Source organism: Amycolatopsis sp. NPDC114484, assembly GCF_055633755.1.
Window position 1 is genome coordinate 153,090 of the sequence record NZ_JBVKDQ010000004.1, and the last position, 56,886, is coordinate 209,975.

Below are 56,886 nucleotides of genomic sequence, written 5' to 3' on the forward strand. Positions count from 1 at the left end.
AAGTTCCCGCTCGACGCGCACGACGACTTAGTGGACGCCGTCGGCACCGGCGTGGACGTGTTCCTGAAGGACGTACCCCCGCAGCAGGTGAGCGCGCGGGAAGCAGCGTGAGGGGGTTGTGGTGGCGGATCTCGACGACGGCCTGGCGGCGATGGACGACGCCGCGCCCGGCTACAGCAAGGCGAAGGCCTACAGCGACGGCCCGGTCGAGGAAGTGTTCACCTCAAGGCGGGTGCGGCGGCTGCTGCGCGACCAGGGCGTGGAGTTCGAGACGCTGCACGGCGACGTGGTGATCGACGCCGTGGCGGACAAGCTCACCATCGAAGCGATCACGTCCGACACCGACGAGCGCACGCAGATGATCGCGGACGTGGACGAGGCCAACAACATGGCGCTCGTCCGGCCCGCGGTGATACGGCGCGCGCTGCAGCTCGGCGACAGCTACCTGACGGCGTGGCCGCGGCTGGACGACAACGGCGACGCGGTCGAGGGCAAGGTGCAGATCTCGGTGCACGACCCCAAAACCATGCGCGTCATCTACGACGAGGACGGCGCGGAACGGTTCGCGATCCAGCGCTGGCAGGTGAAGACCCCGCTGGGCGCGAAGCGCACCAGGGTCGACCTGATCTACACCGACCGGATCGAGCACCTGATCTCGCGCGGCGCGCGTGCGTCGAAGGCCGGCGACTTCCAGCCGTACGAGACCGACGGCGTCCCGGCCGAAGAGGACAACCCGTACGGCGAGCTGCCGGTGTTCCACTTCCACGGGACCGGTCTGCCGGGGGAGTACGGCACGCCGGAACACAAATGCTTCTACGGCACGCAGAACAAGCTGCTGAAGCTGGAAATCGGCGATATGGCGGGCGTCGACTTCAACACGCTGCCGCAGCGGCTCGGGCTGCGCGAGGCCGGCAAGGTCGGGCCGTCCCCGGTGGACGACCTCGACGAGGACGAGTTCTTGGTTGCGCCTGGCGGGCAGCGCACCGCCTCGGCGACCGGCGACCGCAAGGCGAAGCTGTCCAGCGAGCCGGGTTCCTTCTGGGACCTGGAGGGCTATAAGGACGTGAAGCAGCTCGACCCGGGCAGCCCGGACGTGTTCCTGAAGCGCCGCGAGGCGTATCTGCGCGAGGGCGCGCTGGTGTCGAAGACGCCGCTGCACCTGTTCGACCGCACCGGCCAGATCCCCAGCGGCGAGAGCTTGAAGACGGCGAACGAGCCGCTGGACAACAAGTCCGGGCGCCGCAAGACGGCGTTCGACCCGACGTTCCGCGGCTTCTACCGGTTCGTGCTTAAGATCCTGGGCCAGGACGACGCGCCGGTCACGATCGCGTGGGCTCCGATCGAGTCTACCGACGAGACCACGAAACTCGCGCAGGCCAAGCAGAAGGAAGAGCTGGGCGTGCCGCAGGACCAGGCGCTGACCGAGGTCGGTTACAAGGCCGAGGACGTGCAGCGCTGGATGGACGACGGCGACGGCGGCCTGCCGCAGCGGGTCGAGCTGCTGGCCGTGCTGGGGCAGGCGATGGCGTCGATGGCGACGGCCGTCTCGTCCGGAGTGATGGACCAGGCGACGGTGAACCAGATGGTCACCAAGGTGATGGGCGACCTCGTCGAGGACGGCCGAGGTGGATCCGCGTGAGCTGATCCGCCGCCACGACAAGCAAGCGCAGGACGCCGAAGACGCCGCGGTCGACGAGATCGTCGGCCCGGTCGAGAAGGCGTTCACCGCGCTGTGGCGGTGGCTGCTGCGCACCTGGAACCGGTTGTTCGGCAAGCCCTCGGACACCGCGGACGGGAAGCCGTTGCGGTCGTTCCTCGACGACTTGATCGAGCGGATCGTCGGCGTGGGCCTGGACCCGGTCGACGCGATGCTGCACCACGCGCAGCGCGCCCGGCTGCTCGGCGCGGACCAGGGAGCCCGCGAGGCGGGGTTGCCGTCGCTGGCCGATCCGGGCGAGGTCGAGCGCGAGACCCGCGAGGCGATCGAGCGCGGCGTGCGCTGGGCGCGGGAAAAGCTCGATACCGGCGCGGCCGAGCTGGATCGGCTGCAGAACGCCACTCTGGACCAGGTGCTCGCGCGCGCATCCGTTGCGCGGCAGGCGAACGCGATCCTGGAACGCACCGCCCGCACCGCGTGGAACGCCGAGCTGAACGCCGGCATCCGCGAAGCCGCCAAAGCTGCCGGTGCCCGGCTGGTGTGGGTCGCCGAGCGGGACGCGTGTGTCGACTGCCTCGCGCAGTCCGGGCAGGTGATCGACTGGAACGGGCGGTTCGACCCGGCGCGCACGTTCGGCAAAAGGGCCGCTGTGTTCCACGGTGTTCTGCACGGGCCGCCGCGGCATCCGAACTGCCGGTGCCGGGTCACGCCGTGGCTCGGGCACGACACCGCGGGCGCGCTGTCGGTCACGCACGACTGGGCCGACGCGATCAAGGACGCCGAGGCGAAGGGCGACACCGTCGCCGCGGACGCCGCGCGCCGCGCAGCTGCCGCCGCGGCCGACTCGGCCAGCTTCGACCTTCCCGCCGCGCTGCGGCGCGAGGCCGAACGGTCGATCCTGCGCGGCGACAAGCTCCCGTCGGAGTCGGAAAACCTCCGGCTCCGGGCCGCCGACCGACTGCTCGCAAGCATCGGATCCGGCAAGAACTCTCGCTCACCGTCCGGCTGGCAGGTGCCCGCCTCGGTGAGGAAACGGGCACAGAAGGCCGTGCAACGCGGCCGGTTCACCAGATAGCCCCGAGACGGGGCGCACACGAAGAGAGGACGCCGCGATGGCGATCAAGACGCTCAACTCCCGGTTCCGCCGGTTCGCGCGCGACGCGGACCCCGAAGGCGGCACGGGCGGCGGAGGTACCGGCGGTGACGGTGGCCAGGGCACCGGCGGTACCGACAACAGCAAGGACAACAGCACCGAATGGAAGCCGCCGACGAAAGCCGAGTGGGACGCTCGCGAGGCCGAGTTGTCCCGCGTCAACGCCGAGTCGGCCAGCCGCCGCGTGAAGCTGAAGGAGCTTCAGCAGCAGCACGAGACCGACGCGGAGAAGACCAAGCGCGAGGCCGACGAGGCCGCTGCCGCCCGGTACAAGCCGACGGCGGTCAAGTCCAGTGCCCGCGCGGCGCTGCTGGAGGCCGAGGCGAAGACCGACCGCGTGGGCGCGCTGATCGGCCTCGTGGACGTGTCCAAACTGGACATCGACGAGCAGGGCGCGGTCACCGGCCTGGAGGCCGAGGTCAAGCGCGTCAAGACCGAATACCCCGAGTTCTTCAAGGCCGAAGGCGACGGCGAGAAGCCGCGGCCCGGACGGCTGACCCCCGGCGGGAAGCAGACCGCCGAGACCCCGAAGACCCCGGGCGAGATCGTCGCCGCCCGCTACGGCGGCTGATCCGGTCCGCCACCCCAGCACCAAGAGCAGCCCGTGAGGGCATTCAGGCCGCGCAGCAATCCGAGGCACGGCCCTTTCCCTCATTTCCCAACTGAAACGGAGAGCCGTCATGGCTGTCGCTTTCACCGGGGCGGGCTGGATCCCGATCGAGACCAACCCCGATGTCATCCAGAAGGTTCAGCAGACCTCGGCCGTGGAGCGCTTCGGCAACCACGTGCCGATGGGCTCGAACACCAAGTACACCCCGCGTTCCGGCGGCGTGGTCCTCGGCCGCTGGGCCAAGTCCACCAGCGCGCCGGCCGACAGTTCGCCGAACGACTCGGTGCTGCTGGCCTCGGACAAGATCGGTGGCAAGGTCACCGTCGCCGAGGAGGACATGTCCGACTCGCTGGCGTCCATTGTGGACACCAAGAGCGTGGACGCGGGCAGCTCGTACGGCAAGCTGTTCGACAACGTCACCCTCGGCATCACGGCGTCGAAGGCGACGAGCGGCTGGCTGTTCGACTCGCTCTACTACGTGCTCACCCAGTCGGACACGGTCACCGGGTACACCGCGAACGCGAACCTGACCACGGGCGCGACCGCGGCGACCTACGACAACCTTTCGGCGGCGCTCGGGCTCTACGAGGTGAGCGACTTCTTCGACGAGGCCGAGACGGTCGTGATCGCGCACCCGTCGTTCAAGCAGGCGCTGCGCGGGATCAAGAACGCCAACGGCGACCCGATCTTCCAGGAGTCGTCCAACGGCACCGCGGGCGGCGGGCAGGCGGCGACCGCCCGGACGCTGTTCGGGTACGACCTGCAGTTCAGTCTGGGCGCGAAGACCAGCGCGGCCGGTTCGGCCAACCCGACCGGCAAGCCGTTCGTCGTGTTCGGCAACCGGCAGTTTCTCCAGGTCGGCGACCGCGACCCGCTCGCGGTCAACTTCCAGGACAGCCAGACCGGGATCGGCGTCGACACCGACGAGAACGTGCTGTACTTCCGCGCCCGCAAGGGTTTCGCGGTCGGTGCGCCCGGCGCGTTCTCGATGCTGGTGATCGGCTGACGCACGGCGTGACGGGGCCGCGCGGTTCGCTGCGCGGCCCTCTCCGGAAGGGAGGACGCCATGGCCGACAGCTGGGCCACCGCCGCGGATGTGGCCAGCTACGCGAAGTCCGCAGTGGACGACGCCGAGGTGCTGCGCGCGCAGGCGGTGATCGACAGCTACTCGGGCCGGATCTACGCCGACGCCGACCGGATCGGCGGACGCGACAAGTACTGGCTGAAACTCGCCGTCGCCTACCAGGCTGCGTGGCAGGCCGCGCAGCCCGACCAGTTCGAGCGCCAGGACATCACCTCGACCGGCGGGAGCCAGTCGACACAGGGCACTCCGACGTGGCTTGCCCTTGCGCCGCACGCAAAGCAGGCGTTGTCCCGCGTCTCGTGGATGGGCTCCGGCTCGTTCCACGTGCGCGCGCCCGGCGAACCGGTGAGCCTGCGCCGCGAGGTCTACGGCGACGACGGGGGAGACCCCGGCACGTGGAGGCCGCTCTGATGTGGGCGCTCGCGACGTGCCGGGCGTCGATCTTCCGCGGCACCACGCCCTCGGCCTACGGCGACCCCGTCCCGGACAACACCACCCCGGCCGCATCCGGCGTGCTGCTCGCGGTCAGCGAACGGCACTCCCGCACCTGGGACCCGGCCACCCAGACCCCGCGCGTGGTGCGCGTCGTCTCCGGCGCGGTGCCGTCCACTGCGGACATCCGCACCGGCGACCGGATCCGCGACGACACCAACGGCGTGCTGTACCTGGTGCAGAACGTCACCCGCCCGCGGACGCCGGGCCGGACGCCGGACACCGAGCTGGAGCTGAAACGCATCGGCGACGACGGGGGGTGAACCGTGGCGGAATACCGCGAGGAACCCGGGTGGCGGGAGAAGATCGCCGCCGATGTCCGGGACCTGTTCGGTCGTCTCACCGGGGAAGTCCTCGACGACGCCAAGCGGCTGGTGCCGGTCGACACCGGGCGGCTGCGCGAGTCGCTGTCGAGCGAGATCCGCGGCGACACCGCGCGGATCGGCACGGACCTGAACTACGCGCTGTACGTCGAGGAAGGCCACCGGGTGGGCTACCGCGGGCCGGACGGCGAGACGGTGTTCACCGGCGACGTGGTGCCGCCGCAGCCGTATCTGCGCCCGGCGCTCTACCGCAAGCGGGCCGCAGGGTGACCGCGCCGTTCGTCTACGCCTCGGACGAGGCGGTGACGCGCGCGTGGCTCGCGCAGCTGCCCGGTTTCTCGGCCGCGATGGTCGGGGAAGTCCTGCCGCGCGCCGCGAGCACCTGGGCCGCGACGGGATTCCTCACCGTCGCGGTCGCGGGCGGAGGCACGGTGCCGGAGTACCGGTTCGAGTCGCCGGTGATGGACGTGCGCGGCTGGGCGACTACGCCGGGCACGGACGCACCACCCTGGAACCTGGCGCGCAACCTCGCCGTCTCGGTGCAGGCGGGGACCTATCGGCGGGAGCCGTGGTTCCTGGAACTGGCCGGGTGCAGCGAGAACGCGGTGGTGAAGACGGCGTGGGTCCTCGGGAAGCTGAGGCGGGCGTACGGCGATTTCGGCGACTACGCCGTGTACGCCCTCGACCTGGTCGTGAACTGGGTCCCGGTCGCCAAGAGCACCCCGTGAGGGGACTGGTCAACCAACCGTTCGGGCCGCACGGCCCACAGTCCTCTTTGGAGCGATCATGGCCGACATTGCTGGCCTGCAGCCCGGAAACCTGGTGATGGGTCCGGCCCGGCTGTACATCTACCGCAACGCGTTCGACCCGGCGCTGCCCTACGAGCCCGCGCTGACCGATGTGAACCTCGCACCGGCCGCGTCGGCGTGGTACGACACCGGCATCACCCTCGGCGGCACCGACGTGTCGGTCGAACCGACCTGGACGCCGCTGACCGGCGACCAGCTGGTCGACAAGCTCGGTGCGCGCCTGACCGACCGCGACATCAAGGTGACGGGCAACCTCGCCGAGATGACCCGGGTCAGCCTCGCCTACGCGTGGAACATGACCGCGGGGCCGACCGGCGCGAACTACGCCGTGTCGGACCTGAACGCCGGGCAGAACGCGAACCGCGCCCCGTACCGGACGCTGCTCATCGACGGGCTCGGCCCGGACGTGACCGACGGTTCCCGCTCGCTCAAGCGGCGCGCGATCGTGCGCAAAGCGCTGCCCTCGGGCAACACGAAGCTGTCGTGGACGAAAACCGACCAGCAGGTGCTCGCCGTCGAGTTCCAGGCGTTCTTCGTCTCCGAGACGATCTCGCCGATCCGGCTCATCGACGAAGTCGGAGCCTGATCCATCCCCCGACGCAGTCCCGCGTCCGCGCGCACCTGACGGCGCGCGGGCGCGGGACTGCCCCTTTTTCCCTTGTCCTGTCAGGAGGACCGTGTCATGGCCGCATCCGCGCCCCGCAAGACCACCGCCGCCCGCAAGACCGCTCCGCGCAAGCGACCCGCCGCGAAGGCTCCGGCCGATCTCGGCCTGGTGCTCGACGACGACGCCGCGCGCGCCGAGACCGACAAGCTGCTCGCCGACCGCGAGCCCTTGTTCACCATCGGCGGTGTCACCTACACGATCCCGAAGCAGGTTCCGCCGTCGTGGTCGGTGAAGGCGTTCACGATCGCTGTCACGCAGAACGAGTCCGCGGCCATCTCGTACGCGGCCGAGAAGCTGCTGACGCCGGAGGCGTGGGACGCGCTGCAGGAATGCGAGACGGTCACCCCGGCCGCCTGGCAGACGATCTTCAAGGCGCTGATGGACCGGATCCTGCCCGAGAGCGGGTTCGGCCCAAAAGCCTGACCGCCGCCTGGCACGAACGGCTCTCGGCCGTCGGCTGGTTCTTCGGCCACCTCGACGACGTGCTGTCGGACATGAGCGTCTTCCACCGCGTGGACGAGCTGGACCAGCTGCCCGCGTCGGTGTTCCTGCCGCGCATGGTGCGCCTGCCGCTCTACGACGGCGCGGTGCGGCACGCGCTCCGGCTGGAAGCGGAGCGGCCAGCCCCGCCCGCCGAGCCCGTCGACGAGCAACCCGCGGCACCGGAACCGGTCGCGCTGGTGACTCGCCACAACCAGTCCCGCGAGTTCGCCCCGCTGGGGGTGAACCAGGCGGGAGTCTTCGACTTCGGGTGAGGGGGCTTCCGTGACCGCACCTGGCGGAGAGTTCAAGCTGGCCGGCGCTTTCGTCGAGATCCGGTTGAAGGACGAGACCTCCAGCGACGAGAAGCGGATCCGCGCCCGGATCGAGGGCGAGTCCGCGATCACGTGGGACACCGCGCTCAACGACCCGAAGAACACCGAGGCCGTCAAAAAGAAGGTCTCGGCAGGAAAACCGGTCACGATCAACGCCGACCTCGACGATCGGCTGGCGCAGGCGAAGGCGGACGAGTTCGTCGCCAAACGGCGCTCCGCAGTCATCGAGATGGACGCGAACATCGCGAAGCTTCGCACCAAGCTGGAGGAGCTGAACAAGAAGCGCGGCACCTCGGTCGAGGTCGACGCCGACATTCGCAAGGCCGAGGCCGAACTGGCCGCGCTGGTCGCCCGGCGCCGCACTGTTCAGCTCGAGGTCGAGGCGAAGACCCGCCCCGCCGAGGCCGACCTCGAGCGGATGGCCAAGCGCGCCAACGCACAGTTCGACGCCCTGCGGTTCACCGCGCTGTCGGTCGGGCTGCCCGCCGCCGCGGCTGTCGGCGCGGCCGGGGTCGGCACGTCGCTGGCGTTGGTCGCCGGTGGTTTCGCCGCGCTGGGCACCTACATCGCCTCGACCGACGAGGGCATCGCGACCAAGTTCACCGACCTGGTCGACCGCGTCGAGCGCGACGCGAAGCAGATGGGCGGCGGCTTCAAGACCGAAGTCGCCGGAGCGCTCGACGACGTGGGCGCGGCATGGGGACGGCTGCGCCCGCAAGTCGCGGCCGCGGTCAACGGCTCGGCACCCGCGGTGCGCATCCTCACCGGCGCGGTCACCGACTTCGCCGAGGGCGCCATGCCGGGCGCGGTGACTGCCGTCATGGCGTCGAAGGAACCGCTGCTCGGCTTCCGCGCGCTGGTCGGCCAGACCGGCACCGGGCTCGGGCAGTTCTTCGCCAACGCGTCGGCAGGCGCGGCCGGTGCCGGGCAGGGCATGACCCTGCTCGGCGGGATCGTGCAGCTGCTGCTCGCCCGGTTCGGGACGCTGTTCGCCAACCTGGCGCAAGGCTCGGCCGGTCCGCTGCACTCGCTGTACGCGATCGTCGACCTCGTCACCGGCGCGCTGAACGACCTCACCGCGCAGGGCTCGGGCGCGCTCGGGTTCCTGTCCGGGTTCACCAACGGCGCGACCGGTGCCGCGGCGACGCTGCGCGTGCTGCTAGGCGTCCTCAACGCACTTCCGCCCGAGGTGACCGGACTCGCGGGCTCGGTCACCAGCACCGCGCTGATCCTGTCGAAGTTCGGTGTGGACGCGGGCAAAGGCTTCGAGGGGCTCGGCAAAAGCGTGCGGGAAGCGGGCTCCGACCTGACCGGCGCGGCGAAAGCCGGGAGCAAGGTCGGCACGGCGCTGGGTGGCCTCGTCGCCGGCGCGCTCAACCCGGCCACGCTCGCAGTGGGTGTGCTCGGCATCGGCCTGGACATCCTCGGCCAGCGACAGCAGCAGGCCGCGGCCAACGCAGCCGCGCACGCCGAACGTGTCCGAAACCTCACTGAGGCTCTGCGAGATTCCGGCGGAGCTATCGACGACAACGTCAGGAAGCAAGCCGCCTACGATCTGGGCAACTTCAAGATCGGCGACAGCGTCCGGAACCTGAACAAGGAAGTCCTGAACCTGGCAGGTCCGCAAGGACTCCAGCAGTTGCAGGACATGTACCTCGGCAACACTGCCGCGGGCGACAGACTGAAAGCCTCGTTGCAGGGCCTTGTCGAGGGACACCGGCAGGACGCGAACGCGCTTGGGTTGTTGCGGGCACCGTTCGACGACCACATCACTGTGGTCGACGGTGTCGCGAAGCAATACGACGCGACTGGTTTCGCTGCACAGCAGATGCTCGACGCCATCAGCGGCGAAGGCAGCACATTCGACGACGCGTCCAAGGGCGCACAGGCGAACGCTCAGGCGTTGAACGGCGCAGCGAGGGCTGCACAGGAAATGACGCCTGCGCAGTATGCGGCGAAGGTGGCCGCGGCCGATTTGAACAGTGCGTTCACGACGTTGAATCAGACTGCTGGTGACACGGTTTCCAAGGGCCAGGCGGTCATCGACGTGCTCGATCGCCTCGCGGGCCGGAACAAGTCCGAAGAGGAAGCGTTGCAGGCGTGGAATGATCACCTGCGCGCGATCGGCGAGTCGTTCAAGAACCTGGGTTTGTCCAAGCACACCAAGGATCTGATCGACAACTCGGGCGCGATCAACACCACGTCCGAGGCCGGGTCGAAGCTGCAGGATGTCATGCAGCAGGGCGCGGTCGACATGGCGTCTTTGGCGCAGTCGATGAAGAACGGCGGCGCGTCGGCGGCGGACATCACCTCGAAGCTGGGTCCGCTGCGGGACAAGTTCGCCGACCAGCTCAAGCAAATCGGGCTGAACGACACGCAGGTCCAGACGCTGCTCGCGCACTACGGGCTCGTGCCGGACCAGATCGTGACGGCGCTGGGCCTGGAGGGCAACGAGCAGGCGCAGAAGAAGATCAACGACGTGGTCAAGCAACTGGCCACGCTGCCGCCCGGGGCGACGGTGACGCTCGCCGCCGACGACAAAGCCGCGGCCGATGCCCTGGCGAAGCTGGGGTACAAGGTCGAGACGCTGCCGAATGGCACGTTCTCGGTGTCCGCCAACACGATCCCGGCCGAGACCGGCATCAAGCTGATGGTGGACAAGGCGGGCAAGGTCACCGGCACGATCCAGTTGGACGCCAACTCCGCCCCGGCGGACGGGAAGCTGAGCTTCACGGTGCAGAAGGCCAACGGCTCGACCGGAACCATGACGCTCGACGCCCGCCAGGACCCGGCGACGAAGAAGCTGCAAGTCCTGGTGCAGAACGTCAACGGCAGCTGGGGCTGGATGAACATCGACGCCTACAACTCGGCGGCGAAAAGCGTCATCGGCGACACCGTGCGGGTGGCCAACACCAGCACGGGATTCATCCAGGTCGGCGCGAACGCGTCGGAAGCAGACGGCGCGATCAACTGGGCCGCGCGCAACCGGTCCAGCACGATCACCGTCACCTACGACGTGCGCGGTGCGCCGAAGCTCCCGGCCGGGTCGTACCGGGCGGACTTCGCGACCGGTGGTCTGCTGACCCATCACGGTGCCCGCCGGTACGCCTCGGGCGGCACGACGGCCGTGTCGGCGATCGGCGGCGGTCTGCTGTCCGGGCCGGGCGGCCCGCGCCAGGACCTCATCCCGGCGTGGGTGTCGCCGAAGGAGTTCGTGGTCAACGCGGCGGACACCGCGAAGTGGCTGCCGGAGCTGCTGGCGATCAACCGGGGGATGACCCCGGACGCGTTCGCGCCGAAGACCGCTCCGCTTGCCACGGCGGCGATCCCGGCGCAGCGCTCGGCATCCCCGGCCGTCGCGGGCGCGAAGGTCGAGCAGCACTTCCACATCTATCCGCCGGCCGATTCGGATCCGCAGCGGATCGCCGCGTCGGTCTCCAGCCAGGTCGGCTGGTCGATGAGGGGGGTGTGAGGTGCCGACGCAGGTCATCCTTCCGACGTACGCGATCGGGTCGTGGTCGGCCAATGTGGACGACGATCAGGGGTGCCGCTGGGTGGTCTCGCCCGGCGGCGCCTCGTTCGTCACCGACGGCGTGGCACGCAAGATGCACAACAACGAGCGGCCGTTCGGGTCGGGCGCGTACCGCTCGCGCTCGTACCCGGCGGCCCGCTCCGGAGTCCTGCAAGGCTGGTGCGACGCCGGAAGCCGGGTCGCCCGGGTGGCCGCGCGCAAGCGGCTGATGAGCATTTTCCCGGACGGCGGCCAGGCGCTGCTCGTGGTCGACGACGGGATCGACCCGCAGCAGATCACGGTCGAGCTGGACGCGGACGCGCCGCGGTGCTCGGTGTGGGCGGACGGCGGGGGTTTCGACTGGCAGCTGCCGCTGTACGCGGCGGACGGCCGGTTCCTGTCCACTGTGGAACGTCGTGCGACGGCGACGTTGTCGGCCGCCGCGGCCGACGGCCTCGACTGGGGCAGCGGCGGCCTGGACTGGGCGGGCGGCGGTCTCGACTGGGGCGCGAGCGCGGCGAACAGCGTGCTGGCACTGGAGAACAGCGGCACGGCGACGACGTGGCCGCTGCTGACGATCACCACGCCCTCGGGGCTGCAGGACCCCACGTTCACCGACCCGCTGACCGGCGGAGTCCTCGCCTACACCGGGTCCATCGTGGCCGGGCAGACGCTGCGCATCGACTGCGATCCGTCCAACCCGGCGCCGGTGACGCTCGACGGCATCGACCGCACGGGCGCGCTCGGCTCGGCGCGATTCATTTCCATCCCGCCCGGCAGCTCCCGGGCGATCCAGTTCACCGGCATCGGCGCGGGCAAAGCCGTTGCCACGTGGCGCGACGCCAGCAACTGAAAGGGGGGTCGGGAATGCCCACCAACGCGGACGCTGACGGCGTCTGGACCGGAATGCCGAACGGCAGCCGCAGCAACAACGCGCGCCAGGGCCGGGCTCTGCTGCAGAGCCTGTTCCTCGGCGGCTCGACCACGTCGCCGCTGTCGGCGGTGCGCTCCGGCGTGATCTCGACAACGTCGGACGGCACCTACGGCTACGACCTGCGGGTGACCGTCCAATCGGGACGGACGCTGCTGGTGAATCCGGGCTCGGCGATCATCGGCCGGTCCGGGCAGGGCGCGTACCTGGGGTGGGAGCTGCCCGCCGCCCGCACGGTCACGTGCGACGCGCCTCCGGCGACCAATCCCCGCAACGACATCGTGGTGTTCCGCGCCTACGACACCGCGCTGGGCGACGTGATCCCGGCCGGCGGCAGCATCCCGGGCCGGGTGGAGATCATCACCGGCCAGCCGGGCGCGACGCCGGTCGACCCGGTCACCTGGGACAACCTCGGCCTCATCTCGACCTGGCCGGCCGCGGCGTCCGGCGGCGGCGTCGGTATTCCGTTGGCGCGGGGGAGGGTGGCCACCGACGGCACGGTGACGGTCACCGACATCCGCCGCAGCACGGCCCCGATCGGCGCGGTGCGGGTGCTGCTGCCGGGCGACTCGCTCACCGATCCGTCGTACATGCCGGGGGATTTGACCTGGTACAACGGTTTGAGGGTGTGGGACGGCACGACGTGGCGCGGTCTCACGTCGCTGGAGTACCAGACGCCGGCGTGGGCCTCGGCGACGGGAAGCGCGTTCCCGTACACGCTGGGCAGCGTGTCCATTCCGGACCCGGGATGGCCGTACCGGTTGAAGTTCGACGCGATGCTGGCGATGACCTGCGGCACCGGCGGGGGTTTCGATGTCGTGCCCCGGGACGGTTCGGCGTCCGGCCCGAACCTCGCCTCGCCGTTGTCGATCGCGCCCAACGACGGCCGCACGGGCACGCAGCCGGTGCCCTACACCTACGCGGGGACCTCCAACAGCGTCCTCACCGGCGCGCGGACCGTGTACATGGTCATCAACCGGTGGGCCGGTGTCGGGAACAACGTCGTCGTCAACGGCGGTCCGGCGAACCGCCTCACCTGTGAAGTGGTCCCGGCGTGGTGACCGGGCGCGAATACAGCGCGCTGGTGTACCAGACCACCACCGGCCGCGTGCTCTACGACCTCGACCTGACCGCCGAGCCGGAATGGTCGGCGCTCGACAACGACGCGGGCGGCTGGAAGATCCAGGTGCCGCTCGACGGCGGCCCGCGCACCGCGCGGGTGCGGGAGTGGTGCGTGCCGGACCGGCATTCGGTCGCGATCCTGCGCGACGACTTCGTCTGCCAGGCCGGGCCGATCACCCCCTACCAGCCGGACCCGGACACCACCGACTTCACCGTGGCAGGCCGAGGGATCTGGGACATTCTCGACCGGCGAGTGCTGCACAACGCGGCATGGAACCCCGCGGCCGGGCAGCGGCTGACCGATCCGGCCGCGGACATCACGATCAACGGGTCGCTGCCCTACATCGCACGCGAGATCGTCAACCACCAGATCAACATGAGCTACATCCCGGGCAGCAATCTGCCGATCGACCTGCCGACGATCGCGCCCGGCGGCACGAACACCCGGACCTACCACGGATACGACCAGGCCTACGGCGGTGTGCGGCTGCGCGAGCTGACGCAGGTCGACCAGGGACCGGACATCGTTTTCCAGCCCTACCTCGCCACCGCGGGCGGGCAGCGCTACATCCGGCACCGGATGCTGATCGGGAACCCGTACCTGGTGCAGCCCGGCGTCGATCTGCGGTTTTTCTACCGGCGGACGTTGACGCGGCTCGTCATCGCCGGGGGAGTGAAACCCGGAGCGGTGCGGGCGTTCGTGAAAGGCGCGGGCCAGGACGCGGGCCAGCTCTACGGCACGGCCACCGCCTCGAACCTGGTCGCGAACGGGTGGCCGTTGACCGACGACGTGGACAGCAGCCACGCCGACGCGTCCGTGCAATCCACTTTGGACGGCTGGGCGGCCGCGAACGTGGCGCTGTCCTCGTCGCAGCCCGAGCAGTGGCAGGCCACCGTGCTGGCCGATGCGGATCCGCAGCTGAGCACCTACGTGCCCGGTCACTTCGCCACCTACTCGGTGACCGACCACCACTATCTGCCGGACGGCGAATATCGGTGGCGCGTCATCGGAATCTCCCGCGGACCCAGCACCCCGCGCGATCGCGTCGACCACCAGCTGCAGGCCGTCCGCGCCGGATAGGAGGCACCCGTGGTCGCCAACCACCCGGTCGAGCGTCCCGGCTCGGCGGACTACATCGTCAACCAGCTGACCGCGCTGCAGCAGCAGGCCGAGACGCAGGCTCGGCAATCCAAATTCCCGTTCGTCGTCAGCCACGACGACCCGGTGCTGGGCCGGGTAGTCGACTTGCAGATCGTGCCGAACCCGAACGGGTCGGGCGGTGCGGTGCTGTCGGTCTACGACGGCGCGGCGAACCTGGTGCTGGGCACGGACGCGGACACCGGCTACGGGCTCGCGCAACCGCAGACGCAGGTGCCGATGTACCCGAGCACGCCGGGGGTGCTGTACCAGACGGCGTCCACGCCCACGTCCTACTACACGGGCCAGGTTCAGCAGAACAACTCCTGTTTCCTCGCCCAGTGGCGGTTTCGCGTCTCGTCGGGCGGCGTGACCGCGCCGACCGGCTCGACCTACGTGCAGGTCGTCGACAGCGTGACGGGCTGGACCTGGACATCCCCGACCGCGACCCTGTCGGACGCGCCGGGAGGCACCGACGCGCTGATCACCGTCGGCCCGTACGCGGTGCAGGTGCCGGAGACAAGCATCGGGCATTTCCTCGGCGTCGACATTTACACCTGGGTTTCGGCGAACGCCGGAAGCAGCAACGGCACGATCGTCACCCCGCTGTCGATGATCGGCTGCAGCTACGCCCTTGCCAGCCAATGGTTCGCCGGAACCACCTCACCCTGATCAGGAGAACCCATGGCCAAGCGCCGCGTCGCGTTCTACGGCGACGTGATCCAGTGGCAGAACGACGGCGTCACCAACAACCTCGCGGACGTGCAGGCGATCGCCTTCACCCCGACGCAGACGACGGTGTACGGCGAAGAGAACGGCTTCGCCCTCAGCATGTACGCCTACGGCCTGGAGTACTGGACGTGCAACGCCTACCCGGGCGACTGGCTGCTGCGCTGTTTCGGCCGCTGGTGGGCGATCCCGGCCGCCGAAGCGGCCTCGATGTTCCTCGACGCCTGATCGACTGTGTCCGTCCACTGTGCACGAGAGGGGTGACGGTGGGTGCTTTCGACATGGGCCAGCTGTTGCAGTCGGCGGGGCCGTCCGCGGCGTTGCTCGTGGTGGTGTCGGTGCTGGTCCGGTTGTGGCTGCGCGCCGAGGGACGCGCGAACCGGGCGGAGAAACGCGGCGACGAACTGGTGGCGCGGCTGGACGAGGAACGGAAGCGGCGGTGGCGGTCGGAGGACACCGCGGCGCGTGCGCGCAGGAAGGCGGGTGACGCAGATGCGTAGGAGCCGGTCCTCGATGGTCGCGATCGTGCTGGCCGTCCTCGCGGTGGGCGCGTCGGCGTGGGCGACGCTGGAGCCGCTCGTGGTGCGCCGGGACGCCGCGGTGGTGCAGTCGCAGGCCAAGAGCCTGGCCGATCAGGTGCGGGAGGCGTGCGCGCAGGGCGGGCAGACCGCGGCCGCGCTCGGCCCGGCGTGCGCGAAAGCGGCCGAGGTCGCCGGCCAGCCCCCCATCGGCACCGCCCCGGCGGCGGCGCCGGACCCGGCGGCGCTGCGCCAGACCGCGCGGCAGGCGGTCGAGGACTACTGCGCCACCCGCAACCAATGCCGCGGCGCGGACGGCGCGCCCCCGGACTTCGACGCGCTCACCACCGCGGTCCTGGCGAAGATCCCCGCTCCCCAGGACGGCGCCGACGGCAGAGACGGCCGGGACGCGCCGGTCCCGGACTATCCCGCGCTGGTGGCCTCGGCGGTCGCGTCCTACTGCGACGCGCACGACCAGTGCCGCGGCGCGCAAGGCGTCCCGGGAGCGGACGGCGCGAACGGCAAAGACGGCGCGCCCGGCCCGACGTGCCCGGAGGGGTTCGAGCTGCGCGACGCCGTGATCACCAGCCCGGACGGCACCACCTACCGGGGCAAAGCCTGCGTCGACCCCGCATCTGGACGCACGCCGCCTTCCACTGAACCCCCGCCTACGACTGGAGGCTGACCCATGGCTCGATGGGCCGACTACTCCGCCGGACGACCGTCCGGCGCCGCGCTGCGCCGGGCCGGGTTCTCCGGCGTGATCCGCTACATCGCACTCGGCAGCGAGGGCAAGCAGCTCACCGCCGCCGAATACCGCGACCTGGTCGGCGAGTTCGGCGCGGCCAACGTGCTGCTCGTCGCCGAGGCCGGCACCGGCGACGCGTGGGGCACCGAGACCGACGACGACTACGCCCGCGGCCTCGCCTACGGCAGGGCCGCGCTCGCCGACGCACGAGCCACCGGCGTGCCGGACTGGGTCCCGCTGGCTTGCGCGGCCGACGCGCACGCGCAGGCGTTCCAGCTCGACGACGTGGTCCGCTACGCGGCCGGGTTCCGCGACGCCGTCGGCCCCCGCTGCGGGTTCTACGGATTCAGCGAGACGCTCGGCGCGGTGCACGACGCCGGGATCGGTTCCTGGTACTGGCTCTGCGGTTCCGAACTGGCGCAGAACGACCCGCGGCGCGCATGGGTCAACTTCTGGCAGCGCAACAAGCCGCCGACCGTCATCAACGTCGCCGGAGTCCCGTGCGACATCAACGAGGTTTACCGCATTCCCAGCACACACCAGGAGGACGACATGAGCGCCGACGCCGAACGGAAGATTGCCGAGATGTACGCGAGCGTGTCCCGCGTCTACGCCGAAACCGGGATGGACTGGAGCCAAGTCCTGATCAACCTGGCGTGGCTGTTCCCCCCGCTCGACACCCCAGCGATTCTCAAGCGCGGCGGGCACTCTGCGGGCAGTCTCACCAACGCGTGCCACTCCGCGTGGGAGCACCTGCTTTTCACCCAGAGTCCCGCGATCCAGGCTCTAGCCAGCACGCTGGCCGAGGCCACGAAGAACCCGGCGATCACCCCGGAATTCGTGACGAAGACGATCAATGACGCGGTCGCGAACAACGTGAAGATCACGGGCACCATCGAGGTCACCGGCGCGAACGCCGAGGCCGCGCAGTGACCGCCCCGGAGCGGCCGAGCCGCGTCGGCACCGAGCCCGTGAGCATCGCCGAGGCCGTGCGCCTGGTGCTCGTCGCCGTCGCCGCCGCCGGGTGGTGGGTGATCCCGGACCAGACCGTGAACATCATCGTGGACGCGGCTGCCGTCCTCGTGTCGATCGTGGGCAGCGCGCTCGCGCGTCGGCGCGTCGTGCCGCTGGCCAAGCTCGGTCCCGAGCCCGTTAAGGAGCAGCCCTGATGCCCGAAACCGAGTACCACCCGGCAGATCCGCACTTCAACCCCGCGCACCCCGACCACGAAGGGTGGGCGGACCGACCGGTCGCGCCGCAACTGCCCGCCGAAGCACAGATCGTGCGCGACTTCCCCGACCCGGCCGAAGCGCCGGCCGCCGAAGCCGGGATCGTGCAGGCGTTGGCCGACGGCGTGATCGCCGCCGAGCACGTGGCCCTGCCGGACGCCGAGCCCGGTGAGAAACCCAAGGCCGCCTGACCCAGGCACATGAAAAGCCCCCGTCTCCTGCACACGCAGGCGGCGGGGGCTTTTCGTCGTGAGCTAGTCGTCCGAGAGTGCTTCTCGGCCTCGCTCGGTGAGCATGTAGTAGTGCATCGGCTGAGGCTGGGCTGACCATCCGTCGCGCGAGGTGTCGTGCGGCGAAGGGTCGTAGTCGTGGCTGATCCAGCCGCGGCCGAGCCAGTCCACAAGGAGCGGGTATAGGCGTGCGTTGTGCATCCTGGTGGCTTGGCGCAGGTCTGACGCATAGAAGCGGTGGTCGGGAGCCTGTGCGAGCAGCGTGGAAGCTAGCGCGTGCTTGTCCCTGGTCCTCGCCATGGCGTCATCGTAACCGGGTCATGCGCGGTCAGTCATCATCCGCAGGGGGACTCGGACGCCACCGGAACAGGTACGACCGGAACGCGCCGCCGGGATGGGTCGGGCCGGTCGGCTGTTGCGGCGGATAGCTTCCCGCTGAACCACTGGTCAGGTTCCCTGCCTCGCCTCCGGTTAGGCAGCTTCGGCGATCACGGCGCGGTGGGCGATTTGGCTTATCGGGCACCGGGCTCCCCTAGCGTTCCGGTGGCGGCGGCTGGACCGGCCGCGGCTGCGGGGTCGGGTTCTTCTCCGTGGGCTTGGTCGATCTGTGGTCCTTTCCAGACACCTGGCTCGTCGGACCCTTGCCAGCCGTGTTGCGTGGCTGATCTTTCGCCATCTGCTGTCCTCATTCCGTCGTGGAAACGTGGGCAGCCCGATAGCCCGGTCGCCGCGCTTCGTCGGGGGAAGCGCGCCGCCGGGCGGGATGGGGCCACGGTTATTCGCGGGTTCGAGGGGTTAGCAGGGGCGAGATCTCGATGGCGTTCTGGCCTCCGTGCGGCCGGATCTTCACTTTGTTGCGGAGCAGCAGTCGGCGGATGGTGCCGTACGATGTGCCGTTTTTGTCTGCTAGTGCCTGCATCGAGGCTCCCCGCTTGTACTCGCGGATGATCTCCGCTACAGGCAAGTCGGCACGCCTGACGCCCTGACGGATCGGGGGCAGCACTGCACCCTCCTGGCGCAGCAGCCGCCCGGTCCAGCTCAGCGACAGCCCGTGCTCCCGAGCGATCTCGGTGATCGACTCACCGGCACGCCAGGATTCGAGCATCCGGCGGTTTCGCTCGCTCCGTTTCGCGCGCGCCTCGTCCGGCGTTTCCATCCGGTGTCCCTGTCATCGCAGTCTGTGGATGGGGGCGGTGGTCTTCGGGAGAGGCCACCGCCCCCGCGCCCCGTCCGGCAGGGGCACACCCCGGTGCCGCGGCGTGTGGGGGGATTACCGTCGCGGCACCGGGGGGTCTATTTGCCGCAGGCCCAGAAGGGCTCGCCGCATTCGCCGCAGTGGTGGTCTGTCGCTGTGGCGGTCGCTCCGCACGCTTTGCAGGCGAGCCGTATCCGTATCGGTCGGCGAGGCGGGCCGGGGCGAGCGAAGCCCGGTGCTCGGCGCAGCCAGTCAGCGAAGAGAACCAGGGGATTGATCCCGCGCTCGTCGTCGGCGTGGTGACGACGCTGGTACGCACCGCCACCCTGGCGTCGGGGTACTGCCGCGGTCATGGCGCTGGTCTCCGTTGCTGGGGACGTGGTGCTAGGCCGGGGTGATTCGGCCGGATGGCCAGACCGTGCTCGCGGCGGTAAATGACATCGCAATTCGGACACTGAGTAGACGCCCCGTGGGCGCGACTTTGGGCCAGCGTCTCGAACGCGGCTGCTGCGGTTTCACCGCACAGCATCGTTATCGCCTGACCTGGCATTGGAACCAAGGACAGGCGGGTCCGATGCCAAACGTTGTCGATCACGGGAAGGATTGCGGCCGGGTCGATGTAGATCACTGCTGGCATTTGGGGACCACTCCCTTCGCGTTCTGGCTGATCAGGTGGCCCGCAACTTCGATAAGTGACGCTACGATCGCCAGAGAGCAATCAGAACGGACCGGGAGTACGGGTACGGTTCGACTGGAAATAGGCCAGACGGGGGCGTCCGTGGGCGGAGCATCGGCAACACTGACCGGGAGTCAGGGTTCCCGTTCAATGGGTGTCGTCTCGGGGTACGTACTCAAGTTGGCGCGCGAGTCCGCGGGATTGACGCAAGAGCGCCTGGCGGAACATCTCGCGGTCGACGGAAGCACCGTTCAAGGGTGGGAGTCAGGGCGGCGTCCCCTCTCTGCGATGAACGCGGGGGACTTCGTCCGGCTCTGTGCCCGGCTGTCGCGGCTGGGCGCGCCTGCCTCCACCGGTCGGCACCTTCATACGGCGGTTGAAGCCGATCTCGTTCTCTCGACCGGTGCCACAGCTGGAGGCACATGGGTAGATCCCGAGTTGCATCCGCTCGCCGCGAGCGTGCACCGCAAGACGCTCACGAACATGATCACGTGGCCGTTCACCGGGCACCTGCCGTCGGAGCTTGAGGTGTTCACACCGAGAGTTCCGCGCCGCGGCCCCGTCGCGTCTGGCCCCACGCTGAGCGCCGACGCACGGACCCGGTTCTTTGACCACCTGATGACCGTCGCTGAACGCGGGGTGCACCCTGGCGAGGCGCTGCTGCGCCGTCAAGCGGTGTACCTGCTCGGGTTCGACAGGCGCAGCGAGGTCGTTCACTGGCTGCGAGGGGAATGGGGAAACGCCAGCCGCCGTGCGATCGCCGACGGCGACGTGACCAGCCTCCTTGAGGCTCGCTCGGCATCCGTCGCGCTCGCGTCAATCGGCGACGGCACTCACCTGCACGACTTCGTCGCGCGCACCACAGACACCGACGCCGAGGTCGCGAACCTCAACTATTGGGCGCACTGGATCGGCGAGATGCCCGACGACCAGGCCAACGATCACTTCATGGCGGAGGCCGACACCCGAATGTGGTCAGGCAGGCGGCTGTTTCGCCATCTGGTCGATCGGCTCGACCCGACTTCGCCGCACCTTCCGCTCAACCTGCACACGGTCCATTCACTCGTGGCCAGCCGCCCAGCGCTACTGACCGAACGGTCCGCCGAACGTGATGCGCTGTCCGGGGCACTGGACGTGCTCTCGTCTGGCGACGTGCTGTCGCGCGAGGGGCGTGACCAGGTCGCCGGGCTTCACTACGCTCTGCGTCTCGCCGACCGATAGGGAGATCATTTCATGCCAGACGAAACCGCCGCTGCCCTCGCCGCGTTCGGCTACGAACTCGGGTTGCTCAAGCGCATCCGCCGGGCGGGATGGTGGCAGGTCGGCGTCCGCGACCCGGAATCGGTCGCGGAGCACAGCCTTCGTGCCGCGCAGATCGCGGCACTCCTCGCAGCGGAGGAAGGCGCGAATCCGGAGCGCGCCGCGTTCCTCGCGATCTGGCACGACACCCAGGAGACCCGCACCGGCGACATCCCGCACACCGCGGGCAAGTACCTGACCAAGCCCGAGCCGCGCGAGATCACCGCAGACCAGACCGGCGGGCTGCCCGACGGCTCCCGCGACGTAGTGCGTGCCGCGGTCGACGAGTACGAGACCCGGGAGACGCTCGAAGCGAAGTGCGCGAAGGACGCAGACAAACTCGAAATGCTGCTGCAGGCCGTCGAGTACCGCGAGATCGGGGTCGAACGCGTATCCGGGTGGATCGACTCTGGCCGTAAAGGACTCGCAACCGAGGCTGCCCGACGGATTGCCGAGGCCGCTGTGACATTGTCCCCGCTGGCGTGGCGGGGACGCTGACTACTGCGGTGCCGTAGGTGCGAAGCTGTCCGTCCATCCGGTGCCGTTCCACCACTGCATCTGACCTGGCTGTTGGGGCGACGGGTACCAGCCGGGGGAGTGCGCCGCGGCGAGTTGCGCAGCTGCCGCTCTGCGGTTCGACCGCTTCACCATCACCACGATCAGCATCGGAATCCCGACCAGGATGGCCAACGCGGCGACGATGACGAGGCCGAGTACCAGGTACTGCGCAACTGCCGGGCTCATGACCCTCCAAGTCTCCGAGTGCTCCGGAAGATTGGGTCGCGTTGATCACTGCGCTCGTTACCGCCGGCCGCCCAGTGTGGCTGTTCATACCCATCTCACTCGGCAGGCAAGCGTGTTGGTGTGCTCTAGCGGAACCGGTTCGGCCTGGGCGATCAGGCGCCCGTCGTAGGTGATGGTGCAGTTCGCGGTCTCGTCGCCGATCGGGGCGGCCACGTAGACGGTGAGGTCGATCTGGCCAGCCGGTTTCGCGGTGAAGAAGCGCGCCGAGTCGTAGCCGTTCGGAGGCAGTTCGATGGGACCGGTGTCGCCGAACACCTCGCCCTTGGCGCGGAACTGGGTGCCGGGCGCTCCGGCCATGCTGACGACCACCTCGTGCTGCGTGCCCACCACTGCTGCTTCCGGCACCGCGCTGGGATGTCCGGGGACGGCGGCCGCGAATGCGCCGGCGGCCCAGAGTGTGAGCACGGCGACGCCCACGATCACGGCGGCGAGGCCGATGAGCGCGGCGGCAACGCTCGCTGCGCGCTTGATTGCTAGCTTCGAGATGTGCAAGGGAACTCCTCGGAAGGTCGCCCCTCCGTCCCACGTTTGACCCATGATCTTGGTGTTCGTGCAGGTAAGAGACTTGCGCGCGTCACCTGGCGCGAGTGGCTCGGCCTTGCGGCTGGGCTGCTCGCGGTCGGGTCGACGCCCCTGCCCTGGACTGTGCTGTCAGCGGATACCGCGACGTCCGACGTTCGCGACGCGTTCGGGACGTTGCCGCACAGCGACGTCGTGCGGACGGCGTGGCATTCGGACCTCTTCTCATGGGGTCCGCCGCTGCTGCTCGCTGTAGTGGGGCTTGCGGTGGTGTTGTTCGGGCAGGTCACCAAGGCTCGGGTGAGCGGGCTGCCGCAGCTGTGGCTGGTTGGCGGACTGGCGACGGTTTTGCTGATGGTGATCGGCTGGACGACGCTGGGCTGGGTGTTCGACAGCGATCAGCGTGCGTTCCTGGACGCTGCCGGGGTGTCGATCTCTGGTGGGGTCGGACGGTATCTGGGGATGGCGTTCTCGGTCGGGTCGGTTGTGGTGGCGATCGTGGACATCCGGGCGGCTCGGGCGGAGAGCCGGGCTTCGCGTCGTCGCCGCTGAACGGCGACGCGGTGGTTTCTGGCTGAGGGAGTTTCTGGCCGATTCGCCGTTCAGCGGCGACGGGGCATGGCTCCTGGTTGACCTGGGCTTTGGTGGATTCGCCGTTGTGTGGCGACGGGTGCTCCCGGGCGTGAGGCGGCTTTGGGAGGATTCGTCGTTGAGCGGCGACGAGGCCGCTCTTGGTTGACAGGCAGTTCCTCGCTGACTTGTTTCCGAGTGGCGGGGTGCTCGGGGAGGTCTGCCGTCGCCGCGAGTTCTGCCGTTGGCGGCGAAAGGAATAGCGGCGGATCTCCGGATGGCCTTTGAACGGCGACGGCGATGTTGGCGGCGAGGTCGGTGACATCGATCTGAGCCGGTGCCGTCGGCGTCGTTGGCGGGTCGGTGATCGTCGCCGTTTCGTGGCGACTCCGGCTGGAACCGATGCCTGGCTGGGAGCGCCTGCCAGGGCGGACAGGCAGTTTGCCTGAAGCCGGATGTCGCCGGTCGCAGTGACCGGATCGGCTGTCGCCGCTAAGCGGCTAACCGCAGGTCAACCGGCCTACCGACCCCGGAGGGCTCAACCAGGCGCGCCCCGGTGTCAGTCCTTGCCCGGACCGCCGCCCGTGTCGCTCACCACGATCAGCACCACGCGGTCATCGCTGGAGACCGGCTTGCCGCCGTCCTTGTTGACGGTCCCGGCGACAGCCAGCTGGGGGTTGATCATGCTCATCGAAGAGAGCCGGCCGTACGTCGTGGCCGCCTTGCTTTTGCCGTCGAGGGTGACCGTCGGCTTGCCGGTGACCGCTCCGTCCTTGTTGACCGGCACGTTCTGCATGCCGGTGGACGACGCGATGCCGAGGATGCCGTTCGCGTCGACGAAATCGACGCAGCCGCCGAGGGACGGCTTGTCCTGCCAGGTCCACGCGGGTGTGCTGAGCGGCTGTCCGGACTGGAGGCGGTACACGGCGTCCGGACCACTGGCCGGATGGTCGGTCACCCAGGTGCGTTTCCCATCGGACGAACGGCAGATGCCGCCGGGGGAGTGCAGGCCCGAGGAGTAGACGGCGGACCCGGACGTGGGATTCCCGGTCGCCGGTTTTCCGGACACGTCGATGCGCAGGACCTTGCCTGCGAGGGAATTCCGGTCTGCAGCTGCGGCAGGGTTGCCAGCGTCGCCCGTCGCGACCAGCAGTGCGCCGCTTCCGTCACTGGCCAGCGCACCGCGGTTGCCGGTCGAGCCCTTCGGGATCCCGGTCAGCACGGGCTTCGGCGCCTGGCCTTTGGCGAAGCGCACGACTCGGTTGTCCGATGCCGTCGTGATGTACGCGAAGACCAGCTGGTCCTCGACGTAGCTGGGCGACAACGCCAGGCTGGTGAGCCCGCCGTCGCCGTCGGCTTGGACGTCCAGTTGCGCGAACGACGTCGCGTCGTGTCCGGTGCTGGCCAGCAGGACCCGGCCGGTTTTCCGTTCGCCGGCGAGAGCGGCGGGCGCTGATCCCTCGCCGGGAAGTCCGGCGACGGCGGCGACTGTGTCCAGACAAGTGGCGATGACAGCCTTGTCGAAGTCCTTGCAGCCCTGCGGAGGCGGAACCGGCGAGGGCGGTGCCTGCGCGGGGCCAGTGCGGGGACCGTTGCCGGAGCCCTCGCCGTGCTCCTGGACCTGCGGCGGAGATTCCGGGCTCGGCACCGGCGCGGGGGTGAACGTCTGGCCTGCCGCGGTGTCGTCGAACCGGGCGCAGCCGGAAAGCACGAGGCCGCCGCAGGCGAGGAGGGCCAGCGGCGCCGACCACCGGTACCGGGTACGCATGATGCCCCAGCCTAGGTGGCGCGGCGTGAGCCACTGGTAAGTGGCTACCGTGGTGATCATGACAGTCACCGTGCTGGTCCCGGACGACGAGGGCGTCGCCGTGCTGTCCGAAATCCCCCTCGTCCACGCGGTCCGCTACGAATGGGGCCGCCCGCTGCCGCCGGAGGCCGCGAAAGCCGAGGTGCTCGTTCCGGCCATGGATTCGGCGGGCGACGACATCTGGAGCGATCTGCCGAATCTCAAGCTGGTGCAGCTTCTGACCGCGGGAGCGGAAGACTGGGTCGGTCGCGTCCCGGATGGCGTCCTGTTGTCCACCTGCCGCGGTGCGCACGGCGGCAGCATGGCGGAGTGGGTTGTCGGCGTCCTGCTGTCGATGTACCGGAATCTGGACGTTTACGCGGCGGCGCAACGGGCCGGTCGTTGGGAGCAGTTGCCTTCGGACACTTTGCAGGGCCAGCGCGTATTGATCGTCGGGGCTGGGGACGTCGGGCGGCAGTTGCGGCGGCGGTTGGAGCCGTTCGACGTCCGCTGCACGATGGTCGGGATGTCGGCGCGCGAAGGCGTGCACGGTGTCGACGAGTTGCCGAGCCTGCTGCCGCACCACGATGTGGTGGTCATGATGGTGCCGCTTACTTCGCGGACGCGGGGGATGGTGGACGCCGACTTTCTCGCGGCGATGCGTGACGATGCGGTGCTGGTCAATGCTGCTCAGGGGCCGGTTGTCGTTACCGAGGCGCTTGCGGCGGAGATCGCGGCGGGGCGGCTTCGCGCCGCGCTCGATGTGACGGATCCGGAGCCGTTGCCGGCGGACCATCCGCTGTGGACGGCACCTGGTTTCGTGCTGACGCCACACGTCGCGGGTGCGGTGCGCGGCGTCCGGCGGCGCGCTTATTTGGTGGCCGCGGTGGAAATCGCCCGGTACGCTGGCGGAGAGCTACCTGGCAATCTCGTGCGCGGCGAATACTGATCAATTCCCGGATGTCGGCTCAAGCCTCAGGGTGAACCCTGAAAGAGCCCCTGACCTCGGCGTGCTCGCTCGCGGGTCACGGCTGAATCCCCTAATCTTCGCCGCGTGACCACTCAAGGGGACGACTACCAGACCAGCGTGCTGTCCGGTGTCGAGGACTCTGCCGGCAACGACTACGACGAACCGCGGCAAGGCGGTCTCGGCTTCGGCCTGCTCGTCTTGCGCCTGGGTCTCGGCGTGATCATGGGTGCGCACGGCCTGCAGCATTTGTTCGGCGCTTTCGGCGGACCGGGCGTCGGCGGGTTCGCGCACGTGCTCGAGATGTTCGGGTACCACAAACAGACGACGCTGTTGTCCTGGATCACCGGCATCACCGAGGTCGCGGGCAGTGCGCTGTTGATCGTCGGCCTGTTCACCCCGTTCGCCGCGGCGGGGCTGCTGGGCGTGGCCGCGAACATCGTCTACGCGAAGTTCCACGGCGGCTTCTTCGAGGGCAACGGTCAGGGCTGGGAGTACGAGCTGCTGCTGGGGCTCTGCGCGCTGACGCTGATCTTCACCGGTTCGGGCACGATCTCGCTGGAGCGGAATACGCCGTGGCGGAAGCGGCCGCTGCCCCTTGGGCTTATTTCGCTGCTGCTAGCCGCGGCTGCGTCTGTGGTGGTCATCGTTCTGACTCGCTGATATCTCGCTGACACGTCGAGCGCCTGATGTTGCCGACCGTCCGGACCGACCTCGCTGGCACGCCGGGGACGGCTGGAGACCTCGTCGGAGTTTGGTGGGTCGTTCCGCCATACATCGGGCCGTCGGGGTGTTGCCGTTTAGTGGCGAATGCCTGGTCAGGAGCAAATTTGGGCGGCAGAGCAGGTCGTTCATCGTTGACCGGGTTGGCCCGTGAGCGGCGAGGGCGCGGAGGCCGGAGGCTAAACCGCGGCGACGGCAGTCTGGGGTGGATGCCGCGGCGGTGCGCTGGTGAGTGGTCGGCAGGGACTCGACAGCAGAGGGCCTGAGGGGCGTGGGGACTGTGCGCGGCTAGTCGGGCTCGACCGGTGGTGGGCTCGCGGCCGGAGGAAGGTTCTCCACGCGTGGCGGTGGCCCTGCCTCCAGGCGCGTGCGGCAGAGGTTGGGGCTGCGGGTCTTCCCACCGTCGCGGTGATCGTTAGCCGTTTAGTGGCGAATCGTGTCGAGCAGGGTTCCGACGGCAGCGGACCCGAGACCCTCAGCGGTTGAAGCCGTCTAGCCGAGACGCAGGAAGGGGCCCGCGCACCACGCGCGGGCCCCTTCCGTCGAAAGCAAAAACCGGAACAGCGGGATCAGCGGTTCGGGTCCCGGACCGCGCCGGTGTCGGCCGACGTGGCCATCCGGGCGTAGGCCCGCAGCGCCGCGGTGATCGGGCGCTGCCGGTCCTTCGGCTGCCACGGTCGCTCCGAAGCGTCCATCTTCGCCCGCCGTTCGGCCAGCACCTCAGGTTCGACCAGCAGCTCAAGCCGGCGCTCGTGGACGTCCAGGACGATCTGGTCGCCGTTCTCCACCAAGCCGATCAGGCCGCCCGCGGCGGCTTCCGGCGAGATGTGGCCGACCGAGATGCCCGAGGAGCCGCCGGAGAAGCGGCCGTCGGTGATCAGGGCGCATTTTTTGCCGAGGCCGGAACCCTTGAGGAACGCCGTCGGGTGCAGCATTTCCTGCATGCCGGGGCCACCTGCCGGGCCCTCGTAGCGGATGACCAGCACCTCGCCCGGCTGGATCTCCTTCTTGAGGATCGCCGACACGGCCTCCTCCTGGCTCTCCAGCACCCGCGCCGGGCCCTGGAAGTGCCACAGCTCTTCGTCGATGCCAGCGGACTTGATCACAGCGCCGTTCTCGGCCAGGTTGCCGCGCAGGATCGCGAGGCCGCCGTCCTTCGTATAGGCGTGTTCGACGTCGCGGATGCAGCCGCCCGCGGCGTCGGTGTCCAGCGACGACCAGCGGTTTTCCGTCGAGAACGCCTGCGTGGTCCGGACCCCGCCCGGCGCGGCGTGGAACAGCTCCACCGCCTTTTCCGACGGAGACTCGGCGCGGATGTCCCACTCGTTCAGCCATGTGGCGATGTCCGGCGCGTGGACCGCGTGCACGTCGGTGTTCAGCAGTCCGCCGCGGTACAGCTCGCCCAGGATGGCGGGGATTCCGCCGGCCCGATGGACGTCTTCCATGTGGTAGTCGGAGTTCGGCGCGACCTTCGACAGACACGGCACCCGCCGCCCGATGGCGTCGATGTCGCTGATCGTGAAGTCGACCTCGCCCTCCTGCGCGGCGGCGAGGATGTGCAGCACGGTGTTCGTCGACCCGCCCATGGCCATGTCGAGCGCCATCGCGTTCTCGAACGCCTCCTTCGTGGCGATCGAACGCGGCAACGCCGACTCGTCGTCATCGCCGTACCAGCGCTTGCACAGCTCGACCACCGTGCGACCGGCGTTGGAGAACAGCTCGCGCCGGGCGGCGTGCGTCGCGAGGGTGGAACCGTTGCCCGGCAACGACAAACCCAGCGCTTCGGTGAGGCAGTTCATCGAGTTCGCGGTGAACATGCCGGAGCACGAACCGCAGGTCGGGCAGGCGGAGCGCTCGACCTCGGACAGGCCGGCCTCGTCGATCGCCGAGTTCGCGGACGCCGCGATGGTGGTGATCAGGTCGGTCGGGGCCTGCGCGATGCCTTCGACGACCACCGCCTTGCCTGCCTCCATCGGACCGCCGGAGACGAACACGGTCGGGATGTTGAGCCGCATCGCGGCGTTGAGCATGCCCGGCGTGATCTTGTCGCAGTTGGAGATGCACACCAGCGCGTCGGCCTGGTGCGCGTTGACCATGTACTCCACCGAGTCGGCGATGATCTCGCGCGAGGGCAGCGAGTAGAGCATGCCCGAGTGGCCCATCGCGATGCCGTCGTCGACCGCGATCGTGTGGAACTCCCGCGCGATGCCGCCGGCCTCGGCGACCGCCTCGGCGACGATCTCGCCGAGGTCCTTGAGGTGCACGTGGCCGGGCACGAACTGGGTGTAGGAGTTGGCGATCGCGACGATCGGCTTGCCGAAATCGCTGTCGGTCATTCCGGTCGCACGCCAGAGCGAGCGTGCGCCCGCCGCGTTGCGACCGTGGGTGGTGGTCCGGGAACGGAGGTGCGGCACGGCATTCTCCCAGGTCAGAAGGCTGAACCAGGCGGAGGGGAACTACGGCTCCGCAAACTGGTCCTACCAATTCTACTCGGCTGGTTTGCCGTTGCCGCCGCCGGTCCGTTCCGCGTCGGCGGAGGGCTCCGGTTCAGCGGGCTCCGGAGAGGGGGCTGGTTCCGGAGCGGCGTCCGGCGCGTTCTCGGCGGCTGGCTTCCGTCCGGTGAGTTCCTCGTCGCTCAGCACGCCCGACGGGTCCTTGATCTTGCCCTCGCTCACCAATGCCAGTACCGGAAGGTGCCGCGTCCGCACCGTGGGAAGGCCGACCTGGGTGTCGTCCGCGAGAACCGCGCGCACGCGGGCCTTGTTCGTGATCGCCAGGCCCTTGAGCGACGACCACGGAAGTTCGCGCTGGCCGAACAGGGTCCGGATGTGCAGTCCTTCGCGGGTCGCGACGGTGCGCGTGCGCGCGACGAACACGAGCAGCGCGAGCGGGAAGACGTACAGCCACTGGAATCCGCCGATCTCGCCCAGTGCGATAGGTGTCACACAGACGGTCAGCAGACCGATCGCGAGATACGCCGTGGTCGGGATCCGGAACACGGCCTTCCGGCCCTCGTCCGCACGCTGGTCCTGCTGTTTCTTGGCCACGCAGGAATGGTGCACCGATGCCGGGAGTGGCCTGCGTCCGGGTCGCGCGGGAGCAGTACTGGCCGTCCACGATGCGGAATCGCCGTCCCGCAGAGTTGACACTCGCCCGGGCGCGCGACTAACGTCGGGGCCGTGATTACGCAGACCGGTCTCGTACTTCCTCAGCGCGCCGACGCTTAGGAAGAGTCCTCTGCGTCGACGCGCGACCCTCGTGCGACCTTACGGTCGGCGGGGGTTTTTTGTTGCGTGAAACCGGTTCCCCGACCGGAAGTACGGCCCAGACAACCCGAACGAGTGACACCGAGAACCCACGAGGCAGAACCGATGACCAGTGCCACGTCGCGCAGCGACGCGAAGCCCGGGCCGACCGCGCCCGGTGTCCCAGGAGCACGTCCGAAGCCCGCCCCGCCGGCGGGTACGCCGGTGCGCGTCACCGGCGCGCAGTCGCTCGTCCGCTCCCTCGAGGCGGTCGGCGCGGAGGTCGTATTCGGCATTCCGGGTGGCACCATCCTTCCCGCCTACGACCCGTTGCTCGACTCGACGAAGGTCCGGCACGTCCTCGTCCGCCACGAGCAGGGCGCCGGGCACGCCGCCACCGGGTACGCGCAGGCGACCGGCAAGGTCGGCGTCTGCATGGCGACCTCGGGTCCTGGCGCCACGAACCTCGTCACCCCGCTGGCCGACGCCAACATGGACTCGGTTCCGGTCGTCGCCATCACCGGGCAGCAGTCGCGCGGCCTGATCGGCACCGACGCGTTCCAGGAAGCCGACATCTGCGGCATCACCATGCCGATCACCAAGCACAACTTCCTCGTCACCGACCCGGCGGAGATCCCGCGGGCGATCGCCGAGGCGTTCCACCTGGCCGCGACCGGACGCCCGGGCCCGGTCCTGGTGGACATCCCCAAGGACGTGCTGCAGGAGATGACCTCGTTCTCCTGGCCGCCCGAACTCCGGCTGCCCGGCTACCGTCCGACGCTGCGGCCGCACGGCAAGCAGGTCCGCGAAGCCGCGAAGCTGATCGCGCAGGCCCAGCGGCCGGTGCTGTACGTCGGCGGCGGCGTGATCAAGGCCGAGGCGTCCGAGCAGCTGCTCGAGCTGGCCGAGCTGACCGGCATTCCGGTCGCGACCACGCTGATGGCGCGCGGCGCGTTCCCCGATTCGCACCGTCAGCACGTCGGCATGCCCGGCATGCACGGGTCCGTCGGCGCGGTCGCCTCGATGCAGCGCGCCGACCTGCTGGTCGCGCTCGGCGCCCGGTTCGACGACCGCGTCACCGGCCAGCTGTCGTCCTTCGCGCCGGACGCGAAGATCGTCCACGCGGACATCGACCCGGCCGAAATCTCCAAGAACCGCAAGGCCGACGTGCCGATCGTCGGCGACTGCAAGGAGATCATCGGCGAGCTGATCGACGCGGTGAAGACCGAGTTCGAGCGCGCCCGTCCCGACCTGACCGACTGGTGGACGCAGGTCGACTCGTGGCGCGACGACTACCCGTCGGGCTACGAATGGCCCGACGACGGTTCGCTGTCTCCGCAGTACGTCATCGAGCGGATCGGCGAGCTGGTCGGCCCGGACGCGGTGTACGCCGCGGGCGTCGGGCAGCACCAGATGTGGGCCGCGCAGTTCGTGAAGTACGAGAAGCCGCGCACCTGGATCAACTCCGGCGGCCTCGGCACCATGGGCTTCGCCGTCCCGGCCGCGATGGGCGCGAAGTTCGGCCTGCCGGACACGCCGGTGTGGGCGATCGACGGCGACGGCTGCTTCCAGATGACCAACCAGGAACTCGCCACGTGCGCCATCGAGGGCGCGCCGATCAAGGTCGCCGTGATCAACAACGGCAACCTCGGCATGGTCCGCCAGTGGCAGAACCTGTTCTACTCCGAGCGGTACTCCAACACCGACCTCGGCACGCACAAGCACCGCATCCCGGACTTCACGCTGCTGGCCGAGGCGCTCGGCTGCGCGGGCCTGCGCTGCGAGGCCAAGGAGGACGTCGACGCGACGATCCGGCGCGCGATGGAGATCAACGACCGCCCCGTCGTGATCGATTTCGTCGTGGGGAAGGATGCCCAGGTGTGGCCGATGGTCGCCGCGGGCACCGGGAACGACGAGATCATGGCCGTGCGCGGCATCCGGCCGCTGTTCGACGACGACGAGGTTTCGCAGGAAGCCGCCGAGGCCGCGGCCGCGGAGGGAGAGCAAGCATGACTGTCCACACGCTGAGCGTGCTGGTCGAGAACAAGCCCGGTGTGCTCGCCCGGGTCTCCGGACTGTTCTCCCGCCGCGGCTTCAACATCGAGTCCCTTGCTGTCGGGCCCACGGAGAACCCCGAGGTGTCCCGGATGACGATCGTGGTCGCCGTTGAGGAGCTACCGCTCGAACAGGTGACCAAACAGCTCAACAAGCTGGTGAACGTGATCAAGATCGTCGAGCTGGAAGCAGGCAGCGCGGTGCAGCGCGAACTGCTCCTCGTCAAGGTCAGGGCCGACGCCACCGTGCGCAGCCAGGTCCTCGAGACCGTCCAGCTCTTCCGCGCCAAGGTGGTGGACGTCTCGCCGGAGGCGCTCACCGTCGAGGCGACCGGGACGTCGGACAAGATCGGCGCGCTGCTGCGGATGCTGGAGCCGTACGGCATCCGCGAACTCGTCCAGTCCGGCATGGTCGCGGTGGGCCGCGGGGCCCGCTCGATCACCGCCACTTCTCCCCGCTGAACCGCAGATTTCGTGTAAGTACGGAAGGAAGTAGTACCCCCCATGGCAGTGGAAATCTTCTACGACGACGACGCCGACCTGTCGATCATCCAGGGTCGCAAGGTCGCCGTGATCGGCTACGGCAGCCAGGGCCACGCGCACTCGCTGAGCCTGCGCGACTCGGGCGTCGACGTCCGCATCGGCCTGCAGGAGGGGTCCAAGTCCCGGGCGAAGGCCGAGGAGCAGGGCCTGCGCGTGCTGTCGGTCGCCGAGGCGGCCGCCGAGGCTGACGTGATCATGATCCTCGCGCCGGACACGAAGCAGCGCTTCATCTACGACGAGCACATCGCGCCGAACCTCAAGGACGGCGACGCGCTCTTCTTCGGCCACGGCTTCAACATCCGGTACGACCTGATCAAGCCGCCGGCCAACGTCGACGTCGCCATGGTCGCCCCGAAGGGCCCGGGTCACCTGGTCCGCCGCCAGTTCGTGGACGGCAAGGGCGTGCCCTGCCTGATCGCGGTCGAGCAGGACGCTTCGGGCAACGCCCAGGCGCTCGCGCTGTCCTACGCCGCGGCGATCGGCGGCGCGCGGGCCGGCGTCATCAAGACGACCTTCACCGAGGAGACCGAGACCGACCTCTTCGGCGAGCAGGCCGTGCTGTGCGGCGGCGCGTCCGCGCTGGTGCAGACCGGGTTCGAGGTGCTCACCGAGGCCGGCTACGCCCCGGAGATCGCCTACTTCGAGGTGCTGCACGAGCTGAAGCTGATCGTCGACCTCATGTACGAGGGCGGCATCGCGCGCCAGCGCTACTCCATCTCCGACACCGCCGAGTACGGCGACCTCACCCGCGGCCCGCGCGTCATCTCGCCGGCCGTCAAGGAGGAGATGAAGAAGATCCTGGGCGAGATCCAGGACGGCACCTTCGCCCGCGAGTGGGTCGCCGAGGACGAGGCCGGCCGGCCGAAGTTCACGAAGCTCGAGGAAGAGGGCAACCAGCACCCGATCGAGAAGACCGGCAAGAAGCTGCGCGACCTGATGTCGTGGGTGGACCGGCCGATCACCGAGACCGCCTGACCGGTATCTCGGGTATCTCAGGAAGAGGCCCTGTCGTCCGTTCGCCGGACGGCGGGGCCTCTTTTCCGTTCCGAGGCGGTGCCGCCGAACGGCGGATACGCTGTGCCGATGAGCCGCCCGACCGACGACAAGGCGCACATCCGGCACGAACTCGACCTGACCGGCGCGACCTGGATCCGCGCCGAACCGGCGGGCGTGACCCTGGAGCATTGCGCGGAATACGCGTTCGTCCCGCATTCGGACGGGGTGACCTACGTGGCCATCCGGCAGCCGACGGACCCGGACGGGGCGGTGCTGGTGTTCACGCCGTCGGAATGGGACGCGTTCACGCGCGGGGTTCGGGATGGCGAGTTCGAGCTGCCGGGGTCGTAGGTTTTCGCTGGTGTGGCTTCGTGCCTGGACGAGCGGGGTGGGCCGGATGCCTGGCCTTTGGGCGGTTGTTGCCCCGCAGCGGCGAATGTGACGTTCGCGGCATGACTGTCCAGGCCGGACGTCAGCGTCGATACAGCGCGCCTGCGGCGTTCCCCGTCGGCGAGGTGGACCTGGCAGCTGGGCTCAGATGGCTCCGAGCGTCGCGATGAGTTCGGTGACCTGGTAGGCCGTCGGGAAGTCCGGTGCCTGGTAGCGCAGGGTGCAGCCGTCGGCGAGTTCCATTCCCGGCACCAGCAGTGCGTGCTCGGTCATCCGGGGCCGATGCACCTGGACCTCCAGTTGGACCGGCCCGTCGAAGCGCAGCGGACGGATGTCCGCCCGACCGGCCAGTGCTTCGGGTACCGCGTGCTCGATGCGGTCGCATGCCTCGTCGGGATGCAGCATCGCCGCCGCAAGAGCACCTAGCGCGCGTTTGACCACTACCGAGCGGATGCCCGGCGCTACCTCGGCTGCCTCAGTTGCCACAGAGTCGTCGCCGCTTACCAGCACAGGCGGTGCGCTGTAGTGCGCCGCGAGCGCGGTGTTCAGGCCGATTTCGCCCAAGGAACGGCCATTGCAACGCACGTCCGCGATGGTCCCGCCGGAGATAGTGTGCGCCATGACCGAGCGGGGTGTGCCGGCCTTGCCGTGATAGCCGATGAACAGCACAGCGTCCGTATCCTCGGCCAATCCCGCCATCATCCCGCCGGGCTTGGGCGTGCCGCGGAGCAGCTCGGCACGTCGGTCCAGCAGTTCGGGCAGAAGGTTCCGGAAGCTCGCGTGAGCCTCGGTGACCTGTACCTGTGCGGCCGCGTCGTAGGCGTAGATCCCGCGGACCGCGGCGTTGGCCTCCGCGGTGAGCAGGTTGCGGTTGCGTTCGTATTCGCTGTGCCCGGGAATGACCTCTTCGCCGTGGACCACCCCGGCGATTCCCTCCATGTCGACCGAGACGAGCACCCGCATCTCCATCAGACCTTCCTCGGCGACGCACGGCTAGGAATGCCACCCTATCGAGCGATCCGGGGCGTAACAGGGGCAATCAGCTTGTCTCGCACGCGTGGGCTCTCGGGTCTGTGAATGCCTGGTTGACCAGGGGTTAGCCGATTCTTGGCGAATCTGCTTTTGCCGGACGGGAGCGTGTCCCGGCGGATTCGCCGCTGGGCGGCCAGCACTGTCGCGGTCGGTATGCGCGGGCTGACGGTCAGGACGGCAGAAAGAGTGCAGCTGCTGCGTCCGCCAGCGCGTCGGGGTTCGGCGAATCCGGCTCGGTTTGGGCCAGATGCTGCAGCCCGAGAATGGCCGCGTAAACGACCCGCGCCCGGTTCGCCGCCTCATCCGGTGGGAGGCCAAGCTCGCGGTAAGTACTGGTCAGGAGGTTCAGCCGGGCTTGATTGACGCGGCTGACCGCTTCCTTGACCCGAGGGTCGTTGCGGTCTCCGAGCAGACTCAGGTGCACCGACGGCGCTAACGGCTGGACAGCGCGCACGACGGCGGTGAGCAGCTCGCGCAGCCGTTGCCCCGGATCGGCGATCGCGGCGTACTCGGCGAGTCCCGCTTCGCCGTGGTTTCGCCACCAATCGGCGAGAGCCGCGGTGATCAGCTCGTCCCGGTTGCGGAAGTGCGCGTAAAAGCTGCCCTTGGTCACGCCGAGCGTCCGCGCGAGGGGTTCGACTCCGACCGCGGCGAGCCCGCCGTCCGCGATCGCCTTCAGCGCGGCCCGCGTCCAGTCCTGGGCGGACAGCCGGGGCGAGTCGTTCACCATGCGCGGAGGATACGCCACCGTATTGACGGCGCTGTCCGCGCTGGATACGGTGGCGTATCCATACGCATCCGTATCCATACGCTGCCGTACTGAGGGGCGATCGAAATGGCACACGCGAAGGTTCGCCGAGTAGTCACCGGACACGACTCCGACGGAAAGGCCCGCGTGGTCGACGACGGTGCCGTCGAACCGATCACTTCCGACCTGATGCCTGGCTGCGCGATCTACCGGTTGTGGGGCCGGGACGAACGACCGGTGTTCCCAGACGACGGCTCGCCGCGTCGCGCCGAGGCGCACTACCCGCCGCGGGACGGTTCACGGTTCATGATCAACACGATCGCGCCCGGCGAGCTGACCCCGTCGCCGGATGTCGACCTGCCCGCAGCCTGGGAAAAGCTGGAGCGGCAGGCACCGGGCGCGGCCGGCGCGATGGAGCCCGACGCGCCGGGCACGCACACCACCGACAGTCTCGATTACGTCCTGATCGTCTCGGGCGAGGTCACGTTGGAGCTGGACGACGGAGACCAGACGGTCTTGCGGGCGGGCGATGTCCTCGTCCAGAACGGCACGCGGCACGCCTGGCGAAACCATGGTGCCGAACCGTGCACGATCGTCGGCGTCGCTGTCGGAGCGGATCGGGCGTAGACCTGGTTTCGCCGCTGAGCGGCGACGGTTCCTTTGCCGATCTTGTGCCCGCCGGGTTTGACATTGACATTGTGACAAGGTCTTCACTGGTCGGCGGAGGTGATCCCGATGAACTCGACACAGATGAATTCCCAGCTCGCCCGGATGATCGAGGCGTTGGGCTCCGGGGACTCGTCGACGCGGCTGCAGGTCGCGCTGACGATCGGAACGCGCCCGGACGGCCCTGGCCTCGTGGAGGCGCTCGTCGCACGGTGCGCGATCGAGCCGGACTTTTTCGTGCGCGACATGCTCACCTGGGCGTTGACCCGGTTCCCGGCGAAGGACACGGTGCCGCGGCTTCTCGCGGAGCTGCGGTCCCCGGTGGCGCAGGCCAGGAGCCAGTCGTTGCACACGTTGTCCAAAATCGGCGACCAGGATGTGTGGCCAGCGATCACCCGATCGTTGCTGCGCGACGCCGACGACGAGGTCGCGAGAAGCGCATGGCGGGCGGCTGTCGTCCTCGTGCCCGACGAGGACAAGGCCGGACTGGCCGCGGAACTGGCGACACAACTCGGCCGCGGTGACCGGACACTGCAGCTCAGCCTCAGCCGCGCGTTGGTCGCGCTCGGCTCCGTGATCGAGCCGGCTTTGGAGGCCGCGTTGACGAGCACCGACCCGACCGTTCGGGCGCACGCCGTCGCCACTGAGCGGCTGCTTCGTGACCCGGACACCGGTTTCGACCAGGCCGTGGACGAGGCGAAACGGATCGTCGCGCTCGGTCCGGAGCGGGCTCAGGAAACCGCGTGCTGATCGGCGAGGTCGCCCGCCGCTCGGGGGTGAGTACCCGGATGCTCCGGCATTACGACGCCCTCGGGCTGGTGCGGCCGACCGGCCGCACCGTGGGCGGCTATCGCGAGTACTCCGCCGACGACATCCGCCGGATCTTCCACGTGGAGAGCCTCCGGTCGCTCGGGATGTCATTGCGGCAGATCGGCCGGGCGCTGGAGGATCCCGCCTTCGTGCCGGCGGAACTGGTCGGCGACCTCATCCGGCGAACTGAAGACCGGCTGAAGCGGGAGCAGGAACTGCTTGACCGGCTCCGCGCGGTCGATGCCTCGGCACCCTCCGGATGGGAGGGTGCCTTGCGCATCGTCGAACTGCTGCGCGGGCTCAATTCACCTGGTGCCGCACGTCGGCAGCAGACCGTTTTGGCCCCCGCCGACGATGTGCCGGTCCCCGGTGAGGTGCTGGCCAAAGCAGTTCTCGCCGAATCCGATCCGAACGTCGCCGGCGCGCTGCGGTGGGCTCTTGCCCGGACTGGTGGCGACATGGTGGCGAATGTGGCGTCCGGCCTCCGCTCGGAGAACGCCGAAATCCGCCGACGCGCGATCCTGGCGCTCATCGAGTTGCCCGGCGACGAGGCGACTGCGGTGTTGATGGACGCGCTCGCCGACTCGGATGCTGTGGTCCGCCGGCATGCGGCGCTCGCTTTGGGGGCGCGCGGTGCCGAGGAGGCGGTGCCGACGCTTGTCGAAATGGTCGTTGAGGGGCGAAACGACGTCGAGGCGGCTGAGGTTTTGGGCGCGCTGGCGGATGGGGGTGTGGATGGGATTGTCGACGCGTTGGTCGATGCGGTGGCTGCGCATCCTGCGGATTCCGCGGTGCGGATCCGGTTGACGCAGGCGCTCGCGGAGATGCCGGGGACTCTTGCGCAGGGGGCGCTGCGGCGGTTGGCGGAGGATGGGGATCCGGCTGTGGCGTTGGTGGCTTCGGCTCTTGTGAAGGTTGTTGAAGAGCGTGGTGGCGCTGGTGAGGTCGCTGGGAGCGCCTAGGGCGTGTGTGGTTGACCTGGTGGAGATTCGAGGGTATCGGTGCTGGTCAGGGGCATTTGCCATTTAGTGGCGAAAGTTGCTGCGGGGTGTGTTGTCGTTCAGCGGTGACTGGCGCGGCCGGTTGGGCGGCAGCTTGCGGGATGAATTGCCGGTGGTTGGCGAAAGTCGTCGGGAAGGTTGGCCGCAGGCAACGGGGCGGGTATTTGCCGCTCGGCGGCGAGATCTGCCGGGGTGCTGCCGTTGAGCGGCGAGGGCTCCGGCGGGCGGGGTGGTTGCCGCTGAGCGGCGAGAGTTGCGGGGGTTCGTGCTGACGAGTAGCGAAGGCCGCGGCGGCGGAGGTTGCTGCTGAACGGCGAAGGGCACGGCGGCAGTTGTCGCCGCTCAGTGGCGACGAGTGTGTCGGCGAGATTTGCCGCTGTGCGGCGAGGGTTTGGCTGAGTGCTTACTGCGCATTGGGCGGGGCGCGGTGATGGATGTTGCCGCTGAATGGCGACCGCGGATTCAACAGTCGGTTGGCTGTGGTCCGGCCCGGTGAAGCCGAGTCGCCGTTAAGGGTCGGCGTTGCGTTGAACCGTCGCTGTGCGGTGACGGTGTTTAGCGTGGGTGAGGGTGTCGCCATTGAGCGGCGACTTAGTGCTGGGGTGCTCTTGAGAGGTCGGGGCGTCCGGGATTGGTGGGGTGTTGCCGTTTAGTGGCGACGGTGGTTCAGCGTCGGCCGAGGCGTTGCCGTTCAGTGGCGACGCCGTGGAGGTGTTGCCGTTAATCGGCGACGCGGGCGACGAGTTCCGGTAGGCGGCCGGTGGCTGCGGCCAGGGCGAGGTGGTCGCCGTAGTCGCGGGATTCGACGATCTGCCCGTCGAGGATGCGCATCGCGAAGATGTTGTTCACCTGGAACGCCGCCCCAGTGCTGGTTTCGCCTACGTAGGTCGACTCGCCGATGATGACTTCCGGGTCGGTGCTCAGGTGGAGGACCAAATCGGTCACTTCGATTTGGAGGGCTAGCGCGGCACCGGCGGCGAAGTGGGTGCGCAGGTCGTCTCGGGTGCGGAGGATGGGGGCACCTGGCAGGAACGGGTGTCGGATATCGGTTTTTGCCGCATAGAGGTCGGGGAGTTCGGACCAGCGTCCGTCGGCGACGCCGAAGACCACTCGTTGGAATACGCCTTCGCGGCTGTTCGGGGCGAAGAGTTCGGCTGGGCGTGGTGCGATGGGGCGAGGTTCGTAAGCGGGCGCTTGGGCGTATGCCTCGACTAGGCCGGCGGTCGCGTTTTGGATGGCGGCCAGGCGCAGGTAATCGTGATAGTCGCGGGTGTGGGCGAGGAGTCCGTCGCGTGCGCGGAGGACTTGGATGTTGGCCGACTCGGTCGTTCGGCCGGTTTTCCGTGATTCCGCGGTGTATTGGTATTCGGCGACGATTACCTCGGGGTCGGCGGTTTCGTGGATGGTCACGTCGTGGCGTTTGAGGCGGAGGGTTTGGCCGAGGCCGCTGACGAAGCGGTCGTGTAGTGCGTCGCGGCCTTCCATGCGCCCAGGCCTCGGTACTGCGGTGGGGTGTTCTACGACGGTGTCTTCGGCGTAGAGCTGGGCGAGGTCGGCGAAGCGACCGTCGGTGATTCCGGTGGAGAGCTGGTCGAACAGGTCGCGTGGGGTTCGCATGAGGGCCTCCGCAGGGGTGAGTTAACCGGAGTCTGCAGTCCGTTACGATACGGACTGCAGACTCCGGTTGTCCAGCGGGGGAGAGTTGCCGATTAGTGGCGACGGAGGCGACGCAGCAGTTCTTGGGCGGCGGGGCTGTCGCACGCTTCCGCCCAGCCTTCGGGGGTGCTGTCCCAGAGGGCGTCGCGCGCGGTGAGGTCGGCACCGGCGCTCACCAGGAGTTCGATGACGTCTAGTCGGTTGCTCTGGGCGGCCAGGTGCAGCGCCGTGACGCCGACGCCGTGGCGTGGGCCGCCGAAGGTGCCGACGTGGTTGACGTTCGCGCCCAGCGACAGCAGAGTCTCTGTCGCCGCTGAGTGGCCACACGTCGCTGCCCAGGTGAGAGCGGTGCCGCGGTAGACGTCGGCGTCCAGGTTCGCGCCGCGCGACGTCAGGGTGCGTAATGCGGCTACTTGGTTGTTGCGGGCGGCCCAGGCCAGTGATTCGTCGAGGACCTCTCCGGGGTCATTTGTGGGCTGCCAGAAGGGGAAACCGCTGTGGGGACGGTAGAACTCACGGTGCGCGCCGGCTGCTGGGGAAAGAGTCCCCTGTGGACTGACGAGTTCATCCAGTAGTGCGTCGTCTCCTAGACCGGCTGCGACGCGCAGGTTGTGAGGGGACCGTTCGTGCGTTGCCAGTTTTTCGGCAACAGCGCGATTTCCCCAAAATAAGGCCACAACGAGCGGGGTTCCGCCGTCGCCGCGGCCTGAGACGGTCAAGGGCGCGCCGGCGTTGATCAAGAGGTCGGCGATCAGTGGTAAATTGCTGTAGGCGGCTTGATGTAAGGCAGTCCATCCGTGGGCGTTGGCTCGCGCGGGGTCGGCACCGTGGGCGAGCAGGACGCGGACGAGGCGTTCGTCGTGGGTCGCGGACGCCATGCCGAGGAGATCGTTCCCGTTGGTGCCTCGGGCGTGGGCCAGGTGCGGGGCTTCGGTCAGCAGCGTTGACAGGCCGTCCAAATCCCGGGCTTCTACCAGCTGATACGCCCGGGCGAACGGTTCGCCGTTTTTCGGCAAATCCTCGACATGGGCTTTCAACGCCCGCCAGGTTGGGAAACCGTGCTCTCGCGCGATGACGGCTAGGGCGCCGGTGCGGGTCAGCGGTTGGTCGTGGCGGTCGAAGGCGGCGCGGGCGGCTGGGGTGCCGTCTTCGGCTGAGGCGAGGAGGCCGACGGCGCGGCCTCGGTAGTACTCGACGTCCTGGTGGTAGGCGTGCTGGACGTCCGGGCCGTGCTCGGCGATTCGGCGGACGTACGCCTGCAGTTGCGGCCAGCTGGGGAATCCGTAGCGGCGAGCGAGTCGGAACTGCGCTTCCGACAGTGCGACCGAGTCGGCGCGGGCGAGTTCTTTAGCCTGTTTGCGGAGTTGGCCGAGGTTTGGGTTGGCGGGCAAGGCCGTCATCAGGGAGTCCTTTCTTCCCTCGTGCGCCCCGTGGTCCGCCGGCACCGGGCAGGGAAGAAGGAAAGCTCGGTAACTCGTGGTACGGGGTGGGCTCGGCCCTTTCCGCGGACAGGACGCGGCCCCTGCCGCGCGAGAAGCACTGTAACCCAGAAGGGTCAACGTCCGCCGGTGATGACGCTGACCGCGATGCCGAGCGTGGCCGTGTTGTACATGAACGACAGCACGCTGTGCGCGAGCACCAGGGAACGGATCGACGTCGTCCGCGTTTCGACGTCCGAAACCGCGAAGCTCGTCCCGATGGTGAACGCGAAATAGGTGAAGTCGGCCAGTGTGGGACGTTCGGTTTCCGGGAAGCGGAAGTGCTGCGTCGGGAGGCTGTCGTAGTACGTCTGGGCGTAGCGTTCTGCGTAGCCGAAGTGCAGGATCGCCCAGGCCAGCAGGACTGCGGGGACGCCGACGACTTTCGCGTCGGTCGGATCGATGCCCGTCGTTTCCGGCAGCACGATCGACAGTCCGCCGGTGACGCCGACGAGGCTGGTCAACAGCGTGAACAGCAATCCGAGCCGGCGGCCGAGAACGCCTTTCAGCCACCGGGCGTCGGTGTGGTCGATTTTCCGGCTACGGGACACGCGCGCGATCCGGATGCCCAGGTAGATCAGTGCGAGCAGATCCCAGAAGAGAAGGGCTAGGACGTTGTCATCGTTGATGAGGGTGACGATCCCCAGCACCAGGAGGATGAGTTCGACCAGCCGGGACGCGGCGAGGGCGAGTTTCGTGAACACCGGCGGCTCCCGGGGCGAACGCGGGCGAGGCGTCTGGCGAAGATAACAGCGGGTTGTGGCCGCTGGGCGGCGAAACGGTCCTGGCGAGGTCGCCTGTTCAGGGGAAGTTCCGGGTGCTCAGGGGATGGCTCCGGTAAAGGTGGAAGTGTCCGTGCAGCGGAGGTGAGCGGTTTCGCCGCTCAGTGGCGAATCGGTGGTGAACTGGGTTTTTCCACGGTTGGCGGGATGGCGTCGGCAACCGCGGGCCGGCGAGTAGCCGGATTTTGGCGAGACGTCGGGAACAGGCCGGGGTGGGGCTTTCGCGAAAAGCTCCGAAAGCCCCACCGGGAATCAGAGCACCAGCGACGCGAGACGACGCCAGCCGTCCAGCGGAATCTCGGGTCCGGCACCGAGAACCTGGACGCAGACGTGGTCCGCGCCGGCGTCCAGGTGGGCGCGGATTCGGTCGGCGACTTCAGTCTCGCTGCGGTAGGCCACGATCGCGTCGACGAGACGGTCGCTGCCGCCGTCGGACAGATCGTTCTCGGTGTAACCGAGGCGGCGCAGATTCGCTCGTTGGTGTGCGGCCAGTCGCACGTATCCGGCGACGTGTTCGCGGGCGATTTGCCGTGCCCGCAAGGGATCAGGGTCGAGGACGACGGCTTGTTCGGCTGCGAGGTAGGCGTCGGGTCCCATAGTTTCCCGGGCGGACGCTGTGTGCTCCGGAGGGACGAAATAGGTGTGCGCGCCGGCGGTCCGGGTCGCCGCGAGCTTCAGCATCTTCGGTCCGAGGGCGGCTAGCAGCCGACGCGGCCGGGTACCGGAAACACCCGCGCTATCAGTGGAAAAGTCCAGTTCGGCCGCATCCATGGCGTCGAGATAGTCCTGCATCGCACTGCCTCCGCCGCCAGGCCGATGTCCACCGAGTCCGAGCGTGAACCGGCCCGGATACGCCTCGGTCAACGTGCGTCCGGCGGCTTCCGCGGTCACTGCCGACCGTTCGGAAAAGCGTGCGATCCCGGTCGCCACGGTCAACTTCGTCGTCGCCTCAAGCAGCAATGCCGCCTGGGTGAACGCCTCCCGTCCGCGGTACTCGCCGAACCACAGCGCCGCGAAACCCAGCGACTCGACCTCGCCCGCAGCCGCGCGTACCTCGCCGATTTCCTTGCCGTCAAAGGCGAACGTCCAGATTCCAATCGTCATCGTGCCCCGCCATCCACGCAGGTGGTCAGCTTTGCGAACACATCCACAACAGACTCCAAGAAGTTCCGTGGCCGCGGAGGCGCGGCGTCGATCCCGGCGCAGCCCGGCTGGTACGTCCACTGAGGACACACCCCAGAACCAGAGGCTGCCTCCGGTTACTATACGGAGGAGCCCTCCGATTTGTCACGGGATAAGCTCGGACCCGAGATGACCGACGCCAAGCCGATGCGCGCGGACGCCCGCCGCAACTACGAACGCCTGCTGACCGAAGCGAGGCGTGCCTTCGCCGAACGCGGCGTCGACGCCTCGCTCGAGGACGTCGCCCGCAGCGCCGGCGTCGGGATCGGCACCCTCTACCGCCACTTCCCGACCAGGGAAGACCTGATCGAGACGTTGCTGCGGGACCGGTTCGACACCCAGGCGGAGAAGGCGCGCGAACTGCTCCTCGCCGAAGATTCGCTCGAAGCCCTGTACGCCTGGCTCATCGGCTTCGGCGAAACCTCCGCCGTTTACCGTGGGCTTACCGAAATGCTGGCCGACGCGTTCGACGATCCGGAGTCGCGGCTGCACGCTTCCTGTGCGGCAATGCGCGACGCCGCGTCCCAACTAGTGGACAGGGCGCAGGCGGCCGGCGTTTTCCGCACCGACGTGACCGTCCAAGAGCTGCTTTTGCTGCTGCACGGCGCTTCCTGGGCCGGATCCCACCTACCGGGCGACGGCGGTACAGAGCGCCTGATGGCGCTTGTCTTCACCGGATTACAAACAAGTGAACAGCGGGGGCAGCGGGCTGTCAGCGCCCCGCGTTAAACTCCCGCGAGTCCGGGCACAACGACGTGCGCCGCGAGAGAGCGTCCTCGATTTCGTGACCAGATAGTGGGAGCCGCATCGTGACCAAGCCCAGCAAACCCGTAGTCCTCATCGCGGAGAAGCTCGCGCCCTCCGTGCTGAGTGTGTTCGGTGAAGAGGTAGAGGTCCGGCACGTGGACGGCACCGACCGTCCCGCTCTGCTCGAGGCGGTGAAGAGCGCCGACGCGCTCTTGGTCCGATCCGCCACCAAGGTCGACGCCGAGGTGCTCGGGGCGACCACTCAGCTGAAGGTCGTCGCCCGCGCCGGCGTCGGGCTCGACAACGTCGAGGTCCCGGCCGCCACCGAGCGCGGCGTGCTCGTGGTGAACGCGCCGACGTCGAACATCGTCTCCGCCGCCGAGCACGCGGTCGCGCTGCTGCTCGCGGTCGCCCGCCGCGTTCCCGCCGCGGACCAGAGCCTGCGCGGCGGCGAGTGGAAGCGCAGCTCGTTCTCCGGCGTCGAGATCAACGGCAAGACGGTCGGCGTCGTCGGGCTCGGCAAGATCGGCCAGCTGTTCGCCCAGCGGCTCGCCGCCTTCGGGGCCAAGCTCATCGCGTACGACCCCTACGTCTCGGCCGCGCGCGCCGGCCAGCTGGGCATCGAGCTGGTCACGCTCGACGAGCTGCTGGAACGCGCCGACGCGATCTCCATCCACCTGCCGAAGACCCCGGAGACCAAGGGGCTCATCGACGCCGAGGCGCTCAAGAAGACCAAGCCCGGCGTGATCATCGTCAACGCCGCCCGCGGCGGTCTTATCGTCGAGGAGGCGCTGGCCGACTCGGTGCGCAGCGGCCACGTCGGCGGCGCGGGCATCGACGTGTTCGTCACCGAGCCGACCACCGAGAGCCCGCTGTTCAACCTGCCGAACGTCGTCGTCACGCCGCACCTCGGCGCGTCCACCGCCGAGGCGCAGGACCGCGCGGGCACGGACGTGGCGCGGTCGGTGCTGCTGGCGCTGCGCGGCGACTTCGTGCCGGACGCGGTGAACGTGTCCGGCGGCGGCGCGGTCGGCGAGCACGTGCGGCCGTACCTGTCGCTCACCCAGAAGCTCGGCCAGGTGCTGACCGCGCTGAACCCGAAGGCTCCCACGTCGCTGACCGTCGAGGTCAAGGGCGAGATCTCCAGCGAAGACACCGCGGTGCTGAAGCTGGCGGCGCTGCGCGGGCTGTTCGCGGGCGTGGTCGAGGACCAGGTCACCTTCGTGAACGCGCCGCGGCTGGCCGAGGAGCTCGGCGTGCAGGCTGAGCTGGTTACCGAGTCGGAGAGCCCGAAGTTCCGCAGCCTGGTCACCCTTCGCGCGGTGCACGGCGACGGCGCGACGCTCACCGTGTCCGGTTCGGTCACCGGCAAGGACGAGGTCGAGAAGATCGTCGAGGTCAAGGGCAGGCACTTCGACCTGCGCGCCGAGGGCGACGTCCTGGTCATCGAGTACCCGGACCGTCCCGGCGTGATGGGCCGCGTCGGCACGCTGCTCGGCGAGGCGGGCATCAACATCGAGGCCGCGCAGATCAGCCAGAGCACCGACGGCTCCGACTCGATCATGCTGCTGCGCGTCGACCGGCACGTGGACGCCAACGTGCTCGAGCCGATCGGAGCCACCGTCGGCGCGCACACCATCCGCGCCGTCGACTTCAGCTAGTCCAGTTTCCGCGCGACGGCCCCTTTCCCGGACTCCGGGAGAGGGGCCGTTTCGTCGTTCACCCGGAGCGGCAACATTCGGGTAACGGACCTTTTTCCGCACGAAAGTAGGGGTTTCGGACAGCTAGGTTCTTGCCGCGAGGCTGAACCACGCGCCGTGAGAGCACGGTGCGGCGCCGGTGCTCACCGTCGGGGGTACGAGTGGGGAGCGCGGGCAGGTTCGTGATCCGGGCCTCGAGAAGGGGTTACTCAAATGAGCAGAACCCGGTTGCCCGGGTGGGCTGCCCGCTCGGTGGTCGTGGGTTCCGCGGTGGTGCTGGCGGCGGCCGTCGCCGTGCCCGCGGCGTCCGCGCAGAGCGCGCCGCTGGCCGAGCCGGTCGCTCCGGCGAAGGTCGACGCGAGCAAGGTCCAGGGCAAGCTTTCGCCCCGGCTGAGCGCGGCGCAGGGGCAGATCACCGCGTTCGTCGAGCTGGCCAAGAAACCCGCGGTGGACGCGTTCAAGGAGGAGCAGGGCAAGGGCAAGGAGAAGGCCAAGCAAGCGGCGAAGGCGGCTAAGGCCGACGTCGCCGCGGCGGTCAGCTCCGTCGTCGGACAGCTGCGGTCCGCGGACGCGGGCACGAAGCTGGTCACGCAGACGGCCAACGCGGTGCCCGGCGCGGTCGTCACCGCCGACGCGGCCAAGATCCGCGAGCTCGCGGAGCGGCCGGACGTCGTCTCGGTGCGCACGGTCGTGCCGAAGAACCGCACCAACGCCAGCGCCGAACAGCTCACCAACACTCTTGCCAGCTGGCAGAAAACCGGCAAGTTCGGCGACAACATCCGCGTCGGCGTGATCGACGACGGCATCGACTACACCCACGCCGACTTCGGCGGCCCCGGCACGCCCGAGGCGTACAAAGCGGTCGACCGGGCGAAGCCGTCGCCGTTGTTCCCGAGCGCCAAGGTGTTCGGCGGCACCGACCTCGTCGGCGACGACTACGACTCGGCGGGCAAGACCGGATCGCCGACGCCGAAACCGGACCCCAACCCGATCGCGTGCGGCGAGCACGGCACGCACGTCGCGGGCACGATCGGCGGCTTCGGCGTGAATGCCGACGGCAGCACGTTCACCGGCGATTACAAGAAGCTGAACAAGAAGACGCTCGACGCCATGCGGATCGGGCCGGGCACCGCGCCGAAGTCTTTGCTGTACGCGATCAAGGTGTTCGGCTGCAAGGGTTCCACGAACGTCACCTCGCAGGCGCTGGACTGGGCGCTCGACCCGGACGGCGACGGCGACTTCACCGACCACCTCGACGTCGTGAACCTGTCGCTGGGCAGCGACTTCGGCGCGCCGGACGACCCGGACTCGCTGTTCGTGCGCAAGCTCGCGCAGAACAACGTGCTGCCGGTGATCTCGGCGGGCAACGGCGGCGACATCAACGACATCGCCGGTTCGCCGGGCAACACGCCGGAAGCGCTCACCGTGGCCAGCAGCCGCGACGCGGGCGAACTGCGGGACGCGATCGAGGTCAAGACGCCGACCGCCGGACAGCAGCCGGGCCAGTACAGCCAGGAGTACACCGGCTACGACACCCTCGACCTCACCGCACCGGTGGTGCCGATTTCGACCGGCAACAACGCCGGTTGCGCCGCCTATTCGGCTGAGGACAAGGCAAAGGTCGCGGGCAAGATCGCGTGGCTGGAGTGGGACGACAACGACGCCACCCGGCCGTGCGGTTCCGCCGCGCGGGCCAACAACGCGCAGGCCGCGGGTGCCAAGGGCGTGCTGCTTTCGTCCACTGTGGAGCACTTCGGCGCCGGTATCGCGGGCAACGCTGCGGTTCCGATGTTCCAGCTCACCGGCAAGGCCACCCAGGCCGCGCGGGCGGGCTTGACCGCGGGCACGCTCACCGTGCGGCTCTACGGTGCCGGACGGACGACGCTGCAGACCTACGACCAGTCCATCGTGGACACTCCCAGCTCGTTCACCTCTCGTGGCGGACGCGGTCCGTCGGTGAAGCCGGACGTCGCCGCTCCTGGCGACACGATCACGTCGGCGTTCCGCGGCAGCGGCAACGAGCGTCTGGTCATCTCGGGCACGTCGATGGCCGCGCCGCACACGTCGGGCATCACGGCGCTGGTCCGCCAGGCGCATCCGGACTGGAGCGTCGAAGAGGTCAAGGCCGACGTCGTGGGCACCGCGGTGCACGACATCACCGACGGAGCCGGCCACACCTACGGTCCGCAGCGCGTCGGTGCCGGCCGGATCGATGCGAAAGCCGCGCTGGACAACCAGGTTCTCGCGTACGTGCAGGACGACCCGGGCGCGGTCAGCGTCACGTTCGGCACCGTCGAGGCGGCCGGTCCGGTCACTTTGAGCAAGACGATCAAGGTGGTCAACAAGGGCGTCAAGGCGGCCGAGTACTCGGTGGGCTACGAGGCGGTCAACAACCTGCCTGGTGTTGAGTACACAGTGGACAAGAGCTCGGTGAAGCTGAACCCGCGCGGGGTCGCGACGGTCAAGGTGACGCTGAAGATCACCGACCCGAAGGCGCTGCGCAAGGTTCTCGACCCGACCATGGCGGCTTCGCAGGCCGGGCTCGCCCGTCAGTTCGTGGCCGACGCCTCGGGCCGGATCGCGTTCACCCCGAAGAACGGCGCGACCGTTCCGCTGCGGGTAGCCGTGTACTCGTCGCCGAAGCCGGTTTCGGCGATCACCACCCCGGGCGGCGTGCGCTTCGGCGCGAGCGCCGACCAGGCCGTGCTGAACCTCGGCGGCAAGGGCATCGACCAGGGCAGCGGTTCCCAGCGGTACCGCTCGCTGATCAGCGTGCTCGAACTGCAGGCCGAATCGCCGCAGCTGCCGGAATGCGACTCGCACGTCACGTCCGACTGCACCCTCAACCGCACCGCGAAGGGCGGCGACCTGCGCTACATCGGCGCGGCGTCGACGGCCCCGCTCGCCAAGGCGCAGGGGGAGCCGGAGAACGCGACGCTGGCGTTCGGGATCACGACCTGGAGCGATTTCGCGAACCTCGGCAGCAACACGGTGCCGTTCGTGGACATCGACACCAACGGCGACGGCAAGCCGGACTTCGAAACCTTCGTGACGAAGGCGACGGGGTCGGACGTGCTGCTCGTCAACACGGTGTCGCTGACCAAGCCGGGCAACCCGTCGGTGGACCTGCAGGCGATCAACGGGCAGCTCGGCGACGTCGACACCAACGTGTTCGACTCGAACGTGATGGTGCTGCCGGTCAGCATCGCCGCGCTCGGCATCGACCCGAAGGAGGCGTCGCACCGGATCAGCTACACGGTCGGCACCAGCGGGTACTACGTCGCGCCGGGTACCACGAACGGGTTGATCGACCAGGTCAGCACTCCGCTGTCGTTCGACGCGCTCGCGCCGGCGTACTCGGTCCAGGGCGGCGGCGACGCGGCGCTGGGCTACGTCGCCAAGCCGGGCACGGCTCTGGTGGTCAACCGCGACAAGGCCGCCATCGCCGGGGACAAGGCGAAGGGCCTGCTGGCGATCGAGCACCACAACGCGACCGGGCAGCGCGCCTCGGTCGTGCGGATCGAATCGGAGCTCCCGCGCGGCTGACCTGGTTCACCCTTTAAGGGGAACCTGAGGTGAGCTGCGGAAGCGGCCGCATCGCGAGACGCGGGGGCTTGTCCAGGCTGTCCGGCCTGGGCAAGCCCCCGTTTCCGTTCGCCCGAACGGGTGTCTCACCCTGTGGGAGGATGCGGCATAAGGGTGGTGCGGCTACGGCACCTTGTCTACGGCCGGTAACCTTCCGCTGCTGGCGTTTTTGTGCGAATGGGCCATCGGTGCGCCCGGTGGCCTGGGCTACGGAGGTGTGTGGATGCGGCTCGCGGTGATCCCAGGGGACGGGATCGGGCCCGAGGTGGTCTCCGAGGCGCTCAAGGTGCTCGGTGAGGTAGCACCGGCGGCGGAGATCACGAACTACGACCTCGGCGCCTCGCGGTGGCACGCCACCGGGGAGCTGCTCCCGGAGTCGGTGCTCGGCGAATTGCGCCAGCACGACGCGATTCTGCTCGGTGCGGTCGGCGACCCGACTGTGCCCAGCGGCATCCTCGAGCGCGGTCTGCTGCTGCGGCTGCGGTTCGAACTCGACCACCACGTGAACCTGCGCCCGGCGCGGCTGTACCCCGGGGTGCGCGGCCCGCTGGCCGACGCCGGGGACGTCGACATGGTCGTGGTGCGCGAAGGCACCGAAGGCCCGTACGCGGGCAACGGCGGTCTGCTGCGCAAGGACACCGAGCACGAGATCGCCACCGAGGTCAGCGTCAACACGGCCTTCGGCGTGCGGCGCGTGGTCGCGGACGCGTTCAACCGCGCCGAAGAGCGTCCGCGCAAGCACCTCACGCTCGTCCACAAGACCAACGTGCTGGAGCACGCCGGTTCGTTGTGGTCGCGGATCGTCGAAGAGGTTTCGCTGGAGCACCCGGACGTCACCGTCGCGTATTCGCACGTGGACGCCGCCACGATCCACCTGGTCACCGACCCGTCGCGGTTCGACGTCATCGTCACCGACAACCTCTTCGGCGACATCATCACCGACCTCGCGGCCGCGGTGACCGGCGGCATCGGCCTCGCGGCCAGCGGGAACCTCGACATCACGCGCCGGAACCCGAGCATGTTCGAGCCGGTGCACGGCAGCGCGCCGGACATCGCCGGCCAGGGTCTCGCCGACCCGACCGCCGCGGTGCTGTCGGTGTCACTCATGCTGGACCACCTCGGCCACAAGGAAGCGGCGCGGCGCATCGAGGCTTCGGTAGCGTTCGATCTCGCCACGCGCGACCAGTCGTCGCCGGGCGCGACCCAGGCCATCGGCGACCGCCTCGCGGCGCTGGTCTCCTCGAACGTCCGTCAGGTCGGCTGACCGCCTGAGCTTTTTCGGACCCCGCCGCGGAAGCCGGTCGAAATCCGGCGCTGACCCGCAACGGTAGGCCTTCGGCTCCTATTCTCAGGAGCCGAAGGCGAGCCCGATACCGGCGGAGGTTCCTCGAACCTCGTCCCCTCCCGTCGTGGTCTGCGGGAGACGACACTCCCGCCGTTGGCGGCTGCCGTCTTTTGCGGGCCCAATGTTTCGATTGGGTCGTCGCCGGTGGTGTCTGCGTCTTCGTCTTCGTCTGAAGAACGGTCTGCTTGTCCTGGATCCGTGGTTGGCGGAGCCGTGGATTCGCCAAGTTTTGGCGACGGCGGTTCTGGTGGGGTTTCGCCGCCTGTCGCCGATGGAGATCCGCCAGCGGTTCGCGGGGGTGGCTCGCTTTCGCCGTTGAGTGGCGAGAGTACTTCGGTGCCGTCTGGTGATGGTTCCCCGGCGGCTTGTTCTGGTGGGTCGGGTCCTTCGCCCTTTGGCGGAGAGGCTGGTTCTGGCCGTTCGCCATCTGACGGCGACGGTGTTCCAGACGTTTCGCCGCCTCGTGGCGATGGCGCATCGGATGGTTCGCGTTCAAGTGATGGCGGCGCAGATGGTTCGCCGTGTGACGGCGACGGTGCGTTCGCGGGTTCTCGTTCCGTTGGCGGCGGCGCGTCGGGCGTTTCGTCGTTGGGCGGCGACGGTGCTCTGGATGGTTCGGGTTCGTCCGGTGACGGTGCACCAAACGTTTCGCCGCTGAACGGTGAAAGCGGTTCAGTAGCTTCGCCGTCTAGCGGCAATGACGGCACGCCCGACCTAAGCCGACCGTGCGATGCGGCGGCAGGGGATTCGCCATCTGGCGGCAATCCGGTGCACCGTCGCAGCGAGCCACCGATCGACGAGCCACCGATCGACGAGCCACCGATCGACGAGCCACCGATCGACGAGCCGCAGCCCGACAAGCCGCAGCCCGACGAATCGGCTGGCCGCGAACTGGTTGGCTCCGGCGCTCACATCGTCTCGCCGTTGAGTGGCGAATCCGTGCGCGAAGGACCCGTTTCGCCGCGGACCGGCAAATCCGAGACCCAGCGGGTTGCGTCGCCGTTGAGTGGCGAATCCCAGGTCAGGGCCGTGGCCGTTCAGCGGCGACGGCCGTTGACGCCGGTGCTCCTCGGGCTCAGCGTTGCATTGCTCGGGTCGATTGTCATCGCAGTCGGGATCGGGACGGTGGCGGTGCCGGTCACTCACACGTGGGCCTTTCTCCGCGCTGGGTTGTTCGGCGGGACGATCGGTCCGGACGAGGTCGGGCAGTACCGGATCATCTGGGACCTCCGGCTTCCTCGCGTCCTGCTCGCGGTGGTCGTCGGCGCTGGGTTGTCGACGGTCGGCGTCGCGATTCAAGCCATGGTGCGCAACGCGCTCGCCGAGCCGTATGTGCTGGGGATTTCCTCTGGCGCATCCGTCGGCGCGACAGCTGTGACGTTGTTCGGTGTCTTCGCGTCGCTCGGGATCTACGCGTTGTCGGTCGGGGCGTTTGCGGCTGCGCTCGCCGCGACCTTGATCGTCTATCTCGTCGCCCGTACGCGGCAAGGGCTCACGCCGTTGCGTCTGGTGCTCACCGGAACGACGTTGTCCTACGGGTTTTTCGCGATCACCACGGTGATCGTCTTCCAAGCGCCGAACGGCGAGGCTGCGCGGTCGGCGCTGTTCTGGCTTCTCGGCAGTCTCGCCGGCGCGAATTGGGGCACGTTGCCGATCGCTGCGATCGTCGTGGTCTGCGGGGTTTTGTTGTTGCTGGCGCTGGCCGGCCGGCTCAACGCACTCGCCATGGGCGACGAAGCGGCGACGACTCTCGGCATCGACGTCGGGAAGCTGCGGGTCCTCCTGTTCATCGTTTGTGCTGCGATGACTGGGGTTTTGGTAGCAGTAAGCGGAGCGATCGGATTTGTCGGCCTGATCCTTCCGCATCTGGTGCGGCTGGTCGTCGGTGCTGATCATCGCCGGGTGCTCGCGGTCGCGCCGCTCGCTGGTCCGGTTTTCCTGGTGTGGGTGGACGTCGCGGCGCGGGTGCTCGCCGCACCCGAGGAGTTGCCGATCGGGGTGCTTACCGCGGCGGTCGGGGTACCGGCCTTCCTGCTCTTGATGCGCCGTCGCGCATACGTGTTCGGAGGCGCGTGAATGGACCTCTCGCTCAATGGCGTCAGCGTGACCGCGGCCGGCCGCAAGCTGGTCGACGACGTGACCCTCGAAGCTCGGCAAGGCCAATTCGTCGGACTGCTCGGTCCGAACGGCAGCGGAAAGTCGACGACTCTGCGCGCCGTCTACCAAGTGCTCAAGCCGTCAGCCGGAGCAGTCCTCGTCGATGGTCACCCGGTGGCCGACATGGCGCCGCGAAAGCGGGCACGCGCGATCGCCGCCGTAGCGCAGGAATCGCATGCGGAGTTCGACTTCACCGTCGCCGAAGTGGTGGCAATGGGCCGAATGCCGCATCACGGACTGCTCGACCGTATGAGCCCAGCCGACCATCAGTTGTGCGCCGCCGCGCTGGATCAAGTCGGCTTGGCCCACCTGGCCGGCCGAGGCGTGCTCACCTTGTCCGGCGGCGAACGGCAACGCGTGCTGATCGCGCGCGCACTCGCGCAGCAGCCGCGGCTCCTGGTGCTCGACGAGCCGACCAACCATCTCGACATCCGGCATCAGCTCGAAGTCCTGGCGCTCGCTCGCGCCAGCGGGCCGACGGTGCTGGCCGCGCTCCACGACTTGAACCTGGCCGCGGCTATGTGCGACATGGTGCACGTGCTCGACCACGGCCGCCTCGTCGCGAGCGGAACCCCTGCCGAGGTGCTCACGCCTGCTTTGCTCGCCGACGTGTTCGGGGTGCGCGGCCATGTGGTGCCGCATCCCGCTACGGGGCGTCCGCAGTTGTTGTTCGACCGGCTCGAGTCCCAGGAGGACAGTCATGCGTAGGACAGTCGCGTTGCTCGTGACGGTCGCCCTCGTCGCCACCGGATGCGGCGCTCAAGTGTCCGAAGGGGACAGTGGAGCGTCCCCGGCCGGATTTCCCGTGACGGTGACCAACTGCGGTTCGTCGTTGACCGTGTCCAAACCTCCTTCTCGGGTCGTTACGAATGACATCGGCATCACCGAGCTGATGTTCGCGCTCGGCCTGGGCGACCGGATGGCCGGTTACGTGGTCGACAAAGGACAGTCCAGCGGGGTGGCATCGTCGCCCTGGAAAGCCGATTTCGCCAAGGTGCCCAAGCTCGCGGAGAAGATCAACCGCGAGGTGGTGCAGGGCGCGGGAGCGGACCTCGTGTTCGCGGGCTGGAACTACGGCTTCTCGGAGGCAACCGGGTTCACCCCGGATTCCCTCGGGAAGCTGGGCATCTCCAGCTACTTGCTCACCGAGGCGTGCCGCAATGGCAATGGCAAGCAACGGGGGATCATGCGGCCGCTCGACGCGCTGTACACAGATATGCGCAATCTGGGGAAAATGTTCGGAATCAGTGATCGTGCAGAACGTTTGATCGAAGAGTACCGCGCACGGGTCGCCGCTGTCACGAACGCGGTGCCGGCCGGACGCCCGAAGACCAAGGTTTTCCTCTACGACGATGGCCGTGACCAGCCATTCACCTCCGGACGCAACGCGGGTCCGGACGAAATCATCACCAAATCGGGTGGTGCCAACATCTTCGCGGACCTCAACGACAGCTGGACGAGTGTCAGCTGGGAAGCCGTGATCCAGCGCGCGCCGGACGTCATCCTCATCAACGACTACGGCGGCGAGGTCGGCAGCGTGGCCGACAAGGAGAACTTCCTCCGCTCGCGCCCAGGCTTGCGCGACATCCCGGCGGTCAAGGAAGGACGCTTCTTCGCGTTGCCGTACGCGGCTTTGGTGGAGGGGCCGCGAAATGCGGCCGCGGTCGAAGAATTCGGCCGCTACCTGGCGAATCTGCCCGGCTGACGACTCTCAAAAGGTGGGAAGCTTCGCCCGGTGCTTGGAAGCCGGGCGAAGCTGTGGCATGATGTCCGGCATGACCGCCATCTCCATCATTATTGCCTTGCGCGCCGGATAGACGCTCCACAAGAGCTACCGGCGCGCAACCTCTCGCACCCATGCGGGAGGTTTTTTTGTTGCCTGGACCAGGTTCTGCCCCGCCACAAGGAGAACACCGTGACCCGCACGGAACCCGCCGGCACGCCGCTCGGCGATGCCTTCCACCTCTACGACACCACTTTGCGCGACGGTGCTCAGCGCGAAGGAATCACCTACTCCGTCACGGACAAATTGGCCGTGGCGCGGCTGTTGGACGAGCTGGGTGTCGGGTTCATCGAGGGTGGCTGGCCGGGTGCGCTGCCGAAGGACACGGAGTTCTTTTCCCGTGCGGCAAAGGGAGAATTGCCGCTCAAGCACGCCGCGCTCGTCGCGTTCGGATCCACGCGCAAGGCGGGAACGACGGCCGGCAAAGATCCGCAGGTCCGCGCGCTCCTGGATGCGGAGGCGCCGGTCATCACTTTGGTGGCCAAATCGGACCTTCGGCACATCGAGCGGGCGCTGCGGGTCGACGTAGACGAGGCGTGTGCGATGGTGCGCGACACTGTCGCGTTCCTTGTCAGCGAAGGGCGTCGTGTATTCCTTGACGCAGAACACTTTTTCGACGGCTATGCTTTCTCTCCCGAGACCTCGCTGCGGGTGCTCGACGCTGCGGCGCACGCTGGTGCGGACGTTCTCGTACTGTGTGACACCAACGGGGGACAGCTCCCGCTTGGGCTTGCCGAAACTGTAGGCGAAATCAAGGAAAAGACCGGATTCCGGCTCGGAATCCATTGTCAGGATGACACTTCCTGTGCCGTGGCGAACTCTGTCGCCGCGGTACAGGCCGGCGCGACGCACGTGCAGTGCACCGCGAACGGCTACGGGGAACGGGCAGGCAACGCCGATCTGTTCGCCGTAACGGGAAACCTCGTGACCAAGCTCGGAATGGAGGTCCTCCCGACCGGAGGCACCGCCGAGCTCACTCGCGTCTCCCATGCCTTGGCCGAAATCGCCAACCTCGCACCCGACACCCACCAGGCTTACGTCGGGTCGTCCGCTTTCGCCCACAAGGCGGGGCTGCACGCGAGCGCGATCAAGGTGGATCCGTTGTTGTACAACCACATCGATCCGTCTTCTGTCGGCAATGACATGCGGGTACTGGTCACGGAGATGGCCGGCAGGGCCAGTCTCGAGCTCAAGGGACGTGAACTCGGGGTCGACCTTGCCGGCCGGCCTGACGCACTCACGAACGCGGTGCGGAAGGTGAAGGCACTCGAATCGGAAGGCTGGTCGTTCGAGGCGGCCGACGCCTCGCTGGGGTTGTTGCTGCGTCGCGAGGTCGAGGAGGTTTCCGGCGAGAAGTCGGATCCGCCGCCGTTCGAACTTGAGTCGTACCGGGTGGTGCTGGACCACCGCCCGGACGGCGAAGTTGTTTCCGAAGCGACGGTGAAGGTGCATGTCGCGGGCGGGCGAGTCATCGCGACCGCGGAAGGGAACGGTCCGGTGCACGCCCTCGACGCTGCGCTGCGCCAGGCGTTGACGCCGTATCTGTCCTGGTTGGACAGCATGGAGCTGGCTGATTACAAGGTACGGATCCTGCCGTCGAACCCAGGTACCGACGCCGTCACGCGGGTGCTTCTCGAAACTAGTGACGGCGAACACGAATGGACGACGGTCGGCGTGCACGGCAACATCGTCGAGGCGAGCTGGCTGGCGTTGTGTGATGCGCTGGTCCACAAGAGCCTGGCGGTCGCGTCGGGGCGGGAGCAACCGGTAGCTGAGCCGGGGGTGGCTGCTGCGGGCGGGTGAACTGGGCCTTACGGATGCGTCGTGTTGGGACGTTTGCGCCTGATGTCCTTCGTGTGGTGGGTATTACGGCTCACAGTCGGGTCCATTGGCGACCGTTCGTGTTGGTGCTGTGGGGAGCGGTCGTTCGAGCGTCGTTCTTGCTGGTGTGAAGGGTCCTTTTGCGCCAGTGCTGTCACGGCCGGTTAGCTGGTGCGAGGGTCCCTCCGCGCGGAATCGAGCGAAGGGGACTGTCGCGCACGCTCGGGGTGCGCGACAGTCGGTGGGTATACGTAGACTGGCGTGGTGCGTCTAGCTCGTATTGCTCATCCCAGTGGTGTCGCGTTCGCTTCGATCGAGGGGGACGGCGACGATGCCCAGGTCCTGGAGATCGCGGAACATCCGTTCGGCCAGCCGAACTTCACCGGCAAGCGCTGGCCGCTGGCCGACGTCCGGCTGCTCGCGCCGATCCTGCCGTCGAAGGTGATCGCCGTCGGCCGGAACTACGCGAAGCACGCGGCGGAGTTCGGCAACGAGGTGCCGTCCGCGCCGATGCTGTTCATCAAACCGTCCACGACAGTGGTCGGGCCGAATGCTCCGATCCGCCGTCCGTCGGATATCGGCCGTGTCGACTTCGAGGGCGAGCTCGCGGTCGTCATCGGACAGCCGGTCAAGAACGTGCCCGCGGCCCGCGCGGCCAGTGCGATCCTCGGTTACACGGTCGCGAACGACGTGAGCGCGCGCGACCTGCAGAAGTCCGACGGCCAGTGGGGCCGGGCGAAGGGGTTCGACACCTTCTGCCCGCTCGGTCCGTGGATCGACACGTCGATCGACCCGTCCGATCTGGCGCTCCGCAGCGAGGTCGACGGCGAGCTGAAGCAGGACGGCCGGACTTCGGATCT

57 protein-coding genes and 1 riboswitch (2 of these 58 running past the window's edge) are annotated in these 56,886 nt (G+C 68.6%); of the genes, 44 read left to right on the top strand and 13 right to left on the bottom strand.

The window, feature by feature from the left end; translation table 11 throughout:
• From ACZ7SW_RS13105 to ACZ7SW_RS13215, 23 genes are all read left to right on the top strand, one after another.
• Nucleotides 1–111, top strand: the end of a protein-coding gene (locus tag ACZ7SW_RS13105) for a hypothetical protein (protein ID WP_470230613.1). 1,389 nt of this gene lie to the left of the window's left edge; the window shows 111 of its 1,500 coding nt (coding positions 1,390–1,500); the start codon falls outside the window, past its left edge; its stop codon occupies nt 109–111.
• 10 nt (nt 112–121) lie between these two features.
• Nucleotides 122–1,639: a phage portal protein gene (locus tag ACZ7SW_RS13110; RefSeq protein WP_470230614.1), complete on the top strand. Its 1,518-nt coding sequence runs from the start codon at nt 122–124 to the stop codon at nt 1,637–1,639.
• Complete coding sequence (locus tag ACZ7SW_RS13115) at nt 1,626–2,732, top strand: structural protein (RefSeq protein WP_470230615.1); 1,107 nt, start codon at nt 1,626–1,628, stop codon at nt 2,730–2,732. Before ACZ7SW_RS13110 ends, ACZ7SW_RS13115 begins: the two co-directional genes overlap by 14 nt.
• Nucleotides 2,733–2,769: 37 nt before the next feature.
• Complete coding sequence (locus ACZ7SW_RS13120; RefSeq protein ID WP_470230616.1) at nt 2,770–3,381, top strand: phage scaffolding protein; 612 nt, start codon at nt 2,770–2,772, stop codon at nt 3,379–3,381.
• Nucleotides 3,382–3,490: 109 nt separating this feature from the next.
• Nucleotides 3,491–4,426 (top strand): phage major capsid protein, encoded by a 936-nt coding sequence (locus tag ACZ7SW_RS13125; protein ID WP_470230617.1) that lies wholly within the window; start codon nt 3,491–3,493, stop codon nt 4,424–4,426.
• 60 nt (nt 4,427–4,486) lie between these two features.
• Entirely contained in the window at nt 4,487–4,915 is a 429-nt protein-coding gene (locus tag ACZ7SW_RS13130) for a hypothetical protein (RefSeq protein WP_470230618.1), read from the top strand.
• Nucleotides 4,900–5,259 (top strand): hypothetical protein, encoded by a 360-nt coding sequence (locus ACZ7SW_RS13135; protein ID WP_470230619.1) that lies wholly within the window; start codon nt 4,900–4,902, stop codon nt 5,257–5,259. Before ACZ7SW_RS13130 ends, ACZ7SW_RS13135 begins: the two co-directional genes overlap by 16 nt.
• 3 nt (nt 5,260–5,262) lie before the next feature.
• Nucleotides 5,263–5,589: an HK97 gp10 family phage protein gene (locus tag ACZ7SW_RS13140; protein ID WP_470230620.1), complete on the top strand. Its 327-nt coding sequence runs from the start codon at nt 5,263–5,265 to the stop codon at nt 5,587–5,589.
• Nucleotides 5,586–6,047 (top strand): hypothetical protein, encoded by a 462-nt coding sequence (locus ACZ7SW_RS13145; RefSeq protein WP_470230621.1) that lies wholly within the window; start codon nt 5,586–5,588, stop codon nt 6,045–6,047. Before ACZ7SW_RS13140 ends, ACZ7SW_RS13145 begins: the two co-directional genes overlap by 4 nt.
• 58 nt (nt 6,048–6,105) lie before the next feature.
• Nucleotides 6,106–6,714: a hypothetical protein gene (locus tag ACZ7SW_RS13150; protein WP_470230622.1), complete on the top strand. Its 609-nt coding sequence runs from the start codon at nt 6,106–6,108 to the stop codon at nt 6,712–6,714.
• Between the two features lie 96 nt (nt 6,715–6,810).
• Complete coding sequence (locus ACZ7SW_RS13155) at nt 6,811–7,218, top strand: hypothetical protein (RefSeq protein WP_470230623.1); 408 nt, start codon at nt 6,811–6,813, stop codon at nt 7,216–7,218.
• 71 nt (nt 7,219–7,289) lie between these two features.
• Complete coding sequence (locus ACZ7SW_RS13160; RefSeq protein ID WP_470230624.1) at nt 7,290–7,550, top strand: hypothetical protein; 261 nt, start codon at nt 7,290–7,292, stop codon at nt 7,548–7,550.
• A 10-nt stretch (nt 7,551–7,560) separates the two neighbouring features.
• A complete protein-coding gene (locus ACZ7SW_RS13165; protein ID WP_470230625.1) occupies nt 7,561–11,082 on the top strand; it encodes a hypothetical protein in 3,522 nt (1,173 codons plus the stop codon).
• A gap of 1 nt (nt 11,083) precedes the next feature.
• Nucleotides 11,084–11,974, top strand: a complete 891-nt coding sequence (locus ACZ7SW_RS13170; RefSeq protein ID WP_470230626.1) for a hypothetical protein — start codon at nt 11,084–11,086, stop codon at nt 11,972–11,974.
• Nucleotides 11,975–11,988: 14 nt separating this feature from the next.
• A complete protein-coding gene (locus ACZ7SW_RS13175) occupies nt 11,989–13,113 on the top strand; it encodes a hypothetical protein (RefSeq protein WP_470230627.1) in 1,125 nt (374 codons plus the stop codon).
• Nucleotides 13,110–14,255, top strand: coding sequence for a hypothetical protein (locus ACZ7SW_RS13180; RefSeq protein WP_470230628.1), 1,146 nt, complete (start codon nt 13,110–13,112; stop codon nt 14,253–14,255). Before ACZ7SW_RS13175 ends, ACZ7SW_RS13180 begins: the two co-directional genes overlap by 4 nt.
• Before the next feature lie 9 nt (nt 14,256–14,264).
• Entirely contained in the window at nt 14,265–14,984 is a 720-nt protein-coding gene (locus tag ACZ7SW_RS13185) for a hypothetical protein (protein WP_470230629.1), read from the top strand.
• Between the two features lie 12 nt (nt 14,985–14,996).
• Nucleotides 14,997–15,269: a hypothetical protein gene (locus ACZ7SW_RS13190; RefSeq protein ID WP_470230630.1), complete on the top strand. Its 273-nt coding sequence runs from the start codon at nt 14,997–14,999 to the stop codon at nt 15,267–15,269.
• A 38-nt stretch (nt 15,270–15,307) separates the two neighbouring features.
• On the top strand, nt 15,308–15,541 hold the full coding sequence (locus ACZ7SW_RS13195; RefSeq protein ID WP_470230631.1) for a hypothetical protein: 234 nt from the start codon (nt 15,308–15,310) through the stop codon (nt 15,539–15,541).
• The gene (locus ACZ7SW_RS13200) at nt 15,534–16,244 is read left to right on the top strand and encodes a hypothetical protein (protein ID WP_470230632.1); all 711 of its coding nucleotides are present in this window, start codon (nt 15,534–15,536) and stop codon (nt 16,242–16,244) included. Before ACZ7SW_RS13195 ends, ACZ7SW_RS13200 begins: the two co-directional genes overlap by 8 nt.
• A gap of 3 nt (nt 16,245–16,247) precedes the next feature.
• A complete protein-coding gene (locus tag ACZ7SW_RS13205) occupies nt 16,248–17,240 on the top strand; it encodes a glycoside hydrolase domain-containing protein (protein ID WP_470230633.1) in 993 nt (330 codons plus the stop codon).
• The gene (locus ACZ7SW_RS13210) at nt 17,237–17,476 is read left to right on the top strand and encodes a hypothetical protein (RefSeq protein ID WP_470230634.1); all 240 of its coding nucleotides are present in this window, start codon (nt 17,237–17,239) and stop codon (nt 17,474–17,476) included. The genes ACZ7SW_RS13205 and ACZ7SW_RS13210 overlap by 4 nt, the downstream gene beginning before the upstream one ends.
• Entirely contained in the window at nt 17,476–17,727 is a 252-nt protein-coding gene (locus ACZ7SW_RS13215) for a hypothetical protein (RefSeq protein ID WP_470230635.1), read from the top strand. The genes ACZ7SW_RS13210 and ACZ7SW_RS13215 overlap by 1 nt, the downstream gene beginning before the upstream one ends.
• A 63-nt stretch (nt 17,728–17,790) precedes the next feature.
• Here ACZ7SW_RS13215 and ACZ7SW_RS13220 read toward each other — a convergent pair whose 3' ends face one another.
• Together ACZ7SW_RS13220 and ACZ7SW_RS13225 are read right to left on the bottom strand one after the other, a co-directional pair.
• Nucleotides 17,791–18,066, bottom strand: coding sequence for a hypothetical protein (locus ACZ7SW_RS13220; protein ID WP_470230636.1), 276 nt, complete (start codon nt 18,064–18,066; stop codon nt 17,791–17,793).
• Between the two features lie 475 nt (nt 18,067–18,541).
• Complete coding sequence (locus ACZ7SW_RS13225) at nt 18,542–18,922, bottom strand: helix-turn-helix domain-containing protein (protein ID WP_470230637.1); 381 nt, start codon at nt 18,920–18,922, stop codon at nt 18,542–18,544.
• An 865-nt stretch (nt 18,923–19,787) separates the two neighbouring features.
• Here ACZ7SW_RS13225 and ACZ7SW_RS13230 point away from each other — a divergent pair.
• Nucleotides 19,788–20,858 (top strand): helix-turn-helix domain-containing protein, encoded by a 1,071-nt coding sequence (locus ACZ7SW_RS13230; protein WP_470230638.1) that lies wholly within the window; start codon nt 19,788–19,790, stop codon nt 20,856–20,858.
• 12 nt (nt 20,859–20,870) lie between these two features.
• Complete coding sequence (locus ACZ7SW_RS13235) at nt 20,871–21,434, top strand: HD domain-containing protein (protein WP_470230639.1); 564 nt, start codon at nt 20,871–20,873, stop codon at nt 21,432–21,434.
• Here ACZ7SW_RS13235 and ACZ7SW_RS13240 read toward each other — a convergent pair whose 3' ends face one another.
• Both ACZ7SW_RS13240 and ACZ7SW_RS13245 read right to left on the bottom strand, forming a co-directional pair.
• A complete protein-coding gene (locus tag ACZ7SW_RS13240) occupies nt 21,435–21,680 on the bottom strand; it encodes a DUF2510 domain-containing protein (RefSeq protein ID WP_470230640.1) in 246 nt (81 codons plus the stop codon).
• 84 nt (nt 21,681–21,764) lie between these two features.
• Nucleotides 21,765–22,232, bottom strand: coding sequence for a hypothetical protein (locus ACZ7SW_RS13245; protein WP_470230641.1), 468 nt, complete (start codon nt 22,230–22,232; stop codon nt 21,765–21,767).
• A gap of 36 nt (nt 22,233–22,268) precedes the next feature.
• On the opposite strand from ACZ7SW_RS13245, the gene ACZ7SW_RS13250 reads away from it, so the two are divergent.
• Nucleotides 22,269–22,811, top strand: coding sequence for a hypothetical protein (locus tag ACZ7SW_RS13250; RefSeq protein ID WP_470230642.1), 543 nt, complete (start codon nt 22,269–22,271; stop codon nt 22,809–22,811).
• A 577-nt stretch (nt 22,812–23,388) separates the two neighbouring features.
• Here ACZ7SW_RS13250 and ACZ7SW_RS13255 read toward each other — a convergent pair.
• Nucleotides 23,389–24,597, bottom strand: a complete 1,209-nt coding sequence (locus ACZ7SW_RS13255; protein ID WP_470230950.1) for a PQQ-dependent sugar dehydrogenase — start codon at nt 24,595–24,597, stop codon at nt 23,389–23,391.
• 58 nt (nt 24,598–24,655) lie between these two features.
• Here ACZ7SW_RS13255 and ACZ7SW_RS13260 point away from each other — a divergent pair, with 58 nt between their 5' ends.
• Complete coding sequence (locus ACZ7SW_RS13260) at nt 24,656–25,564, top strand: 2-hydroxyacid dehydrogenase (RefSeq protein WP_470230643.1); 909 nt, start codon at nt 24,656–24,658, stop codon at nt 25,562–25,564.
• 105 nt (nt 25,565–25,669) lie between these two features.
• Nucleotides 25,670–26,245, top strand: coding sequence for a DoxX family protein (locus ACZ7SW_RS13265; RefSeq protein ID WP_470230644.1), 576 nt, complete (start codon nt 25,670–25,672; stop codon nt 26,243–26,245).
• Nucleotides 26,246–26,874: 629 nt separating this feature from the next.
• On the opposite strand, the gene ilvD is transcribed toward ACZ7SW_RS13265, so the two are convergent.
• Together ilvD and ACZ7SW_RS13275 are read right to left on the bottom strand one after the other, a co-directional pair.
• Nucleotides 26,875–28,719 (bottom strand): dihydroxy-acid dehydratase, encoded by a 1,845-nt coding sequence (ilvD, locus tag ACZ7SW_RS13270; RefSeq protein ID WP_470230645.1) that lies wholly within the window; start codon nt 28,717–28,719, stop codon nt 26,875–26,877.
• 72 nt (nt 28,720–28,791) lie between these two features.
• The gene (locus ACZ7SW_RS13275) at nt 28,792–29,352 is read right to left on the bottom strand and encodes a PH domain-containing protein (RefSeq protein ID WP_470230646.1); all 561 of its coding nucleotides are present in this window, start codon (nt 29,350–29,352) and stop codon (nt 28,792–28,794) included.
• A 324-nt stretch (nt 29,353–29,676) separates the two neighbouring features.
• Between ACZ7SW_RS13275 and ACZ7SW_RS13280 the strand changes: the two genes are divergently transcribed.
• The 4 genes from ACZ7SW_RS13280 (at nt 29,677) to ACZ7SW_RS13295 (ending at nt 33,494) form a co-directional block, all read left to right on the top strand.
• Complete coding sequence (locus ACZ7SW_RS13280) at nt 29,677–31,563, top strand: acetolactate synthase large subunit (RefSeq protein WP_470230647.1); 1,887 nt, start codon at nt 29,677–29,679, stop codon at nt 31,561–31,563.
• A complete protein-coding gene (ilvN, locus tag ACZ7SW_RS13285; protein WP_184780531.1) occupies nt 31,560–32,066 on the top strand; it encodes an acetolactate synthase small subunit in 507 nt (168 codons plus the stop codon). Before ACZ7SW_RS13280 ends, ilvN begins: the two co-directional genes overlap by 4 nt.
• 42 nt (nt 32,067–32,108) lie before the next feature.
• Nucleotides 32,109–33,122 carry a ketol-acid reductoisomerase gene (ilvC, locus tag ACZ7SW_RS13290; protein WP_378310188.1) on the top strand — a complete coding sequence of 338 codons (1,014 nt, stop codon included), beginning with the start codon at nt 32,109–32,111 and terminating at the stop codon, nt 33,120–33,122.
• Nucleotides 33,123–33,230: 108 nt separating this feature from the next.
• Nucleotides 33,231–33,494 carry a DUF397 domain-containing protein gene (locus ACZ7SW_RS13295; RefSeq protein WP_470230648.1) on the top strand — a complete coding sequence of 88 codons (264 nt, stop codon included), beginning with the start codon at nt 33,231–33,233 and terminating at the stop codon, nt 33,492–33,494.
• Between the two features lie 183 nt (nt 33,495–33,677).
• Here ACZ7SW_RS13295 and ACZ7SW_RS13300 read toward each other — a convergent pair whose 3' ends face one another.
• Nucleotides 33,678–34,502: a M55 family metallopeptidase gene (locus ACZ7SW_RS13300; protein ID WP_470230649.1), complete on the bottom strand. Its 825-nt coding sequence runs from the start codon at nt 34,500–34,502 to the stop codon at nt 33,678–33,680.
• Nucleotides 34,503–34,734: 232 nt separating this feature from the next.
• The gene (locus tag ACZ7SW_RS13305) at nt 34,735–35,295 is read right to left on the bottom strand and encodes a TetR/AcrR family transcriptional regulator (RefSeq protein ID WP_470230650.1); all 561 of its coding nucleotides are present in this window, start codon (nt 35,293–35,295) and stop codon (nt 34,735–34,737) included.
• Nucleotides 35,296–35,400: 105 nt separating this feature from the next.
• On the opposite strand from ACZ7SW_RS13305, the gene ACZ7SW_RS13310 reads away from it, so the two are divergent.
• The 3 genes from ACZ7SW_RS13310 (at nt 35,401) to ACZ7SW_RS13320 (ending at nt 37,751) form a co-directional block, all read left to right on the top strand.
• Nucleotides 35,401–35,940, top strand: a complete 540-nt coding sequence (locus tag ACZ7SW_RS13310) for a cupin domain-containing protein (protein ID WP_470230651.1) — start codon at nt 35,401–35,403, stop codon at nt 35,938–35,940.
• Between the two features lie 108 nt (nt 35,941–36,048).
• Nucleotides 36,049–36,729, top strand: a complete 681-nt coding sequence (locus tag ACZ7SW_RS13315; RefSeq protein ID WP_470230652.1) for a HEAT repeat domain-containing protein — start codon at nt 36,049–36,051, stop codon at nt 36,727–36,729.
• Nucleotides 36,723–37,751 (top strand): HEAT repeat domain-containing protein, encoded by a 1,029-nt coding sequence (locus tag ACZ7SW_RS13320; RefSeq protein WP_470230653.1) that lies wholly within the window; start codon nt 36,723–36,725, stop codon nt 37,749–37,751. Before ACZ7SW_RS13315 ends, ACZ7SW_RS13320 begins: the two co-directional genes overlap by 7 nt.
• A gap of 759 nt (nt 37,752–38,510) precedes the next feature.
• Here ACZ7SW_RS13320 and ACZ7SW_RS13325 read toward each other — a convergent pair.
• From ACZ7SW_RS13325 to ACZ7SW_RS13340, 4 genes are all read right to left on the bottom strand, one after another.
• Nucleotides 38,511–39,407 carry a nuclear transport factor 2 family protein gene (locus ACZ7SW_RS13325; RefSeq protein WP_470230654.1) on the bottom strand — a complete coding sequence of 299 codons (897 nt, stop codon included), beginning with the start codon at nt 39,405–39,407 and terminating at the stop codon, nt 38,511–38,513.
• A 92-nt stretch (nt 39,408–39,499) separates the two neighbouring features.
• Entirely contained in the window at nt 39,500–40,846 is a 1,347-nt protein-coding gene (locus tag ACZ7SW_RS13330) for an ankyrin repeat domain-containing protein (RefSeq protein WP_470230655.1), read from the bottom strand.
• Between the two features lie 155 nt (nt 40,847–41,001).
• The gene (locus ACZ7SW_RS13335; RefSeq protein ID WP_470230656.1) at nt 41,002–41,628 is read right to left on the bottom strand and encodes a DUF1345 domain-containing protein; all 627 of its coding nucleotides are present in this window, start codon (nt 41,626–41,628) and stop codon (nt 41,002–41,004) included.
• A 330-nt stretch (nt 41,629–41,958) separates the two neighbouring features.
• Complete coding sequence (locus tag ACZ7SW_RS13340; protein WP_470230657.1) at nt 41,959–42,810, bottom strand: TIGR03620 family F420-dependent LLM class oxidoreductase; 852 nt, start codon at nt 42,808–42,810, stop codon at nt 41,959–41,961.
• 207 nt (nt 42,811–43,017) lie between these two features.
• Here ACZ7SW_RS13340 and ACZ7SW_RS13345 point away from each other — a divergent pair, with 207 nt between their 5' ends.
• The 9 genes from ACZ7SW_RS13345 to ACZ7SW_RS13385 all read left to right on the top strand — a co-directional run.
• Nucleotides 43,018–43,617: a TetR/AcrR family transcriptional regulator gene (locus tag ACZ7SW_RS13345; RefSeq protein ID WP_470230658.1), complete on the top strand. Its 600-nt coding sequence runs from the start codon at nt 43,018–43,020 to the stop codon at nt 43,615–43,617.
• Between the two features lie 80 nt (nt 43,618–43,697).
• Nucleotides 43,698–45,296, top strand: coding sequence for a phosphoglycerate dehydrogenase (serA, locus tag ACZ7SW_RS13350; protein ID WP_470230659.1), 1,599 nt, complete (start codon nt 43,698–43,700; stop codon nt 45,294–45,296).
• A gap of 252 nt (nt 45,297–45,548) precedes the next feature.
• Nucleotides 45,549–48,881, top strand: a complete 3,333-nt coding sequence (locus ACZ7SW_RS13355) for a S8 family peptidase (protein WP_470230660.1) — start codon at nt 45,549–45,551, stop codon at nt 48,879–48,881.
• 262 nt (nt 48,882–49,143) lie between these two features.
• On the top strand, nt 49,144–50,184 hold the full coding sequence (locus tag ACZ7SW_RS13360) for a 3-isopropylmalate dehydrogenase (protein WP_470230661.1): 1,041 nt from the start codon (nt 49,144–49,146) through the stop codon (nt 50,182–50,184).
• Nucleotides 50,152–50,316: riboswitch (cobalamin riboswitch) on the top strand. It overlaps the preceding gene by 33 nt.
• A 978-nt stretch (nt 50,317–51,294) precedes the next feature.
• Nucleotides 51,295–52,341, top strand: coding sequence for a FecCD family ABC transporter permease (locus ACZ7SW_RS13365; protein ID WP_470230662.1), 1,047 nt, complete (start codon nt 51,295–51,297; stop codon nt 52,339–52,341).
• On the top strand, nt 52,342–53,130 hold the full coding sequence (locus tag ACZ7SW_RS13370) for an ABC transporter ATP-binding protein (protein ID WP_470230663.1): 789 nt from the start codon (nt 52,342–52,344) through the stop codon (nt 53,128–53,130).
• On the top strand, nt 53,123–54,127 hold the full coding sequence (locus tag ACZ7SW_RS13375) for an ABC transporter substrate-binding protein (RefSeq protein WP_470230664.1): 1,005 nt from the start codon (nt 53,123–53,125) through the stop codon (nt 54,125–54,127). The genes ACZ7SW_RS13370 and ACZ7SW_RS13375 overlap by 8 nt, the downstream gene beginning before the upstream one ends.
• Nucleotides 54,128–54,337: 210 nt before the next feature.
• The gene (gene cimA / locus ACZ7SW_RS13380; RefSeq protein ID WP_470230951.1) at nt 54,338–56,008 is read left to right on the top strand and encodes a citramalate synthase; all 1,671 of its coding nucleotides are present in this window, start codon (nt 54,338–54,340) and stop codon (nt 56,006–56,008) included.
• Between the two features lie 282 nt (nt 56,009–56,290).
• Nucleotides 56,291–56,886, top strand: the 5' portion of a protein-coding gene (locus tag ACZ7SW_RS13385) for a fumarylacetoacetate hydrolase family protein (RefSeq protein WP_470230665.1). Its footprint extends 175 nt past the window's final position; 596 of the gene's 771 nt are visible here — the first part of the coding sequence; its start codon is at nt 56,291–56,293; the stop codon falls past the right edge of the window.

Coding starts and splice junctions, on each gene's coding strand:
- ACZ7SW_RS13200 (WP_470230632.1), top strand. CDS start 15,534: ATGCGTAGGAGCCGGTCCTCGATGGTCGCGATCGTGCTGGCCGTCCTC.
- ACZ7SW_RS13220 (WP_470230636.1), bottom strand. CDS start 18,066: ATGGCGAGGACCAGGGACAAGCACGCGCTAGCTTCCACGCTGCTCGCA.
- ACZ7SW_RS13295 (WP_470230648.1), top strand. CDS start 33,231: ATGAGCCGCCCGACCGACGACAAGGCGCACATCCGGCACGAACTCGAC.
- ACZ7SW_RS13160 (WP_470230624.1), top strand. CDS start 7,290: ATGAGCGTCTTCCACCGCGTGGACGAGCTGGACCAGCTGCCCGCGTCG.
- ACZ7SW_RS13155 (WP_470230623.1), top strand. CDS start 6,811: ATGGCCGCATCCGCGCCCCGCAAGACCACCGCCGCCCGCAAGACCGCT.
- ACZ7SW_RS13375 (WP_470230664.1), top strand. CDS start 53,123: ATGCGTAGGACAGTCGCGTTGCTCGTGACGGTCGCCCTCGTCGCCACC.
- ACZ7SW_RS13370 (WP_470230663.1), top strand. CDS start 52,342: ATGGACCTCTCGCTCAATGGCGTCAGCGTGACCGCGGCCGGCCGCAAG.
- ACZ7SW_RS13130 (WP_470230618.1), top strand. CDS start 4,487: ATGGCCGACAGCTGGGCCACCGCCGCGGATGTGGCCAGCTACGCGAAG.
- ACZ7SW_RS13235 (WP_470230639.1), top strand. CDS start 20,871: ATGCCAGACGAAACCGCCGCTGCCCTCGCCGCGTTCGGCTACGAACTC.
- ACZ7SW_RS13225 (WP_470230637.1), bottom strand. CDS start 18,922: ATGGAAACGCCGGACGAGGCGCGCGCGAAACGGAGCGAGCGAAACCGC.
- ilvN (WP_184780531.1), top strand. CDS start 31,560: ATGACTGTCCACACGCTGAGCGTGCTGGTCGAGAACAAGCCCGGTGTG.
- ACZ7SW_RS13205 (WP_470230633.1), top strand. CDS start 16,248: ATGGCTCGATGGGCCGACTACTCCGCCGGACGACCGTCCGGCGCCGCG.
- ACZ7SW_RS13120 (WP_470230616.1), top strand. CDS start 2,770: ATGGCGATCAAGACGCTCAACTCCCGGTTCCGCCGGTTCGCGCGCGAC.
- ACZ7SW_RS13190 (WP_470230630.1), top strand. CDS start 14,997: ATGGCCAAGCGCCGCGTCGCGTTCTACGGCGACGTGATCCAGTGGCAG.
- ACZ7SW_RS13300 (WP_470230649.1), bottom strand. CDS start 34,502: ATGGAGATGCGGGTGCTCGTCTCGGTCGACATGGAGGGAATCGCCGGG.
- ACZ7SW_RS13345 (WP_470230658.1), top strand. CDS start 43,018: ATGACCGACGCCAAGCCGATGCGCGCGGACGCCCGCCGCAACTACGAA.
- ilvC (WP_378310188.1), top strand. CDS start 32,109: ATGGCAGTGGAAATCTTCTACGACGACGACGCCGACCTGTCGATCATC.
- ACZ7SW_RS13310 (WP_470230651.1), top strand. CDS start 35,401: ATGGCACACGCGAAGGTTCGCCGAGTAGTCACCGGACACGACTCCGAC.
- ACZ7SW_RS13230 (WP_470230638.1), top strand. CDS start 19,788: ATGGGTGTCGTCTCGGGGTACGTACTCAAGTTGGCGCGCGAGTCCGCG.
- ACZ7SW_RS13280 (WP_470230647.1), top strand. CDS start 29,677: ATGACCAGTGCCACGTCGCGCAGCGACGCGAAGCCCGGGCCGACCGCG.
- ACZ7SW_RS13360 (WP_470230661.1), top strand. CDS start 49,144: ATGCGGCTCGCGGTGATCCCAGGGGACGGGATCGGGCCCGAGGTGGTC.
- ACZ7SW_RS13125 (WP_470230617.1), top strand. CDS start 3,491: ATGGCTGTCGCTTTCACCGGGGCGGGCTGGATCCCGATCGAGACCAAC.
- ACZ7SW_RS13355 (WP_470230660.1), top strand. CDS start 45,549: ATGAGCAGAACCCGGTTGCCCGGGTGGGCTGCCCGCTCGGTGGTCGTG.
- ACZ7SW_RS13215 (WP_470230635.1), top strand. CDS start 17,476: ATGCCCGAAACCGAGTACCACCCGGCAGATCCGCACTTCAACCCCGCG.
- ACZ7SW_RS13305 (WP_470230650.1), bottom strand. CDS start 35,295: ATGGTGAACGACTCGCCCCGGCTGTCCGCCCAGGACTGGACGCGGGCC.
- ACZ7SW_RS13150 (WP_470230622.1), top strand. CDS start 6,106: ATGGCCGACATTGCTGGCCTGCAGCCCGGAAACCTGGTGATGGGTCCG.
- ACZ7SW_RS13315 (WP_470230652.1), top strand. CDS start 36,049: ATGAACTCGACACAGATGAATTCCCAGCTCGCCCGGATGATCGAGGCG.
- ACZ7SW_RS13175 (WP_470230627.1), top strand. CDS start 11,989: ATGCCCACCAACGCGGACGCTGACGGCGTCTGGACCGGAATGCCGAAC.
- ACZ7SW_RS13330 (WP_470230655.1), bottom strand. CDS start 40,846: ATGACGGCCTTGCCCGCCAACCCAAACCTCGGCCAACTCCGCAAACAG.
- ACZ7SW_RS13240 (WP_470230640.1), bottom strand. CDS start 21,680: ATGAGCCCGGCAGTTGCGCAGTACCTGGTACTCGGCCTCGTCATCGTC.
- ACZ7SW_RS13260 (WP_470230643.1), top strand. CDS start 24,656: ATGACAGTCACCGTGCTGGTCCCGGACGACGAGGGCGTCGCCGTGCTG.
- ACZ7SW_RS13255 (WP_470230950.1), bottom strand. CDS start 24,597: ATGCGTACCCGGTACCGGTGGTCGGCGCCGCTGGCCCTCCTCGCCTGC.
- ACZ7SW_RS13325 (WP_470230654.1), bottom strand. CDS start 39,407: ATGCGAACCCCACGCGACCTGTTCGACCAGCTCTCCACCGGAATCACC.
- ACZ7SW_RS13340 (WP_470230657.1), bottom strand. CDS start 42,810: ATGACGATTGGAATCTGGACGTTCGCCTTTGACGGCAAGGAAATCGGC.